This window comes from Brevibacterium sp. 91QC2O2 (assembly GCF_024580695.1).
Lineage (GTDB): Bacteria > Actinomycetota > Actinomycetes > Actinomycetales > Brevibacteriaceae > Brevibacterium > Brevibacterium moorei.
The window spans coordinates 172,684-229,112 of the sequence record NZ_JANIJY010000002.1; the positions used below are offsets into that span (position 1 = coordinate 172,684).

Sequence of the window (56,429 nt, forward strand, 5' to 3'; positions counted from 1 at the left end):
GGCACCCTGGCCTACGGCTCACAGGAGATCTTCGGCCCGGAGGCCGCCGGTGCCTTCCTGGTCAGCGGTTCACTCGAATCCTCCTGGGCCTCGCTGGCACTGGACGCACAGACCGACCCGATGGATGCGCCCTTCCGCCGGGGGCCGGTGATCGGACTGCGGGAACGCCCGAGCAAGTAGTCCATATTTCGGTCCGTACCCCCTCCATGCCCTATACTGGTTCTCCAGTGATGTGCTTCACAGCGTTGTGATAGGAGGTCGCAGGCCCTTGCATCTGAATACCGGCACCCACGCCACCATCGCCGCGGGCAACCCGCGGACTGCCTCTAACGCGGTCGGCCGCCGCTCGTTGAAATCTTCGGCCTGGCTGGCCGATGCCCGCCGCTTCGAGGACCCGAGCAGGTTCATGCGCGAATCCCGCAATGCCCATGCCCAGGCGTTCAGCGGCCGCGACCAGTCCCTCATCGACTCCGAGGTAATGGCCGCCTGGCAGCGCTCCACCGCCGCGGGGCTGACCCCCGATCTATGCCAGCCCGAACATGTGCTGGCCGCGGGCGAACTCCACGACCGCCGGCTTGAACACCCCCTGGCCGCCGTGGCCAAGGACATCGTCGGCGCCCTGGCCGACGAATCCGCTGCCGGCCGCCACCTGGTGATCCTGACCGACGCCGCAGGCCAGGTGCTGTGGCGTGCCGGTAGCCCATGGGCCCTGCGCCGCGGCGACAGAGTCGCCCTGGCCGAGGGCGCCGACTGGTCGGAATCCGGCTTCGGCACGAATGCGATCAGCCAGGTGGTCGTGATGAACGAGGCCGTGAACATGATGTCGGGCGAACACTATGTACGGGCCCTGCACGAATGGTTCTGCACCGCCTCACCGCTGCGCGACGACCAGGGCAGGCTGCTCGGAGTGCTCGACATCTCGATCCCCACGCGCTTCGCCTCCAATGAGCTGCGCACCCTGGTCAAGAGCGGCGTGCGCCTGGCCGAAACCCTGCTCAACCTGCGCGTCGAGCAGGTGGGCACTCCGGCCAGCCGGAACGATTTCGTCAGCACCGCGGTCGCCGTCTCACCACCGACCGCACCCGGCGGCGGTCCGCACGTCGGTGCTGCGCCAGGGGACACCGACACCGCGTCCAACACCGCTGAGTCGCACAGTGGGATCGGACTGATCCGGCTGCTGAGCTACAAGCCCGAGGTCGTCTGCTGCGATGGCACGCGCATCCCACTGACGCGCCGGCGGGCGGAGCTGCTGGCGCTGCTGGCCAGCCGCGAGGCGTGGACCGCGCAGGCCCTGGCCCATGCTCTCTATGGCGAATCGGGGTCGCCCACCACTGTGCGCGGCGAGGTCCGGCGACTCAAACAATCCACAGGCCTGGACATCGATTCGAACCCATATGCGCTCAGCGATGAGCACCGCCAGGTGGTCGATTTCCTGCGCCCCGGTGCGGAACTCGAGCGACTCCTGCCCGATTCCGAGGTCGAGGCGATCGCCGACCTGCGCTGGGGGTGAGCACCGAGAGTTCGCCCCTCGGCAGGTCGGGCGCAACCCCTCATTCACGCAGTCCTGAGTGAATGAGGGGGTGACTCACAGAGAACCTACAGACGCACAGCCCACCCGCCCGACTACGACCCGCCGACGCCTGGGCGCCGCCCTGGCCGCCGCAGCGCTGCTCGCCACCCCGGCGTTCTCCCCCACTCTCCTGGCCGTTCCGGCACAGGCTGCCGGGACCTCGGCCACGGCGCCGGCGGCCCCGAGGGCCCAGGACCTGGTGCTGCAGAACGGCTCCACCGACTCCCAGCGACTGCTGTCCTGGCAAACGGACGATCCGGCCGAACTCGGAGTGCGCTGGGCCAAGAAGGCGGATCTGGTCGACGGGAGGCTGCCGGAGTCCGCGCAGACGGCGCAACAGACGGAACAGGGCGAGGCGGTCGACGGCCGCCACTTCCACCAAGCAGCCTTGGACGGGCTGGACGCGGACGCGCAATACTCCTATCAGGTGGGCAGCGATGAGGCCGGCTGGTCCGATGTCCACTCCTTCGACACCTCGGTCACCGGTGACTTCAATGTCTACGGCGATCCGCAGATCGGTTCGAGTGGCGATGTCGACTCCGACGCCGCCGGCTGGAAGCGGACCCTGCAGGCCTCACTGCAGACGAACCCCAGGGCATCCTTCCTCTACACCCTGGGCGACCAGGTGTAGCACAAGGACAACCAGGAGGAGTTCGCGGCCTACCTGGCGCCCGAGCAGAGCCGCACGCTGCCCCAGGCCACGACCCTGGGCAACCACGAGGCCGGGTCGAAGGCCTACGGCGACCACTTCAACCGCCCGAACGTCAGCGCCGACCACGGCCAGAACGTCAAGGGCACCGGCGGTGACTACTGGTTCATCAGCAATGACGTCCTGTTCGTGAACTTCAACGCCAACGCCAGTTCGGAAGACGATATCGCCGAGCACAAGGACTTCCTCGACAAGGTCGTGAAACAGCAGGGCGACAAGGCCCGCTGGACGGCGGTGGTGTTCCACAAGGCCCCCTATTCGACGGCCAATCACCTCGACGATGACGATGTGATGCGCTTCCGCGCTGCCTTCCCCGCGGCCTTCTCCGCCAACGACGTGGACCTCGTGCTCGGTGGGCACGACCACGTCTACTCGCGCACCCACCTGCTCAACGGCTCAGGCTCACCGGCGGACGAGGCCGCGGATGGCGAGTCGATCGTGGACAAGCGGCCGGACGCCTCGGCTCCGGTGGAATTGGACAAGGACTCGGGCGAATCGCTGTATTACACGCTGACCTCCAGCTCTGGGTCGAAGTTCTACGATATGTACACCGATGAGCAGATGGACGAGGCGGGCTTCCCGCGGGACAATATCGCTGCCGCCGAGCAGACCCGCACACCCGGCTACCTCAACGTCAAGGCGACGTGCGAGGCCCTGACCCTGACCTCGCGCTCGGTCGATGCGGCGGGTGCGGACTCGGTCGTGGAAACCGTGAAGCTGGCCAAGGACGCGGGCGACTGCCAGGGCGGGGAGCCCAGTGAGGAGCCCACTGCCGAGCCCAGCGAGGTACCCAGCACTGCACCCGCGGAAACCCCGAGCGCACAGCCGGGTCAGACCTCGACCCCGGAGCAGCCTACGGGCGAGCCGGGAGCCGGAGCCGGCGGCGGCGATGCCAACGGCGGCGCGGGCACGGATCCCGGTGCAGGCGGTGCCCCCGGGGCCGGGTCGCTGCCGCGCACGGGTGTGCAGATCGGCACTGCCCTGGGAATCGCCGGCCTGCTGGTGGCCGGCGGCGGACTGGCCCTGGTGCTGGCCCGCAAGCGCCGCGGCTGACCGCGCGCTGCAGCGGGGGCCGGACTGAGTAGCCTGGAAGCATGACAGACACGACTGAGTTCTGGCCCCTGCAGGTGGGCAGCCAGACCATCGACATCCCCCTGGTGAAGATCGATGACGAGCTGACCATCGCCCTGCTGATGACCATCGATGCCGGGGTGGCGTTCAACGAGACCGCCGGCCGCGAGCTGGCCGACAAGCTGCGGGACTTCGAACCCGAGATCATCGTCTCGGCCGCCACCCTGGGCATTCCCGTGGCCATCGAGGTCTCGCGCGCGCTGGGCCTCGACCAGTACCTCATCCTGCAGAAGACCCGCAAGCACCATCTGCGCGACAGCCCCAGCGTGGAGCTGACGTCGATCACCTCGGCGAACACCCAGAGCCTGATGCTCGACAAGCGGCGCGTCCCGGCGGTGGCCGGGCGCCGTGTGGTGTTCGTCGACGACGTCATCTCCACCGGCGGTTCCACCAACGCCGCACTGCGCCTGCTCGACCAGGTGGGGGCGAACGTCGTGGGGATCGGCGCCTTCGCACTCGAGGGCGATGCGTGGAAGACGGCCCTGGGCGAACGCGCGGGCCTGGTACGCGCTCTGGGGCAGATCCCCAGCTTCACCTCGGTCGAACAGGCCGTGGCCCAGCGGGATTCCGCGGACCGCTGAGCCCGTCTCAGGCCGCCCGGCGCCGCTCCAGCAGGGGGCGCACCCCGAAGTTGATGAGCGGGTGCAGCACGAGCAGCATGATGGTCGAGACCATCATGGGGCTGGTCAGGATGCTCGACACCGACTCCGGCAGCCCCTCGGCAACCCCCGCGGGGATCGCCTGCAGCCCGACGGGCACGGTGAAGCACAGTGCGGCGACCAGCAGGTTCAGGTTGTCCCACTTCACCACGGCCAGCTGCTGCACCCCGGAGAAGGCGATGATGCCGAAGAGCACCGTCGCCGCCCCGTACATCGCCGGCGTCGGCAGACTGGCGAGGAACAGGGCGACCGGCGGCAGGAAGGACACGACGATCGCGATGACGCCCGCGGTCGCCGTGACGACGCGGCTGGCGATACCGGTCACACGCAGCACGCCGACGTTCTCGGGGTAGGACGTCGTGCCGATGCCGCCGAACAGACCGCCGATCGACGAGCCGATGAACTCCACGAACAGGCCGCGATTGGCCCGGTCGACATCGATCCTCTCCCCGCCGATCCGGCCCAGCAGGCTGTAGACGCCCATCGACTCCGAGGCGGCCTGCAGGAAGCCGACCATCATCAGCGGCACCAGCGCCCACTCCAGCTTGAATCCGAACGGCAGCAGGTGCGGCGGGCCGAGAACCAGCGTGCCGGACAGATCGGGCAGCTGCCAGACGCCGAGCACCGCGGCGACGATCGCGCCGACGGCGATCCCCCACAGGACGGCGGCGGTCTTGATGATGGTCTTGCCACCGAAGATCATGCACAGGGCCACGACCACGATCGTCACGATCCCCGTTGCCAGCGCCGCTCCCAACGGCATGCCGGCCGAATCCGTGAACCAGCCGCCCACGCCGATCTGCGCCAGCTGCGCACCCAGCACCAGGAACATCGTGCCGAATACCAGCGGATTGCCGACGAATTGGGCGATGTGCCCGTAGAGTCCCAGGCGTTTGAGTGGGAAGGCCAGCACAGCCGACAGCAGGCCGGCGACGACCATCGATCCGAAGGCCGCATCCAGCCCGAAGGCCGAACCGCCGGCGATGAGTGCGACCAGCAGGGCCGCGGTGGGGCCCTGGACGATCGGCAGTTTGAGTACCTTGGTCGAGGACAGCAGCGTGACCAGGCCGGTCAGCAGGAAGCAGCCCTGGATCAGGAAGGAGGTCTGGACATTGTCCAAGTGCAGGCCCGCACCCAGGGAGATCGGGAAGACCCACAGTCCGTTGAGTGCGAGCAGGTGCTGTCCGCCCAGGGGAATGGCCCTGCCGATGGAGTAGTGCTGGTCGAAGCCGACGGCCAGGGGTTGGTCGGCCGTCCGCTGACCGGGTTCGTTGTCTGGATTGTTCACCGGGTTTGTCACAGTGCTGGTCACGGGGAAACCCTACACGGCCGATGTTTCCACAGGGATAATACGGGACGCCGGAGCCGATTTCCTGTATATTAAAAGTCACGAACATACGTTCGGTAAGCGTAAAGCCCGTAAGCATGACCACGGCGACGAGGCCGTGGCGACAGGAAGGTGAAGCCCCTCATGGACAACCCCCTCAAGGCGATGCCGGTGGTCCCCGACGTCGAAACCCTCGACCTGCGACCCACCGAGCGCGGCCTCGAACTGCGCGAGAAGCTGGTCGCCTTCATGCACGAATGCGTCTTCCCCGCAGAAGCCGAATACCACAAGTACCGGGCCGCGAAGGGCCCCACCGACTCCTCCGTGCCCCCGGTCGTCGAAGCGCTCAAGGACGAGGCGAAGGAACGCGGGCTGTGGAACCTGTTCCTGCCCAGCGAGTCCGGGATCGGGCAGCTGGACTACGCCTCCCTGGCCGAGATCAGCGGCTGGTCGAACGACCTGGCACCGGAGGCCATGAACTGCCAGGCACCGGATACCGGCAATATGGAACTCCTCCACATGTTCGCCACCGAGGAACAGAGCGCGCAGTGGCTCACGCCCCTGCTCGCAGGCGAGATCCGCTCCGGGTTCTCCATGACGGAGCCCGCCGTGGCATCCTCGGACGCCACGAACATCGAAACCACCATCACCCGCGAGGGCGATGAGTACGTCATCAACGGCCGCAAGTGGTTCACCTCGGGCGCCGCCGATCCGCGCTGCAAGATCCTCATTGTCATGGGCAAGACCGATGTGACCGCCGAACGCCACAAGCAGCAGTCGATGATCCTGGTCCCGATGGACACCCCGGGTGTCCGCCTGGTGCGCGACGTGCCGGTGATGGGCCATTACGACCAGCACGGCCACTGCGAGATCGCCTATGAGAACGTCCGAGTGCCGGCGTCCAACCTGCTGGGCGAGGAGGGCTCCGGCTTCGCGCTGGCCCAGGCCCGGCTGGGGCCCGGGCGCATCCACCACTGCATGCGCGCCCTGGGTGCGGCCGAACGTGCCATGCAATTGCTCATCACCCGCGCGCAGGACCGAGTGGCCTTCGGCCAGCCGCTGATCGAGCAGGGCATGGTGCAGGCAGACATCGCCGAGGCCCGGATCGCCATCGATCAGGCCCGCCTGCTGTGCCAGTACGCCGCCAAGACGATCGACGTGCACGGGAACAAGGCCGCAGCCTCGCTGATCTCGGCCGCGAAGGTCGCCGTGCCGCGCGCGGCGCTCAAGGTCATCGACCGCGCCATCCAGATCCACGGTGGTGCCGGCGTCACCGATGACACGCCGCTGGCCTCGATGTACGGCTGGCAGCGCGCCATGCGGATCTTCGACGGCCCCGACGAGGTCCACCTGCGCACGATCGCCCGCCGCGAGGCCCGGGCGGTCGCAGCCACCCGCGGCTGAGGCCTCGGGCCCCGGGGACGGTATCCCCGGAGCCCGTTCCCGCAGCGCGGGCTAGAGGTTGTTCAGCAGATCATCGGAATCATTGAGCCAGGCGTCCTTCGTGGGCGCCTGGCTCGTTTTCCCCTGCGCCCCTGGCCCGCCCCGGCGCGGCGCCAGGGCCCCCAGCTCGGCGAGCAGCTCGGCCTCGGCGTCCTGCAGCCGGACCACGCGTTCGGCCACATCGTCGTCCGCCGGCACCCCGCGGCGCTTGACCATCTGCGCGATATGGCCCAGTAACGAGGTGTCGTCGTCGGCCAGCCGCGCCCGGCCGGCCTGGATCTGCCCGCGCACCACCTCGAGCTTCCAGCGCAGCAGGGTGAAGCGTTCGCGCGCTGCCAGGTCCATCGCCTCCCACACCTGGGAGGTCACGGTGTCCTTGCCGCCGAACAGCGACACGGGTTGGCAGGCGAAGACGATGTCCCCGGCCCGGTCGACCAACAGGGCGCCGCGCCTGTCGCCGGAGCCGGTGTCGTCGACGGCGTCGATGAAACTCGTGTACTCGAACATGCCACCATTGTGCCGCACCGGCCCGAGCCGGTCCGCTGCGCCGACGTGGCTAGGGGCGGATCCGGGCCAGTTCCCGCCCTGGCTGCACCTCGTCCCCGGCGCCGAGGTCGGCCAGAGAGACCGTCCCGCTCGCCGGGGCTGCCACCTGGCACTCCATCTTCATGGCCTCGACCACCGCGATCTCATCGCCGGCGGCGACCTGCGCGCCATCGGCCACGCTGAAGCGCACGAGGGTGCCGGCGAATCCACAGGTCACGGGCGTTCCATCGGCCGGGGCGGCCGAGTGCGGAGCGGGGCTCGGGGCTTCCGGGGCCGAGGCGGCGGCCGGCCCTGCGAGCAGCTCGGCGGGAACCCGCACACGGTGGGCCCGGCCGTCGATTTCCACGGTGAAGGCGCGGAGGTCGGGATAGCTTTCGGGGGCCTCGGCGGCATATGCACCGCCGGCGGGCCCCGCAGCAGAACCCGCGGTACCCAGCCGGTACTCCTCCTCGATCCAGCCGGTGTGCACGGGGCCCGAGGCGAAGTCGGGTGCGCGCACGATGTCGCGGTGGAAGGGCAGAACGGTGCGCACGCCCTCGATCACGATCTCGTCCAGGGCGGCCCGCGCGCGGCGCAGCGCCACCGCACGACTCGGACCCCAGACGATCAGCTTGGCCAGCAGCGAATCGTAGGAACTCGGCACCACGGTGCCCGTGCACACGCCCGCGTCCACCCGCACGCCCGGCCCCGTCGGCGCCTCGAACCGGGTCACCGTCCCGGGTGCGGGGACGAAGCCGTGATCCACGTCCTCGGCGTTGATGCGGAACTCGAATGCGTGGCCGCGGGCGCGGCCCCGCTCCGCCTGCGCCTCGGCGGCCAGGACCTCCGGTGAGAGTTCCAAGCCGGCCGCGATCCGGAACTGTTCGGCCACAATGTCGACCCTGGTGACGGCCTCGGTCACGGGATGTTCGACCTGCACGCGGGTGTTGACCTCGAGGAAGGACACGGTGCCGTCGGCGGCCACCAGGAATTCCGCCGTGCCCGCACCCGTGTAGCCCGCCCGCTCGCACAGCCGGCGCGCACCGGAGACGATCGCGTGTTCCTGCTTGGCGCTCAGGCCCGGTGCCGGGGCCTCCTCGACCAGTTTCTGATTGCGCCGCTGCAGGGAGCAGTCGCGGGTGCCGATGACGGCGACCCGCCCGTGGGCATCCGCCAGGATCTGGGCCTCGACGTGGCGGGGGCGGACCAGGAACTTCTCCACGAAGCACTCGCCGCGGCCGAAGGCCGCCTGTGCCTCGCGCACCGCCGAACCATAGGCCTGTTCCACCTGGTCCAGGGCGTTCACGACCTTGAGTCCGCGGCCGCCTCCGCCGTGCGCGGCCTTGATGGCGATCGGCAGGCCGTGGGCCAGCGCGAACTCGTGGGCGTCCTCCCAGCCGGCGACCGGGCCGGGGGTACCCGGCGCCAGGGGGACCCCGACCTCAGCGGCCATGGCCCGGGCCGTGACCTTGTCGCCCAGGGCCTCAATGACCGGGGCGGACGGACCGATCCACCGCAACCCGGCCGCTGTGACGGCGCGCGCGAAGTCCGCGTTCTCGGACAGGAAGCCGTAGCCGGGGTGCACGCAGTCCGCGCCGGAGCTCGTGGCGATGGCCAGCAGCGCGGACATGTTCAGGTAGGTGTCGGCCGCGCGCACCCCGGGCAGGCGGTGCGCCTCATCGGCCAGCCGCACGTGCGGGGCGTCCGCGTCGGCGTCTGAATACACCGCGATCGAGCGCAGCCCCAGATCCCTGGCAGCCCGGATGATCCGCATCGCGATCTCCCCGCGGTTGGCGATGAGCACGGCGGTCAGTGCCCTGGTGGGCGCCGAGGCGAGCGCTGCGATGTCGGGTGCTTGCGGGTCTGGCACAGTCATGGCCGTCCTTCCGGGATGGGCTGCAGGGTGTCGGGGTCGACCAGGGCGAAGTGGACCTGGGCGCCGGGCGGCACCTGGGCCGCAGGGTCGAGGTCGGCGGCGACGAGGGTGGCGATGACCGGATAGCCGCCGGTCACGGGGTGATCGGCCAGGAACACCACGGGTGCGCCGGCCGGTGGCACCTGGATGGAGCCGGCGACCATGCCCTCGCTGGCGAGTTCACCGCTGTCCGGGCGACGGCGGATTGGGCCGGCCGCGGTTGTTTCCGGGGCGGTGCCGTCTGCCTCCAGGCGCAGGCCGATCCGGTTCGACTGCTGGGTCACCCGCCAGCGGGTCCGGGCGAACCGGGCGAGTTCACCGGCGGCGAACCAGTCCGCACGCGGGCCTGCGACACAGCGCAGGACGGTGGTCTGATCGCCCGCCTCGTCTGTTCCCGCGGTTCCCCTCACGGACCCCAGAGGATCGACGGAACCCGCAACGGACAGGATCGGCCCGCAGGCCGCGCCGGACAGCGCGTTCAGTTCGGCTCCGGCCCGCACCGGCGCGGGCCCCAGGCCGGAGAGCACATCGCTGGCCGCCGAGCCCAGGGATGCGGGTGCCGCGAATCCCCCGCGCACCGCCAGATAGGACCGCAGTCCGTGGGCGGCCGCGGACAGGGTCAGCTCCTCGCCCGTCCGCAGTAGGAACGGCGAGTCCAGGGCCACCCGACGCGCCGGCGCTGCGGCGGTGCGCACCAACGATAGCTCCACCCGGGCCCCGGTGATGGCCACAACGCAGTCATCCAGGGCGCGCAGGTGCAGACCGCCGATGTTCTCGAGCACCACGGCCCCGGCAGGTCGGAGGGACCGGGCCCCGCCCGCATTGCCAACCAGGTCGTTCGCGCGCCAGGCGGCACCCCGGTCGGCCGCGCCCGAGGTAGTCACGCCCATATCCCCACGCCCGGGCCGCCCGGCGTCCTGGAACAGGGTCAGCAGTCCGGCGTCGAGGACCTCGAACACGGGATGTGCGTGGGGAACTGGATCTGCTTGGTCTGCGCCCGGTTCAACGGGCTCGACTGACGGAGGTCCAGCGTCCTCGGTGCCGGTTCCCCCTGCCACCGTTTCAATCCGCTCGGGCACGGCGCGGTAGCGCACCCGGTCTCCGGGGACGATGAGCGCGGGGCCGCCGTGGTCCCTGCCGGCTCCGGACCGTCCGGTCTCGTCCCACAGTGGGGCGTCCGTGTGCCCGATGAGCTGCCAGCCACCGGGGCTGGAGCGCGGATAAGCCGCGGAGAAGCGCCCGGCCAGGCCCACGGAACCCGGTGGCACCGCGGTGCGCGGGGAGGACCTGCGCGGAACATTCCAGACCGGACCAGCCGACCCGGAGTCCGTGAGGAAGCGCTCGGGCACGCAATAGGCGAACCCGGGTGCGAAGCCGCCGAAGGCCGCAATCCAGGTCTCGGCGGTGTGCGCGGTGATGAGCGCCTCGGATGACAGGCCCAGCAGTTCTGCGGCAGCGGCGAGGTCCGGGCCGGTGTAGACCACGTCGAGCACGACCTCGCGCGTCCTCTGCGGGCCGGCGGGGACCTCGGCTGCGGCGGGGGCTCGGACGGAGTCGGCAGAGGCCTCATCGCGCAGCCGGGCCGCCAGCAGGCCCTGGGCCCGTGCGGCGGCTCGTGCCGAGTCCAGGACGAGCAACACGGTGGCGGCAGCGGCGACCACATCGACCTGCCCGGACACGGGTGCGGCGCGCAACGCAGCGGACAGTTCCAGCACCCGCCGTAGCACGGCACTCGTTTCCCCGGAGCCGTCTGTGGCACCACCGAGATCCACCAGCAGTGCCCGGTCCCCGACCCGGCGCACCCGCCCCGCATTTTCTACCCTCAGTCCCATAACACCCCTGAAACCGGCACCGCCATAGGACTGAAAGTACAGAATGCGACGGCACTCATACGAACCTCTGCACCTGCACGCCGGCCTCCTGCAGGGACGCGACGATGCGGCGGGCCAGTTCGACCGCTCCGGGCGAGTCCCCGTGGACGCACAGGGATTCGGCCTCCATGCGCAGCGGGCTGCCGTCGCGCGCGATGATCGTCCCGGTGCGCGCCAATTCGACGACGCGGGCGGCCACAGCGTCCGGATCGGCGATCACCGCGTCCGGCTCGCTGCGGGAGACCAGTGTGCCGTCCGGGTTGTAGTTGCGGTCCGCGAAGGCCTCACCGACGGTGCGCAGGCCCGCCGCGGCCGCCCGTTCGATCGCGATCGAGCCGGGCAGCAGGAGCAGCGGCAGGTCACCGCCGAAGGCCTTGACCCCGTCGACCACGGCCTGGGCCTGCACCGGATCGTGCACGATGCGGTTGTACAGCGCACCGTGTGGTTTGACGTAGGCAACGCGGGTTCCGGCGGACCGGGCCAGGGCTTCCAGGGCACCGATCTGGTAGAGAACCTCGTCGGCCAGCTCACCAGGGGCGTAGTCGATGAAGCGGCGGCCGAAGCCGGCCTGATCGTGATAGCCCACATGCGCGCCCACGCTGACATTCCGGGCGACGGCCGCGCGCAGGGTCGCCGCGATCCCGTGCGGATCCCCGGCGTGGAAACCGCAGGCGACATTCGCGGAGCTGACCACCCGGATGATCGCGGCGTCGTCACTGACGGGATTGCCCGCGGTGGTCTCGCCCAGATCGGAGTTCACATCGATGCTGACCATGGCGCCAGCCTACCGGGCTCAGCGCTGTGTGTACCCTGAATCACAGTCAACACCCCACTGCACGAGCGCCCGGCACGGAAAGGCAGCACGATGAGCACGCTCCCGGCACCACGCACCCCGGCCGGTCCGAACCAGGCGAAGCCCAACCGCACGGGAACCGCAGGAGTTTTCGGCCGGGTGATCTCCTATGTCCTGCTGAGCCTGGTCATCCTCGGCTGCCTCATCACCGCTCTGGGATGCCTGCTGGCGCGCGCCGACCCCGGGTATCCCGCCCGCAGCGTCGAGGTCGCCTCGACCACTGGGTTGGTCGACGCACCGGAGCTGGAGGCCCGGCTGAGGGAACTGCCGTTGAACGATCCGGGCATCGACGTACTCGTCATCGCGCAGCAGGGCTCGGGGCTATCCGACATCGACGGCACGGCCTTGGACGCGGTTTCCGCGACGCACCCCGGTTGGGTGTCCGGCGGGCGGCTGGGCGATGGAAAGATGGCGGTGTTCCTCAACATCACCGATCCCGCGGGCCACGGGGACTCCGGCCTGTACGTGGGCTCAGACCAGGATGACAGCTCGCTGCAATCCCGCCGCGAGGCCGGTAACGGAGCCTTCCACGACGCCCGCTGGAACGATGGCCTGGTCGACATCGTGCGGGCCCAGGCCGGTGTCCTGCATCCGGGGATCGGCACCTTCGCGATCATCGCCGGCGTCGCAGTCGCAGCAGTCGGCAGCATCGTGTGGATCGCCGTGGTGGCCCACCTGCGCCGCGGGCAGACCCGGCAGAACATTGCGGCTGGACGGGCCGCCGCCGCGCACCTGGCCCAGCGGATTCCCGCACTCGAGACGCTGATGGGGCGGGCCGAACAGGCGAACCCCGAGGCCGCGCCTGGCATCGTGCGCGATATCCGCCTGGCCACCGCCGCCTTGGCCGAACCCGCAGGGCACTGGGAAGAGTCTCTGACGGGCCTGAGTCCGGCACGCGCCCGTTCGGGGTCCGCCAGGGATGCCACGGAAGGTGCGGCGGCGCAGCTGACCGGCCTGCGTCGGCGGACCGATGGACTGGCCGATGTGGCGCTGTTGGCCGGCGGTCTGCCCGGCTGGCAGGATGCTGCGGCCAGGCAGGCTGAGCTGCTGGGCGCCGATGCACGGGCCGCCCGGGACCTCGCCGGGCTGCGCAAGAGCCTGGCCGAGGACCGCGACTGGCAGCGCGCGGCCAAGGCCGGCAAGGGCAAAGAGGGCTCGCGCCCGCCCCTGGCCTGCGACGCCGACCACCTCGAATTGCAACGCACCATCGAGTTGGCGGAGAACACTGCCGAGCGGCTGCCGCAGGACGCACGGGCCGGCAGGCTCTCCCCAGCGCAGGCGCTGGGCTACCTGGACCAGGCCTCGGCGACCCTGGCCGGCTCCGCCGCGCGCATCGTGCACACCGATCTGACTTATGTGAGCAGACGGAACCCGCGCATGATGGGCACCTTCGACGACATCGTCACGGCCAAGGCGGGCAAGGAGCCGGGGCCCACCGTGGGCCGGGTGCGGAACACGGTGGCCTCGGCCGCGGTACTGCTGGGTTCCATGGAATCGCTGCAGGTGATCACCCAATCCACCGGCACCACCCCTGGCTACGTCTACTCCTCGCCGAGTACTTCCTCGTCCCCCGGAGGCTCCGGCGGCGGTTCGTCCGCAGGAGGTAACTCCGGCAGTTTCTAGGGGCGGTAGGGCTACTTCCCCAGGGCCTCCTTGGCCGAGGCGATGAAGCGATCGAGCAGCTCGTTCAGGATCGGCCGCGGCAGACCCTGATTCAGGCGCACGTGCTTGGCACCCACCGCACCGCACAGTTCCCCGTCCGTGAAGGCGATGCCGGCGTGTTCCAGGAAGTACTCCTGCACATTGCCATCGATCCCCAGCGCCGAGCAGTCGATCCAGCCCAGGTAGGTGCCAGAGGGCTTGATGTAGACGACCTCCGGCAGCTCCTCGGACAGACGCTGGGCGACGAGGTCACGGTTGCCCTGCAGATAGTCCTTCGTGGCCGCCAACCAGTCCAGGCCCTTGGTGTAGGCGGCGGTGCCTGCCATAATGCCCGGATTCGAAGCCCCATGGGAGGTGAACACGCACTTCTTCTGCCACAGCGCCAGATCCTCGTCATTGGAGAACAGGATCTGCGCGCACTTCAGGCCCGGAGTGTTGAAGGACTTCGAGTGGCTGGTCGCGGTGATCGTGTGCGCTGCGGTGTCAGCGTTGATCGTCGCATAGGGCACGTGCTCGGCACCGTCATAGACAAGGGGCGCGTGGATCTCATCGGAGAACACCCGGCCGCCGTGCTTGGCGACGATCGCGGCGATCTGCTCCATCTCCTCGCGGCTGTAGACCTTGCCGATCGGATTGTGCGGATTGCACATGATGAGCACACCGCCGGACGTCCCATCGGGACCGCCGGTGGCCATCGCCGCATCCAGGGCCGCGAAGTCGAAGTCCCAGCGGCCGGCCGCGTCATTGCGGTGCAGCGGGACCTCGACGATCTCCCGGTCGTGCATCCCCGGCAGGGTCATGAAGGGCATATAGGCGGGGGTGGGCAGGATGACCTTCCCGCCGGCGGGCGCGAACACGTCGAGGACGGCCCCCAGGCCGGAGAGCACATCGGAAATCGTGTCCACATGGTCGGCCGCGATGTTCCAGCCGTAGCGCTGGGCGTAGAACCCGGCGGTCGCCTCGCGCAGGGCGGTGACGATGTCCGCCGGCGGGTAGCCGTAGAGGTCGCGGGCGTCGAGGTCTTTGAGGACCTGGCGGATGGGCTCGGCCACGCCGTAGTCCATTTCCGCGACGAAGGCGCCGATCTTGCCGGGATACGTGCTCCACTTGGTGGAGGCCTTCTCCTCCAGGCTGGCGCGGGTAATGGAATCGTATGCAGCGGTTGTATCCGCCATGTGCGGGTTCTCCTTGGTATTGGTCGTGTCGTGTATCACTGTCATTGTGTCAGCCGCCCCCATCAGCCGAGCATGCGCATCGCATAGCGGACGAAGAACTCGACACCCAGGGGCAGGACATCCTCGTCGATGTCGAATTTGGCGTGGTGATGGTAGAACTGTTCGACGCCCTCGCGTTCCACACCCAGGTGGGCCAGGAAGCCCGGGAACTCGTGGACGAACAGCGAATAGTTCTCCGAGGCGAGGATATGGGGAGCCTGAACGCCCACCAACCGGTCGCCCATCTCGTCGAGCACGTCCACCGCCTCGTCGACACAGGCCTCCGTATTGACCACGGCCAGACCGCTGCGCAGGAAGTCCAGGTCGACCTCCACATCCCAGGCGGCCGCCGTGTGTTCGACGACTCGCTTGATCCCGGCCAGCAGGTTCTCCCGGACCTGCGGGTCGAAGTGCCGGATCGCACCCTGGATGAAGGCGGTATCGGGGAACACATTGCCGGCTGTGCCGGCCGTGATCTGCCCGATGTGCAGCACTCCGGAATCCAGTGGGGAGACCACGTTCGACGGCAGAGCGGACAGCTCCAGGACCATCTGGCATGCGGGCTTGATCGGGTCCTTGGCCAGGTCGGGGCGCGATCCGTGCCCGCCCACCCCGTGCACCGTGATCGTGAAGCCGTCCGCCCCTGCCATCACCGGCCCTGGTTTGAGCGATACGGCGCCCGAGGCGACATCGGCCCACAGGTGGTAGCCGATCGCCTCGGTCACCCCGCCCTGCTCCTTCAGATAGTCGATGATCGGCTGAGCGCCCCGGCCGATCTCCTCGGCCGTCTGGAAGCACAGGTAGACGGCTCCGTGCAGTTGGGATTCCGCTGCCTTGAGCAGTTTCGCCTCGCCCAACAACATGGTGACGTGACCGTCGTGGCCACAGGCGTGCATATGCCCATTGGTCGCGGCGAACGGCAGGCCGGTCTCCTCGACCACCGGCAGGCCATCCATATCCGCGCGGATCGCCAGGTTCTTCTCGCCGCGCTGCCCGATCTGGCCGACCAGCGAGCCCTCGCCCACCTCGACCACGGGGATGTCGAGCTCGGCCAGGATTTCCTTGATCCGCGCAGGCGTCCATACTTCTTCCAGGCCCCGTTCAGGGTGCTGATGGAACTCCCGGCGCCAGGCCACCAGCTGCGGGGTGATCTCCTGGGTCGCGGCCAATACATCCATGTTCATACTCCTTCTTCGTGTTTCAATCGGTCATAGGGCTCAATCGGTCATAGGGAAGTGACACGCCACCGTGTGGCCCGCTTCCGGTGGGCCCACCGGAATGCTGGGTGGGATCACATCCGCGCAGACCTGTTGGGCCAGTGGGCAGCGGGTCCGGAACGCACAGCCCGAGGGCGGATTCACCGGGTTCGGTGGCTCCCCCTTGAGCAAGATCCGCTCCCGTTTGGCCGCCGGATCCGGGATCGGCGAGGCCGCGCGCAACGCCCGGGCATAGGGGTGGGCCGGGGCCGCGAAGAAAGCGTCGACGGGCGCCGTCTCCACGATCCGCCCCAGGTACATCACAGCGACCCGGTGGGCCATCTGGCGCACGATCGGCAGGCCGTGGGCGATGAACAGATAGGAGACGCCGATCTCCCTCTGCAGGTCCATCATGAGGTTGGCGACCTGCGCCTGCACGGACACATCCAGAGCAGACAGGGCCTCATCGGCCAGGATCAGGCTGGGATTCAGGGCGATCGCACGGGCGATCCCAACGCGCTGCCGCTGCCCGCCGGACAGGGCCCGGGGCCGTGCCGCGGCGCGGCCGACATCCAACCCGACCTTCTCGATGAGCTCGGCAACCCTGGTCTCCAGCTCCCGCCCCCGCATGTGCCCGAACACCTTGAGGGGTTCGGCAACTGCATCGCCGACCTTCTTGCGTGGATTGAGCGAGCCATAGGGGTCCTGGAACACGATCTGCATATCGGGGCGCAGCGAGCGCAGGCGCTTCTCCGGGGTGTGCGAGATGTCCTGGCCCTTGAACTCGACGCTGCCCAGGGTGGGCTCGGTCATCCGCAGAGCCACCCGTCCCAGGGTGGACTTGCCGGAGCCCGATTCCCCCACCAGCGCGACGGTCTCCCCTTTGTACACGTCCAGCGAGGCATCGTTGACCGCGTACAACTGAGCCGGCTTGGAAAACGGCTTGGCCGGGTCCTTGAGTTCGAAGATCTTCGAGACGTTCTTCACCCGCAGCACCGGTTCGCCGCTGACCCCGCCGTCCGTTTCACGTGAAACGGCATCCGCCGGGACCCGGCCGCCGCTTGCTTCCGCTGTCGTCGTCATGGTCGGTCCTTTCAGCGTGCACCGGCCGCGGCCGGCTCCAGGTTCAGCGGGTTGAAGCAGGAAGCGTAACCGGAGCCCATCCGCCGGCGCTCGGGGACCTCGGCCGCGCATTCGTCCGTGGCGAACGGGCAGCGCGGGTGGAAGGAGCAACCCGTCGGCAGGTTCGAGGGATCGGGGACCGAACCCTCGATCGCCGGCAGCCGCTCCGGCTTCTCGCCGGTCAGCGGCGGAATGCACGACAACAGGCCCGAGGTGTAGGGGTGGTGGGCTGCCGTGAAGACCTCGGCCGGCGCCGCGTCCTCGACCACGCGGCCGGCGTACATGACGACCACTCGGTCGGCCAGTTCCGCGGCCACGCCCATATCGTGGGTGACCAGCAGCACTGACATGTCCGTCTCGTCCCGCAGCTCCTCGATCAGGCTGAGGATCTGCGCCTGGATCGTCACGTCCAGGGCGGTAGTCGGTTCGTCCGCGATGAGGAGTTTCGGTTTGGCGGCCAACGCCTGGGCGATCATCACGCGCTGGCACATACCGCCGGACAGTTGATGCGGATAGCTGCGCAGCACGCGCGGGCCGTCGTGGATGCCAACCTTGGCCAGCAGTTCCACCAGCTGCTCCCTATCGGCCCTCTTCGACTTGCGCGGGCCCAGGCGGCGCAGGGCCTCGGTCAGCTGGGTCTCGATGGTGAAGACCGGGTCCAGGGAACTCAGCGGTTCCTGGAAGACCATCGCGATATCCCTCCCCCGCAGGCCTGCGCTGGTCTTGCCGCCGGCTGCGATCTCCGCTCCGTCGAACACGATCGACCCGTCGACCCGGATGTCATCGTCCTGTTGCAGCAGGCCCATGATGGTCCGCGCGGTGACGGACTTGCCGGAACCGGATTCGCCCACCAGGCAGACGATCTCACCCGGGCGGATCTGGAAGGTGGCCTCGCGGATCAACGGCAGTCGTTTGACGCCGTTGTCCAGGGTCACGCGGACATCGTCCAACTTGAGCAGCGGAGCGGATGCGGGTGCGCCGGAAGGTGCATTCATGGTCTTAGCCTTTCTCCATTGCGTCGCTGACGGAGTCGCCGATCAGACTCACCGCGATCACGGTGATCGTCAGGGCCACGCCGGAAAAGGTGCTGATCCACCAGGCAGCGGACAGATAGGGCTGGCCCATCGCAAGCAGTTGCCCCCAGTCCGGGATGTCGGAGCGCGGGCCCAGACCCAGGAAGGACAGCGAGGCCGCCGCCACGATCGATACGCCCACGGTCACCGTCGCCAGGACCACGATCGGGGCGACGGCATTGGGTAGGACGTGGCCGAAGATGATCCTCCGGTTGGAGAACCCCGAGGCCCTGGCCGCTTCGATGTAGAGCTTCGAGCGCACCGCGATCGTCTGTCCGCGCATCACGCGGGCGAACTGCGGGATCGCCGCGATCCCCACCGCCAGGATCAGGTTCCCGGTGGTCGCGCCCAGGGCAGCGGTGATGATGAGGGCCATGAGCACGCCCGGGAAGGACATCAGGATATCCAGCACGCGGCCGATGACCATATCGACGACTCCACCCACATAGCCCGCTGCCAGGCCGATGACCGTACCGATCACCAGCCCGATGGCGGTGGCCGCCAGGCCGATGATGATCGCGGTGCGCGCACCGTAGATCAGCAGCGTGAGCACGCTGCGCCCATACTGATCGGTACCCAGTAGGCCACCGGCCCCCGGTGCCAACAGGACATTGTCCGGGTCCAGATCCAGCGGATTTCCGCGGGTCAGCAACCCGGGGACCAACGCGGCCAGGACGACCAGGACGATCCAGGCATAGGACAGGACGAGGAAGATCTTGTTGACGGAGATCCTGCCGATCCGCTTGTGTCCCTGGCCGGCGGCGGAGACCCCGACGGGTGCGGTGGGCGTTGAGATGGCCACGGTAATCCCTTTCCTTCGTGCCTCAGTTGGATGTCGCGGTCTTGACCCGCGGGTCGATGACCGCATAGGACAGGTCGACCAGGATGTTGATCAGGATGTAGATGACGGCGATGACGAGCACCACTGCCTGGATGACGGGGAAGTCACTGGATGCCACGCCCTGGACCAACATCTGGCCCAGGCCCTGCCGGGAGAACACCGCTTCCACGATGACCGCGCCGGCGACCAGGTTGCCCAGCTGCAGGCCCACGATCGTCACGGTGGGGATGATGGCGTTGCGCAGCACGTGCTTGATGACGATCGCGCCCATCGACAGGCCCTTGGCGTGCAGGGCGGTCACAAAGTTCTCCCCCAGCACGTCCACCACGGAATTGCGGACCAATCTGGCCACGGTGCCCGCTGCGGACAGCCCCAGTGCGATGGCCGGCAGCACCAGGGTGTTGAAACCATCGGAGCCCGTGGCCGGGAACCACCCCAGGCCGAAGGCGAACACGACGATGAGCAACAGTCCAACCCAGAAGGACGGCATAGACGTGTTGAGCAGGGAGATGACGCGGATGACCGAGTCCACCCACGAGCCCTTGAACATCGCGGCCAGGGAACCCAGGATGATGCCGATCAGGGCGGAGACCACTGCCGCCGACAGGGCGAGCGCCAGGGTGGGCAGAATCTGGCCGAGCAGCAGATCGGCCACCGGCAACCTGGTGGCGTAGCTCAGGCCGAGGTCACCCTTGAAGATCCCGCCGACGAATACCAGATATTGCAACCACAGGGGTTTGTCGAGGCCGAACTGCTGCCGCAGCTCCGCTTCGACCTCCGGGGTCGACTGACCGCCGGCCAACAGCACGGTGACGGGATCGCCCGCCAGAACGCGCAGGACCAGGAACAGCACCAGGGTGACGCCGATGAGCGTGGGTATCGCCGCGACCAGGCGGCGCACGGTGAGCATCAACATGATCAGTTATCTCCGTCCGCGGGTTCGACCCCATAGAAGCTGGGATATGCCTCGGCATCGAACGTCAGGCCTTTGATCCCCTTGGTCGCCACCGTGTACGTGGGCACATAGATCGGCAGCGCATATGCCCGGTCGAGCGCGTACTTCAGAATTCCCCGGTAGATCTCCGTGCGCTTGGACTCGTCCGGTTCAGTCTGTGCCGCCTGCAGCTTGTCGTCCAGGTCGTCGACCTTGGAGATGTTCATGGCGTACTTCTCCGCGGTCGGGATGTTCTCCGATCCGTACAGGGTGCTGAGCACATTGGCACTGGCATTGACCAGGCTCAGCCCGTAGATGTCGTACTTGCCCGCCTGCACATAGGCCGGCGCCTCCGCGGTCTGGATCATGCCGCTCTTGACCTCGAAGCCCACCTTTTTCGCATAGCTGTAGACGAACTGGGCCACATCCTGGCGTTTCTCCCGGTTGGGAGCGACGTCATTGGTGTGAATGGTCAGGCGCTTGCCGTCCTTGACCCGTACCCCGTCCGGCCCCGGCTTCCAGCCGGCCTCGTCCAGCAGCTTCTTGGCGCCCTCCGGATCATAGGAGATGGTTCCCTGCAGGGAATCATCGAATCCACCGGTGGTCGGGGAGATCGCCTCGATCGCCGTATCGTAGACGCCGAAGTACAGCGCCTTGTTGATACTGGGAACGTTGACCGACTTGACGAAGGCCTGCCGGACCTTCACGTCCTTGAAGAGGTCGCGCTTGGTATTCAGGTGCAGCTGATAGGGCGCCCCGGACTGGGCCTTCGCGAAGAACTCCAGTGATGGATCCTGTTGCAGCGTGCCGGCATCGGTCTCCGGGATATTGCCGATCGCATCCACACCTCCGGAACGCAACGAGCCCACGCGGACCGTAGGGTCGGTGATGATCTGGAAGATCAGCTTCTTGATCTTCGGCGGCCCCGTGTGCGCGGAGGTGGGCGGGCCCCAGTTGTAATCCGGATTCGCCTTGAGGACCAGCTGGTTCTTCACGGTGTAGCTGTCGAACATGAAGGGGCCGCTGCCCACCGGATGGAAATTGAACTGATCACCGTACTTCTTCACGGCCGTCGGCGAGGTGATCGACAGGAAGGGCGAAGTCAGGTATTCGAAGAACGGGCTATAGGCGTGCTTGAAGTCCACCTCGAACTTCAGTTTGCCGTGCGTCTTGCAGGACTCATAGGGGCCCAGGAGCGAGATCGCATAGCGGGAACCGGCTTTGGGATCGGTGATCCGATCGAAGTTGTCGCAGACCGCCTGGGCGTCCAGATCAGTGCCGTCGTGGAACTTCACCCCGTCGCGCAGAGTGAAGGTGAACCGTTTACCGCCGTCCAGCTGCGCGAACTCGGTGGCCAGCCAGCCGACGATCTTCCCCTTGTCGTCCTTGGCCAGCAGATTGTCATAGATCTGCCTGGCGGCCCGTGCGTCCTGCGCCTGCGGGGTGGTGTTGGGGTCCAGCCCCAGGAAGTCCGTGTCGATCGCGTAGGTGACCGTATCGGGGTCATCGGAGTCCGAACCCGCCGAACCGCAGGCGCTCAGGCCCAGGACCAGGGCCGTGAGACCGGCTGTCAGTGCGGCCAGGCGACGCATGCGGATACCCATGCATTCCTCCGTGCAGTTCTAGGAGACGTGCATCACAAGTGTGATGTGCGACTCAGATTAGCACGAAGCCTCAACTCTCAGTTGATATTTTTCGCGTTCCTTGTGAAGTTGTTACACGGATTTTTTATATAATCCACGAGTATTCAAAATGAGTAAGGGTGAGCTCAATCACTCAATTCAACATCTACTTGAAGTAGAGGTGACGGGTCACCTGGGGGCTCACTACTCGTCCGGAAACCCCCACGGAATCAGGCGACCCGGTGCGCCGCCGATCCGAAGCCGAACTTCGCCCGAGCACCCGCCAGCAGGGTGAGCACCAGCAGACACGCCGCCACGATGTTGATCAGCTGGAATCCGCCCAGCTCCAGCAGGCTGCCGGAGGCCGCCGCCATGATGGCCGCACCGAAGTTCATAATCGAATCGGACAGGCCCTGCAGCGGTACCCTGGCCGCAGCCGGGACCGAACCGTTGAGCACCATCGAACCGCCGATGAAACAGGCCGACCAGCCCACGCCCAGCAGAGTCAGGGCCGTGGAGATGCGCGGCATCTGGGAGCCAGCGATCGCATCGTAGATGCCCAGGGCGAAGGCGATCGCGAAGATCGCGTAGCCCAGGATCGCCACGGTCTGCCCGCCCCACTTATCTGCCATCCAACCGAACAACGGCGACAGTCCGTACATGCCCAGGATGTGCAGGCTGATGACGATCCCTACAAAGTGCAGCGCCATCCCGTCGTGGGCCATGTGAACCGGGGTCATCACCATCACCGATGACATCATCATCTGCGCCGTGGCGACCGTGACCAGCCCGAACAGGGCCACCTTGTTGCGGCACACGATACCGAGCACCTGGCGCACGCCGGGGGCGGGGGCCTCGGCCACGGCGACGTCCTCAGCCCGGCCCGGGGAGCCGGCCGCAGGCCCCTCCCCCACCGCACCGGGCACGGGCTCGGACTTCACGCGCGAGGCGAAGAAGGCCGCGATCGCGAAGGCGCAGACCGACAGGACGAAGGGGCCGGCCAGCGGGTGCAGACCCAGGGCCCGGCCCACGTGGGCACCCGGTTCGGTCAGGTTGGGCCCCGCCACGGACCCGATCGTCGTCGCCCAGACCACGAAGGACATCATCCGGCCCTTGATGTGGTCGGGGGCGTCGTCGGTGGCGGCGTAGCGCGATTGCAGGCCGGTCGCGGTGGCCACGCCGATGAACAGCATGCCCATGAAGTAGCCGGGCGCGAAGTTCAGGGTGGTCGAGGCCAGGATGATGAGCGCGCCGACTGCGGCCAGCGAGAACCCGGTGGTCAGTGCCCTGCGCCGCGTGTACTTGCGCGCCAGATTGGCCAGCGGGATGGCCGCGATCGCAGCGCCCAGGATCGAGGCGGTCTGCGACAGGCCGGCGAACTCGGTCGAGCCGGTAAGTTCTTCGGCCAGCAGGCCGCCCACCGCGATGCCCGAGGCGATGCCCACTCCGGAGAACAGCTGGCCCAGGGCCAGGAAGGTCGTATTGCGGGCCAGGGCACTGCGGGGTTTCACGGGCGTGGCCTGTTGGGTCGTCATCGTCTCAATCTCTTCGTCTGCTCATGGTGGCGTCGCGGTGTCGTCACGGAAATCGTGGTGGAGGTTCATGCCATACTAAGCACTCGATATATCACTGTCACGCATGTCTCATCAGGTGTTCCAGCGGGCACAACATCACCTGTCGTGTGACCTGAGACATAATGAGGCTATAGCGATCCTACAAATCATCACCAGTAGATGCAACACCCTGTTGAACTCCTTGATGTCTTGAGTAGAGTTGCCGCCAGAACCATGCAGACGGGCACTACCCCGACCATCGACACCCGAATCCCAAGGAGGCGCGTGTGACAACTCCCATCGCCGCTGATCCGACACCAGGCGCAACGAACCAGGAGACGCCCCAGGAGACGCCGTTCACGCGCACCATCGACGGTGAGCGCCTCATCGTCGTGTTCAAACAGCTGGTCGAGCCCCTGGGCCGTTCGCTGCCGGCCACCAGCGAGGTGGTGCTGCACGATCTGAGCCTGCTGCCCAATTCGATCGTGGCCGTCTACGGCGACGTCACCCATCGCAGGATCGGCGACCCGGCCACGGACCTGTTGTTGCACCGCAGTGCCACCCATCAATTGGAGACGGTGGTCGGCTATGAGACCCAGCTACCCGACGGGCGCAGGCTGAAGTCCTCGACCATGGTGATCAACGATGTGGCGGGCAACCCCGTGGCGGCCCTGTGCATCAACTCCGATACCAGCGTCTGGAATCAGGTCTCCCGCATCGCCGCGAGCATGCTGGGCCAGGAGACGGCCGGGGACGAGCCCTCTGAAACGGGAACCACCGACGCCGAGGCCCCCGCCGGGCGGGGCGACGCGCCGGTTCCCGAATCCGGGCCGGGTGCGGTCCTGCGCCCGACCGCGGAGGCTGCTGCCGCCTCGGCCCCGGCGACACCCGGGGATCCGGCGGCCGGGGCGGAAACCCGGGAACAGGAGACCGGCGCCCCGGCGCCCGCGGACCCCGAGGTGTTCGTCCGCGATGTCAACGAACTGGCCGACCTGCTGCTCTCGCGGGCGATCGCCCGGGTGGGCGTGCCCGTGCACCTGATGCGCAAGGCCCACAAGGTCGAGGCCGTGCGGATCCTGAAGTCCCGCGGCATGTTCCTGCTGCGCGACGGGGTGGAGATGGTCGCCTCGGCACTGGACGTCAGCCGCTTCACGATCTACAACTACCTCAACGAGATCGAAGCCGAGGCCCCCGCAGACGAACCAGGGGACGACACCGGGGACGACACCGCGGAGGCGGCGGGGTCCTGAGCACAGGAAGTCGCGGGTGACCCCGGCCGGGACCCGCGTTCTGCGTTAGGTTGGAAGGTGGACCCGCGCTAATCCTGCGCGCTCCGGAATCTACCCGGAAGGAGTTCACGATGAAGGTGAACGCAGCGGTTGCCACCGCACCGAAGACCGATCTGGAAATCCGCGAACTGGAGCTCGACACCCCACGTCCCGACGAGGTCACCGTCCGCCTGGTCGCCAGCGGCGTCTGCCACACCGACGCGATCGTCCGCGACCAGTGGTACCCGACCCCGCTGCCGGCGGTGCTCGGCCACGAGGGCTCGGGCGTCGTCGAGGCCGTGGGCACAGATGTCGTCGATCTGGCCGTCGGCGACAAGGTGGTGCTGGCCCCGGCATCCTGCGGCGTCTGCGAGAACTGCATCGCCGGCCACCCGCAGTACTGTGTCGACTTCTACAACCTGAACTTCGGCGGGGCCAGGACCGACGGCTCGAAGATGTTCACCGATTCCGCAGGCGAACCCGTGTCCTCGAACTTCTTCGGGCAGTCCTCGTTCGCAACCCGCACCAATGTCCGCGCCCGCAATGCGGTCAAGGTCGACGACGACGCCCCGCTGGAGAAGCTCGGGCCCCTGGGCTGCGGCATCATGACCGGCTCCGGTGCGGTCCTCAACGTCCTCAAGCCCGGCCCCGGTGAGTCGATCGCCATCTTCGGCACCGGCGCGGTGGGTCTGTCCGGGATGATGGGCGCGGTGGCCGCGGGCGCCACGACCATCATCATGGTCGACATCGTCCCCAGCCGCCTGGAGTTCGCCAAGGAGCTGGGCGCGACCCATGTGGTGAACTCCAAGGAGGTCGACCCCGTCGAGGCGATCCGGGAGATCACCGGTGGCAAGGGCGTCCAGTACGCCCTGGACACGACCGGCGTTCCGCCCGTGTTCTCCCAGATGACGAAGTCCCTGGCCCTGCGCGGGCACGGGGCACTGGTGGGTGCTGCCAAACTGGGCACCGAGGCGCCCTTCGACATCGGCACCCTGCTGACCAGCGGGATCAACGTGTCCATGGTCGTCGAGGGCGATGCAGTGCCGCGCGAGTACATCCCGAAACTGGTCTCGATGTATGAGAAGGGGCTCTTCCCCTTCGACAAGTTGGTCAAGACCTACGCCTTCGAAGACATCAACCAGGCCTTCGCGGATTCCGAATCGGGCACGACGATCAAACCGGTCGTCGTGTACTGAGCGGATACTGATCCTGTACCGCGCGGGGAGGCTCAACGCCCGCGGGTCGCGCCCGGGCCCTACAGCTCCGGGCGCACCCCGCGGGTGAAGGGCACATAGCCCAGCGATTCGACGGCGGCCGCCAGGGAGAACACCGTGTCATCGGCATAGGGCCTGCCCACGATCTGCGCACCCGTCGGCACCCCGTTGGAGGCGAACCCACTGGGCACACTCATCACCGGACAGCGGTTGTTGACATTGAGCTGGGCGGTCAGCAGGGCCTCGATCCCGCTGACCTGCCGGCCGCCCACCTCGATCCCCGTCGCATTGACGTCGACTCCCGCCGGCTGTCCGACCGTCGCCGAGGTCGGGCACACCAGCGCGTCGAAGCCCTTCATGATCCGCGCCAGGGCCTGCTGAATCGCCCATTCGGCCTGCACCGCGTCGTACATCGTGTGCTCCGCGGCGACCCGCCGGCCCAGCGCCACGGTGTCACGGCCGTAATCGGTCAGTTCGTCCTCGCGGCCGGCGGTGGTGCGCGTGACCAGCTGGGAATTCAACTGCCCGAAGTGCACCATGAGTGCGGTCGCGAACTCGCGCCGCAGGTCGGGGAAGGCGACCTGCTCGACCTCGGCCCCGGCGTCGGACAGGGCCTCGAGCAGGGCGCGGGTGTTGGCCCTGACCTCGGCGTCCACCGCGAAACCGCCCAGGTCCTCGCTGTAGGCGATGCGCATCCCGGCCACCGGTTCATCAGCGCGGATCGTGACGTCCGGCAGCGAGGTCTGGTCGCGCCAGTGCTGCCCGGAGATCAGGTTGAAGCCCACGCATGCGTCTTCCACACTGCGCGCCAGTAGGCCGTCGCCACGGTAGTAGTCGAGGCTGTTGGGTGCGGCACCGGGCACCCGGCCATAGGGCGCCTTATAACCCAGCAGTCCACAGTAGCTCGCGGGCCCGCGGGTCGAACCGCCGATGTCCGAGGCCGTTGCCAGGGTCGTCATCCCGGCGGCCAGGGCCGCACCGGACCCGCCGGAGGAACCGCCAGGTGAGAAATCCGGGTTCCAGGGGTTGCGGGTCACTCCCCAGGCCAGGGACTGGGTGTAGCCGGTGATGGAGAACTCCGGGGTGGCGGTGCGCGCGTGCAGGATCGCCCCGGCCGCGCGCAGCCGCTCGACGACGGGATGGTCGAAGTCCGGCACGGTGCCATCCCAGGCCAGCGAGCCCTCGGTCATATGGCGCCCGGCCATCGCGTGCTTCTCCTTGACCGCCACGGTGATCCCCTCGAGTGCCCTGGCGGTGCCGGCGCGGTAGCGTTCCGTGGCGGCAGCGGCCAGTTCGCGGGCCTCGTCGTCGTAGCGGTCGACGATCGCGCCCAGCCCGTCGGTACCGCCGTCGGGGGTGCCGCCTGCCCCGTCGTATGCGTCGATGCGCGCCAGTTGCGCCTCGAGCACCGCGGTGGGGGTGGTGGTTCCGGCACGGAAAGCGGTCAACAATTCCGTGGCAGAGGCATAGGCCAGCTCGGTGGGATCGGTGAAGTCGGTGTGCTCGCTCATGGCACCACTCTAATATGCTCCACGTCACAATAACGGGCGGTGGCTCCACTGTGTCGAGAGTGGCTCCACAATGTCGACTGTGGCTCCACACAGTGTCATATGACAGGCCCACGGTGCCGCGGCCGGGTTCGGGCCTAGCCTGTGAGCAGCGAAAACAAAACACCACGCATCTCAAGGAGGAACCATGGGCGAGAAGATCGAATCGACGATCGAGAGCTTCGAACTGGACCACACCATCGTCAAGGCGCCGTATGTGCGCCGGATCGCCGTAGAGCACGGCCCCGGCGGAGATGCGCTGTCGAACTTCGATCTGCGCCTGACCCAGCCGAACGAGACGGCCATTCCCACCGGCGGCCTGCACACGATCGAGCATCTGCTGGCCGGGCTGCTGCGCGACCGCCTGCCCGGGATCGTGGACTGCTCGCCGTTCGGCTGCCGCACCGGCTTCCACCTGATCGTCTGGGGTGAGCCCACCGCCGCCGAGGTCGCCGCGGCCCTGAAGGACGCGCTGGACCAGATCGCGCACTCCATCACCTGGGACGATGTGCCCGGCACCACGATCGAGACCTGCGGCAACTACCGCGACCACAGCCTGTTCTCCGCACAGGAATGGTCGAAGACTGTGCTGGAGCAGGGCATCAGCATCGACGCCTTCGACCGTTCCGTACTCGCGTGAGCACGGTTTCCGCACGCAGTCCACTCCCCCGCTTCCCAGAACTGCGCGGCCGGGTCGCCCTCGTCACCGGCGGCGCCCAGGGCATCGGCGCCGCCGTGCGCGACACCCTGCTAGCCCAGGGCGCCACGGTCATCAGCGCCGATCTGGCCCATCCGAGCGCGGAACCCACAGAGGTCGCGGTGGGAGCCGCGGCCTCGGCGGCAGGCGGAACGGCGGCTGCGACCGGCGGCCGCCTGTTCGAGGCGCGCCTGGACGTCTCGGACGAGGCCGGGGTCGAGGCCCTGCTCGATGCGGCCTGGCGCGGGTTGGGACCCGTGAGCGTCCTGGTCAACGTCGCGGGCATGTCGACGATGGACTTCGTCGTCGATTCCACCCTGGCGAACTGGGAGAAGACCAACCGGGTGAACTCGACCGGCACCTATCTGGTGGCCAGGGGCGTGGCGCGCCGGCTCAAGGATGCGGGCCTGCCCGGACGGATCGTGCTGCTGGCCAGCCAGGCCGGCAAGAACGGCTACCGTGCGATGGGCGCCTATGTCGCATCGAAGCACGCGGTGCTGGGGCTGACGAAGACCATGGCGATCGAATTGGCCGCCGACGGAATCCTGGTCAATGCGATCTGCCCGGGAATCGTCGAGACCCCGATGAAGCACCGCGAGCGCGTCGAGGGCGGAGCGCTGCGCGGGATGACCGCGGCCGAGGTCGAGGCCGAGGACAACTCCCAGGTCCCGCTGGGACGGACCGCCGATCCGCAGGACGTGGCCAATGTGGCGCTGTTCCTGGTGTCGGACCTGGCGTCCTATATGACGGGCCAGGGCATCAACGTCACCGGCGGCATGACGATGCACTGAGGGTGGGGGCCGAACTGATGTGCACCGGGTGTTTCAGCACTCCACCACATTGACCGCGAGCCCGCCCATTGCGGTCTCCTTGTACTTGTGGCTCATGTCCTCGCCCGTGGACTTCATCGTCTGGATCACCTCGTCCAGGCTCACGCGGTGCTCGCCATCGCCCCACAGCGCCATCTTCGCGGCGTTGATCGCCTTGCCCGCGGCGATCGCATTGCGTTCGATGCACGGCACCTGGACCAGTCCGGCGATCGGATCGCAGGTCAGGCCCAGATTGTGCTCCATCGCGATCTCGGCGGCGTTCTCCACCTGCTTGGGGGTCCCGCCGAGGACCTGCGCCAGGCCGGCCGCTGCCATCGAGGACGCGGATCCGACCTCGCCCTGGCAGCCGACCTCGGCCCCGGAGATCGAGGCGTTGCGCTTGTAGAGCGTGCCGATCGCGGTGGCGGTGAGCAGGAATTCGACGATCGCGCGCTCCCGCCCCCGCTGCCCCTCGGCCACGACTCCGGGCACATAGTTCAGGGCGTAGTGCATGACGGCGGGGATGATCCCGGCCGCGCCATTCGTGGGCGCGGTGACGACCCGCCCGCCCGAGGCGTTCTCCTCGTTGACGGCCAGCGCCACCAGGTTCACCCATTCCTGGTAGAACTCCGGTTTGCGCTCGGGGTCCATCTCCTTGAGCTTGAGGAACCAGTCGTGCGCGCGCCTGCGCACATTGAGCCCGCCGGGCAGGAAGCCGGAGCGGTCGATCGAGTTCGCCGCGCACTGTTCCATCACCTCGTAGATGTGCAACACGCCGGCGCGGATCTGCGATTCGGTCCGGCTGGTCAGCTCATTGTCCAGCACCAGCCGCCAGAACGGCTTGCCGGTGTGCCCGGCCAGTTCCAGCAGATCAGCGCCCGAGGCGAACGCATGCACCGCAGCCGGCGCCCCGGAGGGTGCCCCCTGGGACGCCTGCGCGGCGCCGTCGGCCGCCTCGCCTTCCTCATCCGAGGCCGCGACGATGAAACCGCCGCCCACGGAGTAGTAGGTGTCGTGGGCCAGCTGGGCGCCGTCCCGGTCGAAGGCCGTGAGTTCCAGCGCGTTCGTGTGTCGCGGCAGCACGGTCAGCGGGCGCTTGACCATGTCCGCCTCGGTGAACGGCAGACAGCGGACCTCGCCGGGGAACTCCCCCGCACCGATCAGGCGGTCGGCAAACGGCAGCATCCCGGTCTGGGCCAGGCGCGAGTTCCGGGCGTCGACCTCATTCGGCAGGGTGGTCTCCGGGTCGCAGCCCTGCAGGCCCAGCAGGATTGCATCGAAGGTGCCATGGCCGGAACCCGTGGCGGCCAGCGAACCGAATACGTCCACCCGCAACCCGGCCAGGCGGGACCAGTCCCCGGCCACGGCCTCGGCCACCAGGTGCGTGAAGCGCAGGCCCGCGCGCATCGGGCCGACGGTGTGCGATGACGACGGGCCGATGCCCACCGTGAACAGTTCGAAGACGCTGACCATGACTACCCTTCTCCTATCCCCACGCTGAGCAGGCGGTTCGGTCGGCTCGCAGGCACTTTTCTCAGACCGAATCGCCTGCTCATCGTCAGGGGGTGTTTCCTCAGATGTGGTTGGCCGCGGCGTAGGCGGCGGCGTCCAGCAGCTCGCCCGCTGCGGTGACCTCGACCTCGAACAGCCAGCCGGCGCCGTAGGGGTCCGAGTTCAGCAGGCTCGAGTCCGCGGTGGCGGCCTCGTTGACCGCGGTCACGGTACCGGACACGGGCGCCACGATATCGGATACCGACTTCGTCGATTCGACCTCGCCACAGGCCTGACCTGCGGTGATGCTATCACCGACGGCCGGGGGCTCGACGAAGACGACCTCGCCGAGGGCGTCGGCGGCAACCGCGGTGATGCCCACGCGCACGGTCGTGCCGACCAGTTCGGATGCGGTCGTGTTGACCCATTCGTGGTCCGCCGAGTACTGGAAGTCCTGCGGCAGCGGGGGAAGTTCGGCCATGATGATGCTCCTTTGAATATGTGTGTATGAAAACTCTAGAACGCTCGCGCCATGCGCGGGCCCGACGCCTTAAGCACGACGCCTTGGGCCCGCGGCCCTAGGACTGCCGCCGGTAGAAGGGCAGTTCGACCACCGTGAACGGCAGGCCCTTGCCGCGCACGTCCACGCTCAGCTGTGTGCCGGGGGCAGCAACCGCCGTGTCCACATAGGCCAGTGCGATGGGGTGGCCCAGGGTGGGGCTCGGCTGGCCCGAGGTGACCGTGCCGATCGCGGCCCCGGCAGCATCGAGCACGGTGGCTCCCGCACGGGCGGCGCGGCGCTGCTCGGAGCTCAGTCCCACCAGCACGCGCGTCGGTTCGCCCATCGCCTCGAGTGCCGCGCGGGCGAAGAACTCGCCCTTGTGTTTCAGCGCTCCGCGGACCATTCCGCCCAGGCCCGCGTCGAAGGGGCTGGTGGTGGAGTCCATCTCGTGGCCGAACAGCGGCATCCCGGCCTCCAGGCGCAGGGAGTCGCGGCTGGCCAGGCCGCACGGGACCAACCCTTTGTCCTCGCCCACGTTCTCCAGGTAGTTCCACAGCAGCACCGCGTGCGCATTGTCGACGAACAGCTCGAAGCCGTCCTCACCGGTGTAGCCGGTGCGCGCCAGCAGCACGGACACGCCCAGGATCTCCACCCGGGTCCACGCATAGTAGCGCAGCTCCGTGATCGCCGCGCGGGCTACGGCGATCGCAGCGTCCTCGGCAGCCGCAGTGTCCTCACCCTGCGTGGCCAGCAGGATCGCCTCGGCGGCGGGCCCCTGCACCGCAACGAGCGAGGTCTGGGCCGATTCGTCGACCACCGTCACCTCGAAGTCGCCGGTGCGTTCGCTCATGGCGGCGAAGACCACGGCGGTGTTCGCGGCATTGGGCACGACGAGGAATTCGTCATCGGCCAGCCGGTAGGTGATGAGGTCGTCGATCGTGTGACCGGCGGCGTCCAGGATCACGCCGTACTTGGCCCGGCCCACCTCCATCGGGGTGTAGCGGGCCAGCAGGGCGTAGTCCAGATAGGCAGCGGCATCCGGGCCGGACACCCGGACCTCACCCATATGGCTCAGATCGAACAGTCCGGCCGTCTGGCGCACCGCGCGGTGCTCGGCCAGTTCCGAACCGTATTTCAGCGGCATGTCCCAACCGCCGAAGTCGGTGAACGCAGCGCCCAGCTGCTTGTGGACGTTGTACAGGGCGGTCTGGCTCATGCCTTCCCCTCCGTTGCGGTTTCCGTGGCCGAGGCGGTTTCCGGCAGGTCGACCGCGAAGGCCTCCGGCGGCGGGCAGGAGCACACCAGGTTGCGGTCGCCGTAGGCCCCGTCGATGCGGCGCACCGGCGGGAAGTACTTCGTCAGTTCCAGGCCGGGCACGGGGAACACCGCCTGCTTGCGCGAATATGCGCCCGTCCAGTCGTCCATCACGCAGGTCGCCGTGTGCGGGGCCGCGTGCAGGGGCGATTCCTCATAGGAATAAGCGTCCCCGATCGCGTCGATCTCCGCACGGATGGCGCGCATCGCGGTGATGAAGCGGTCCAGTTCGCCCTTGTCCTCCGATTCGGTCGGTTCGACCATGAGGGTGCCGGGCACGGGGAAGGCCAGGGTCGGGGCGTGGAAGCCGAAGTCGACCAGCCGCTTGGCGACGTCCTCGGCGCTCACGCCCGTCGCCGCGGTCAGCTCCCGCAGGTCCAGGATGCACTCGTGGGCGACCAGGCCGGCATTGCCCGTGTAGAGCACGGGGAAGGAGGCGTCGAGCTCATGGGCCAGGTAGTTCGCGCCCAACAGCGCGGACTTCGTGGCCTCGGCCAGGCCGGCCGAACCCATCAGGCGCAAGTAGGCGTAGCTGATCGGCACGACCCCGGCGGAGCCGTAGAGGCTCGCGGACACGGGCAGGCCGGTGACAGCGCGGTCGCCGGAGACCAGGCGGGCGTCGCGCGGATCGCCCGGCAGGAACGGTTCGAGGTGTTCGCGCACCGCCACCGGGCCCACGCCGGGGCCGCCGCCGCCGTGCGGGATGCAGAAGGTCTTGTGCAGGTTCAGGTGGCTGACGTCGCCGCCGAACTCGCCGGGCCGGGCCAGGCCCAGCAGGGCGTTGAGGTTGGCGCCGTCGATGTAGACCTGCCCGCCGGCCGCGTGGACCTTGGCGCAGACCTCGGTCACGGCGGATTCGTAGACGCCGTGGGTCGAGGGGTAGGTGATCATGATGCCGGCCAGCACGTCCGCGTGCGCGGTGATCTTCGCGTCCAGATCGGCCAGGTCGATCGAGCCGTCGTCGGCGGTCGCCACGACCACGACCTCCAGGCCGGCGAGCACTGCGGAGGCGGCGTTCGTGCCGTGGGCCGAGGCCGGGACCAGCACCACGCGGCGCTGCTCCTGGCCATTGGCCACATGGTAGCCGCGGATCGCCAGCAGGCCCGCCAGTTCACCCTGGGAACCGGCGTTGGGCTGCAGGGACACCCGGTCGTAACCGGTGACCTGGGCCAGCATCCGTTCGGTCCGTGCCAGCAGTTCGCGCCAGCCGCGCGACTGCTCGAGCGGGGCGAAGGGGTGGATCGAGGCGAATTCGGGCCAGGTGATGGCCTCCATCTCCGCGGCCGCGTTGAGCTTCATGGTGCACGAGCCCAGCGGGATCATGGTGCGGTCCAGCGCCAGGTCGCGGTCGGCCAGGGTGCGCAGGTAGCGCATCAGCAGGGTTTCCGAGCCGTGCGTGTTGAACACGGGGTGGCTCAGGAAGTCGCTGTGGCGGATCAACTCGGCCGGCAGCTGGGGTTCGGCGACGTTCGCGCCGGCCGGGCCGTAGCTGCCGTGGCCCGCGCGCTCGAAGGCCTCGGGATCGATCTGACTGGGGGCGCCCAGGGCACCCAGCAGGGCGTTGGCGTCTGCGACCGTGTGCGGTTCGCCGAAGGACACGCCCACGTGGGTGGCGTCGATCAGGCGGATGTTGATGCCCACCGCATCGGCGGCCACCACCGAGGCGTGTGCATCGGGCACGGCCAGGGTGAGGGTGTCGAAGAACTCCGGTGTGGACACGGTGAGGTCCGCGGCTTCGGCCACGCGGCGGGCGAAGGCGTGGGCCAGGCGGTGGATCCGGGAGGCGATCCGGGTCAGCCCGGCCGGACCGTGGTAGACGGCGTAGAAGCTGGCGACATTGGCCAGCAGGGCCTGGGCGGTGCAGATGTTGCTGGTGGCCTTCTGCCGGCGGATGTGCTGTTCGCGGGTCTGCAGGGCCAGGCGGTAGGCCGGCTTGCCGTCGACGTCCTTGGACACGCCCACCAGGCGGCCGGGCAGCTGACGCTTGAGCTTCTCGGTCACGGCCATGAAGCCGGCGTGGGGACCGCCGAAGAACAGCGGCACGCCGAAGCGCTGGGCGGAGCCCACCGCGATATCGGCGCCCTGTGCTGCGGGGGTCTCCAGCAGAGTCAGGGCCAGCAGGTCCGCGGCGAAGGCGACCAGCGCGCCGCGCTCCTTGGCGCCGGCCACGGCGGCCTCGAAGGTGCGCACCGCACCCGAGGTCCCCGGCTGGGCGCACACGATGCCGAACACGTCCTCGCCCACGAGGCCCTGGCTCAGGTCCTCGACGCGGACCCGGAAGTCCATCGCGCGGGCGCGCGAGTTGACCACCGCGATGATCTGCGGGTGGAGTTCGCTGTCGAGCACGACCTCGGAGCCCTTGCGGGTTGCGCGGCGCATCAGCAGCACGGCCTCGGCCACGGCGGTCGCCTCGTCGAGCAGGGAGGCGTTGGCGATGTCCAGGCCGGTCAAGTCCTCGACCATCTGCTGGAAGTTCAGCAGGGCCTCCAGGCGGCCCTGGCTGATCTCCGGCTGGTAGGGGGTGTAGGCGGTGTACCAAGCGGGGTTCTCCACCACATTGCGGCGGATCACCGCCGGCGTGATCGTATCGGAGTAGCCCTGGCCGATCATCTGCACGCGGGTGACGTTCTGGTCGGCCAGTTCGCGCAGTTCGGCCAGCACTTCCTCTTCGCGCAGGGCACCGGGCAGGGAGTTGGCTTCGGCCTGGGCGATGGAGTCGGGGATCGCCGCGGCGGCCAGGGAGTCCAGGGAGTCATAGCCCAGCGCGCCCAGCATCGCGGCTGCATCCGCTGCGCGCGGGCCGATGTGGCGGTCGGAGAAGGGCCGCGGGGCATCGCCCGAGGCCGCGGAGGTGTGTGCGAACGTGCCCGGGGCCCCGGAGTTCGTCGCTGTACTGGAGGACGGAGTGGTGGAGGCCGTCATGAACTTCCTTCGATCGGCTGGATCAGGTCAGTCCTCCCCGCTCTGTCACTCGGCTTGCGCTGCTCGGGCCAGGGGTCCGAGGCGGGCGCGCGTGCGCTCCAGAGTTGCCTGCGCGCACTGGTACTGGGCCTGAGAGTTTCCCGGGGAGGGAATTGCACCTACGGCGCCACTGGTCCGATCATCGGTCCGATTCGTCCAGCGGCTCTCCCAGAGCGCGTCATGACGGCTGCTGCCAAGTCTAGCGAAGATTTGCGACGGACAGGTTACGGATGTCGCTGGGCCGTGCGGGACGACTTAGGACTGGCCCAGGTGAGCTCTCAAGGTCTTTCCCACGTATTCCGTGCGGAATCTACCGCGCCGCTGCAATTGGGGCACGACATGGTCGACGAAGTCCTCGATACCCTGTGGCAGGGAGGGCGGCATCAGATTGAACCCATCGGCGGCACCGGTATCGAGCCACATCTCGATCTCGTCGGCGATCGACTCCGGTGTGCCCACCATCGTGCAATGGCCCCCACCCGCCGCCAACCGGCCCAGCAGCCGGCGCACCGTGGGCCGTTGAGTGGCGATGATGCGCAGAATCGTGGCGTAGCGGCCTTTGGGCCCCGTGAACTCCTCCAACGGGGGCAGCGGCGGCACGGGTGCATCCAGGTCCCATCCCGAGGTGTCCTGTCCGATGAACACGCTGAGCTGCCGCAGCGAGTTCTCCACGGGGAGGAGTCCGTCGAGTGCCGCCTGTTTGGCCAGGGCCTCTTCCATGGTCGACCCCACATAGGTCACCAAACCGGGCAGAATCGCCACTGCGTCCGGATTGCGCCCGGCGGCGGCGATGCGACGGCGCACATCGCCACGATAGGCACGTCCGGCCTCGGCGTCGTAGGCCACCGCATATATTGCCTCCGCGCGGCGCGCGGCCAGGTCGCGGCCCTGTTCCGAGGCCCCGGCCTGGAAGAGCACAGGCCGACCCTGGGGAGGGCTCGGCACGTTGAGCGGGCCCCGCACCGCGAAATTCCGACCGCTGTGGTTGAGCTCGGTGAGCATGGCGGCATCGACATACCGGCCGGGGTGGACTCCAGAAGCCCCAATCCCCTCTCCCCGTTCGACGACGATGGAGTCGGCCGGCCAGGAATCGAACAGCCGCAACACGACGTCGACGAACTCTTCGGCCCTGGCGTAACGGGTGGCATGATCCGGCAGGTGCGGCATGCCGTGGTTCTGCGCTTCTGCATCGAACATCGAGGTCACCACGTTCCAGCCGATGCGCCCTCCTGAAATATGGTCCAGACCGGCCAACATCCGCGCCGCATGGTACGGCGTGTAGAACGTGGCCGACACAGTACTGACCAGTCCGATACGATCCGTCGCCTGGCTCATGGCGGCCAGCAGAGTGAGGGGTTCGAGGGCCCAACCGGGCCCGTCCTGCACTGCGTCCCCGCTGAGGGACTGTCCGTCGGCGAAGAACACGGCGTCCAGTTTGCCGCGTTCGGCGATCCTGGCCAGTTCCTTGTAGTACTCCACATCGGTGAGGTGTTCGCTTGGCGCATCCGGTGCACGCCAAGCGGCCGCGTGGTGGCCGACACCGTGGATGAACAGGTTGAGATGGGCCTGCTTGACCGTCACGTCCCTCACCCCTTGACCAGGCCGCCGTCCACGATGAGATTCTGTCCGGTCACGCCCCGCGCCCAGGGGCTGGCGAAGAACAACACCGCGTCGGCCAGCTGTTCGGGCGTTGTGACCGCGCGCAGCGGGGTACTCGCGGCGATCCCGGCGAAGACCTCTTCCGGGGTGGCCGCCGATGCATCGGTGGTCTGCAGGAGTCCACCGGAGACCATATTGACGGTAATCCCCCGGGGCCCCAGATCGTCGGCGAACGTCCTGGTCAGGGACAGCAGTGCCGCCTTGGCGGCGGTGTAGTCGTGATACGGCACAACAGGGTTCTGGAACAGATTGGTCCCGATGTTGACGACCCGCCCGAAACCGGCCCGCGTCATGCCGGGCAGCGCCGACTGGATGACATTCAGTGGGCCCTGAACGGAACCGGCGAACTGCGCGGCGAGTTCCGGGTACGTGATCCGGTCCGCCTTCGCTCGGGCATCACCGTTGAATGAGAAGTCGATCAGGGCGTTATTGACCACCGTGGTGACGGGGGCACCCCAGGTGGCGGATGCCTCGGCGAAAAGGGAATCGACTTGGGCACGGTCCCGGACGTCCGCCTGGATCGCGAGTGCCCGGTCGGGGAACTCCTGGGCCAGGGCCCCGGCGGCATCGTGCGAAGCACGATAGTCGATGACGACGCGGGCGCCCTGGCCCAGGAATGCCCTGGACACGGCCGCGCCCAGGCCGCGGGCCCCACCGGTGACCAGGACGATCTGCTCGGCGAGCGGAAGAACGGTTGATGTCATGATGCATGCCTCTCGATAGGAGGCGAAGGCGATCGGTGCGCGTCCGGTCGTGCCCGCGGGTGGATACCCTGCTGCCGGCCGACCATACACTGTCACCGGCCCACGGTGGGCGGTGAACACCGGACAATCCCTTCGCCAGTGCTAACTGGATCAGGTTCAACGGGTATTTCTCAGCCACTCGTCGCACCCGATCTTCATCCGGCGCATACGGGCGGTACCCCGTGTCACACATCCATCACATCACGACCCCGCGCACCTGGCAAGGGGCCGCGGCGAAACACAGAATGTGCGCTGGGCGACATGAGCCGCTAAGGTTGTCCCCGGTGTGCCGGGAAGTCTGGTCGGCGGGAACACCTCGGCGCGTACCCACGGTATACGGCGCGGGTGGTCTCTCATGTGAATAATCGGGGTCAGAGCACGTGCTGCGCATGTGCCCGGCGACCCCGTCGATCCGAAGAGGACCCCAATGTCCAGTACACCGACAACACTCAAGCCCGCGAAACCGTCGCTGGGCACCACCATCATGAATGCCCTGCGCGGGGAACACCTGGGCGGCATCATGCTCATCGTCGCGGCGGTGCTGGCCGTGATCTGCGCGAACTCCCCACTGGCGGGCTGGTTCTTCGCCGTGCGCGACACCTACCTCGACCTACCCCTGGGCTTCACCACCCTGCACCTGAGCGTGGCCCACTGGTGCGCGGACGCACTGCTGGCCGTGTTCTTCTTCTGCGTGGGCCTCGACCTGAAGTTCGAGTTCACCGGTGGAGCCCTGCGCGACTGGCGCCAGGCGCTGACGCCGATGGTCGCGGCCTGCGGCGGGGTCATCGTGCCGGCACTCATCTTCGCGGCCATCGTGGCCTCCAGCGGGACCGAGGGCCTACAGGGCTGGGCCACTCCGACGGCCACCGATATCGCCTTCGCCCTGGCGATCCTGGCGGTGGTGGGTCGCTGGCTGCCCAGCCCACTGCGGGTCTTCCTGATGACCCTGGCCGTGGTCGACGACCTCATCGCGATCGTCATCATCGCGATCTTCTACGCCCAGGGGCTCCAGCCCCTGTGGCTGTTGGGCGCGCTGGTCCCGATCCTCGCCTACTTCTTCCTGGTCCGCGGCGCCCCCCGATTCTTCGCCAAGCACGCCTGGGCGATGTGGCTGATTCTGTTGCCGATCGGCGCAATCGCCTGGCTGTGCATGTACCAAAGCGGCGTGCACGCGACGATTGCCGGCGTGGTGCTGGGGCTGGTGACGCCGGCGGCCATGTCCGCCAACGGCGCCAAGCCGGCGTCCCAGGTGGCACTCGAGGAGGAGGATGAGGACGCGCCGGCGGCGACCTCGGGCGTGGAGGCCGAGCAGCGCCCCCTGGCCATGATTCTGTCCGACCGGGTCTCGCCGCTGTCCTCGGCCATCGCCGTTCCGATCTTCGCATTCTTCTCCGCCGGCGTGGCGATCGGCGGCTGGTCCGGTTTCGTCGCAGCCCTGCAGGCGCCCGTGTTCTGGGGGATCATGGTGGGCCTGGTGCTGGGCAAGCCGATCGGCATCATGGCCTCGACCTGGCTGATCACCCGTACCCCGCTGGGCCGCCTGGACCGGCAGGTGACCTGGACCGATCTGTTCGGCGTGTCGATCGTCGCGGGCGTGGGCTTCACGGTTGCACTGCTGGTATCCGATCTGAGCTTCGGCGTGTCCGGAGAGCATGCGAACGACGCGAAGATCGCGATCCTGCTGGCCAGTGTGCTGGCCACCGTGCTCTCCGCGCTATGGCTGGCCCCGCGCAACCGGATGTACAAGAACAACTACCGCGACAATCTGCGGTAGGGGTCCGCGCCCTCCATCCATGGACCGTTTGTTTCAGATTCCACTGTTCGAACAGTGGAATCTGAAACAAACGGTCCACATTCAATCGCGCAGGCCCTCGACGCAGGCCGCCAGCGCTTCCTGCAGCGTTTCGCGCTGAACGGCGGTGAGCCGGGAGACCAGGCGGGCCTCGACCCGGTGGGTGCGCTCGACGGCGGCCCCCAGCAGCTCGCGCCCGGCCGCGGTGAGTGAAATCGGCAGTGCCCTGCCACTGGATGCGCGCACCGCGCGTTCGATCAGGCCCCGCTCCTGTAGGCCGCGCAGCAGGGTGTTCATGGTCTGCCGGGTGACGAAGGCGCCGCGGGCCAGCTCCGCGTTCGAGGCGCCCGGAGTGCGACTGAGCACCTCCAGGCAGACGTATTGCGGGGTCGTCAGGCCCAGTGGCCGCAGGGTCTCGTCCATCCGGGAGCGCAGTATCGACTGCACTTCTTTGAGCCGGTAGCCCACCAGCGTCCCCAAATCCTCGGGTCCGGAATCGGCGGTTCCGGATTCGGCTGCCGCGCGCGCGTCCACCTCTTGAATCATGTAAGTATTCTGACATATAGTGGACTACGTCAGCATCCTGACATCGCGCTCCGGCTTCGGACCGAACCCCGGACGGACCAGGACAATCGGTCCAGGATCGTCGATCCAGGACAGTCGAACAGTAAGGAACACCCCATGTCAGTCACCGGACCCGATTTCATCGCCCTCCAGGTACGCGACCTGCAGCGCTCGGCGAAGTTCTACGAGACCCACCTCGGCCTGCACCGGGCGCCGAGCGCACCTCCCGGCGCAATCGTCTTCACCACCACCCCGATCGCCTTCGCCGTGCGCGAACCGCTACCCGGCGTCAATCTCGACCAGGTCCAGCAGCCCGGTCTGGGAGTCGCGCTGTGGCTGTGCTGCGACGATGTGCAGGGGCTCTACGACTCGCTGACCGCCGCGGGCGCCCCGATCCTCTCGGAGCCCAAGCCCAGCCCCTTCGGCCGGACCTTCACCTTCGCGGACCCGGACGGCTACGCCGTCACGGTGCACGACCAGGCCTGATCGCCATGCGCACACCGGCTTCGGAAACACAGTCCGGACAAGCGCGACCCGAACAAGCACGGCCCACCCAGTCACAATCCGCGAACGCGCTCAAGCTCGACCTGCCGCGCACCCTCAACCTTGCACCTCGACCACGACCCCCGCACCGGGATCGGCGGCCAGGATCCCGGTATGGCGGGCCCACCCGGGATCGGGCCGTTCCCCGCCGGGCCCGCCTACCCTGCCCCTTCGGGCCTCGCGGGCCCGGCCGACTGCTTCCGCGATTCATTCTTCGCCTCGCCGAGGCCCGCCAGCCAGCGGTGGAACCAGATGCCGGCGAAACCGAAGGCCAGACTGAGGACCCCGATACCCACCCACAGCAGCCAGCCGTGCCGGTTCAACCCCGCATTGGGGTCGGACACCGTCGACTGGGCCGTATCCGCCGGATCGAAGTAGACGGTGCGCTGAGTCCCCTCGGCCTGCTGCTCACCACAGCGCCCGGACTCTTCGGCCTCACCGGTGGCCCTGGCCTCGGGCCTGGCCGGGTCCGGAGTGAAGACGTACCGGATCGTGCAGGTGTAGGTCGTGCTGCACGTCTTCTGCTCCGAACCGCATTCCCGGTGCGTCGATTCGCTCGACCCGGCCAACACACTCGCCGTCACCGTGGACGTCATCGTCGACGCCTCGTGCCGGTTGATCTGCCGGTCCCACACGCCCAGCACGATCATGAAGGCCGCGAGCGCGAAGGCACAGGCCGGGGTGATCCACCACCCCGACTCCATCCGGCGTTTTCCCATGCTCTACTTCCACTTCCAGCTGTTGAGCACGGAGACCAGCATGTCGTTGCGATCGCCCTGCTTGACCTTCGGGTCGTTGCCGAAGCTCAGAACGTAGACATTCGTGCCGTGCAGCAGGTAGAACTGGTCGGCGAGGAAGGACCGGCCGTTGCTCTGGCTCTCCATCGAGAAGTGCAGGGCCTGTTCACCGTCGACGGTGAACTTGTCGTATTCCTTCGGGTTCTTGGCGCCGGTGTCCTTGATCTGGGATATCGCGTCCTTCTCCACATCATCGATCGTCGTATCAGCACTCGTCGTGGTGGTCATCGCGATATTCATATTGGGGATACCGTCCTTGGTGCCCTTGAGCGCATACACCTTCATTCCGTCGGGAATCGAGGCGCCGGGGACGGTCTTGGCATCCGTCCAGTCGGCGGGCAGGCGGAACGTGTACTCCTTGTCCGTCACCTCCTGACCGTCGGCAACCGGGCCGCCGCCCTGCTGCCCCGCGGCGGCGGAGTCCTCGCCCGCCGCAGCGCCCCCATCGGCACCCGGGGCCGAGGCCTCGGCCGGTTGGGCAGCCGCCTGCGAGGGTTGGGAGTCCTGTTCGGCCTCCCCCGCGCCCCCTCCCCCACACCCGGCCAGGGCGATGGTGGCGGCAACGGCGACAACGCCTGATGTAATCCTTAACCTATTCATGTTTCTAAACGTATCACGCAGGTCACATTGCGCCTCTGCGACCCATAGACCCAGGTCACCCGGGGTGGTCCGCCCGGTGTCCCGGACGAATCACCCCGCCGAGAAGTCCAGAGCACGCCGGCCCTGCCCGTCGATCGCGAACTCGTACTTCAGGTGCAATGACTTCATCTGCTCGGCCGGTACGGCATAGGCGGTGATGAAGGACAGGTCCTTGCCCGCGGGAACAGAGGAGTGGAATCCCTTGTCGGTCCCATCGATGGTCGGAGACACACTCCTGTCGAAGACCTCCGGACATTCGGCTCCCCCACCGTAGGTGCACGTGATGAGCGGGTACGGTGGAGCGAAGTCCGCATCCGAGGAATTGCGCAGGTGCACGCGCAGGAAGACCGGGTTCTGCCCCTGGATCCTGTCGGGAGCGGCGTGCTCGGACGCCTTGCCGGACGCCTCGGGCTCCAATTCCATGGTCACCCCCGGCACCAGTTCCTGTCCGGAGGCCTTCTGACCCCCTGCGTCCCCTCCGGAGCCGGGCTGTGCCGGCTCAGCCGGGGAATCACCCTGCATCCCCGAGTCACCGTGCATCCCCCCCGGTGTCATCCTGCGAAGTCGCCCCGATGCCGACGATCAACGCGATCACGATGGCCACGCTCACGATGAACCCGACGATCGTCGTGAAGATCCCCAGGACCAGACCCGTGACGGTCTGCCCCTTGTTGTCGGCACGGTTCAGGTTGAGGTTGCGCAGGCCGAGGATCCCCAGGATGATCGCCACCACGCCGGCCGGCCAGACGATGAAGCCGACAATGCCCAGGATCATGGCCCAGAGGCCCACACCGTTCTTGGACCCGGCACCCGCAGCGTTCCCCGGCGGGTTCACAGGCGCATTCCCCGGGGCGGGAGGGTAGCCCGGAACCGGCGGATTCCCTCCACCGGGACCGCCGGTATACCAACCCTGTTGCCGGGGATCGTTCGGATGGGACATCTCATCACCCTCTGCGCGCCTGCGAAATCGGATCGTTACGCCGGGCCAGGGTACCAGCCGATCTTCGTCATTCGCCTAGCACCCACCGCGCCCACGTTGTTAGGGTGGGCTTATCCGCAATCTCCAAACCCCGACGACCGCCCGGGAACTGGGCGGGGAAGCGAGACCACCATGGCATTCGTCAACATCACCGCACTGACCTTCCCTCCCGGCGCCGCGGCCGAGATCGAGAAGCGCTTCGCCGCGCGCAAGAAGGCGGTGGACCAGGCACCGGGATTCGCGGGCTTCGAATTACTGCGCCCGGTCAGCGGCCAGGACAAGTATTTCGTCGTCACCCGCTGGGACACCCGGGAGGCCTACGAGGCCTGGAGTGCCGCCCGCGATCAGCACGCCCACGATGCCGATCAGCGACGCGGCATGAGCGTCGACGCCTGGGGCTTCGAAGTGGTCTGAGTCGATTCTCTCAGCAGGACACGATAACCGGGCGGGCTCCAAGCACCCGATCAGCCGCATACCCCAACGGCAGGTAAACCGTCCCGGCGATGAGCGCATAGAGCACGCCGAGAACGGCGAGCTGGATCGGAAGGGGCCAACCGGCTGTATTCGTGAACTGCGGCAGCGCCGGCGGGCGTGCATAGGATACGGATGCCGGGGTTGGATGTCACTGAACAGCATGACCAGCCAGGCCATCACCAATGATGGCCAGTCGTTTCCGCCCGCTCAGAACCCCTGGCCGCCCAGCCAGGCCAGCAGCTCCCGCTCCCGCTGAGCCGCGGCCTCGGCGCTCCAGGGTCCCTGCCGCAGGGTGTCGACCACCCGGCCGTCGACCAGGTAGACCAGCCGTTCGGCCCGGGCCGCGCAGACCGGATCGTGGGTCACCATGACGATGGTCGTGCCCGCCCGGTTCGCCTCGGTCAGCGCATCGAGCGCGTCCTGGGTGGCGCTGCTGTTCAGCGCTCCGGTGGGCTCATCGGCGAACAATACGGCCGGGTCGGTGGCCAGGGCCCGGCACAGCGAGGCCCGCTGCAGCTGCCCGCCCGAAGCCTGGGTGACCTCGTGGTCGGCGACCTCGGCGATGCCGAAGCGCTCCAGCAGCCGGTCGACCGTCTGCTGCGCCGCGGCGGCCTGCTCGGCGCTGTTGCCGGCCTTGAGCGCAGGGAGCAGCACATTGTCCCGGATATTGAGATTGCGGAGGAAGTGCGACTGCTGGAACACGAAGCCCATCCGGGTCAGCCTGACCCGGCTCATCTCGGCCTCGCCCAGCTCGGTCAGCTCGCGCCCGTCCAGGCGCACGCTGCCGCCGGTCGGATGGTCCATCCCGCTCATGGCGTAGAGCAGGGTCGACTTGCCCGAGCCCGAGGCCCCCATGATCGCCAGGTACTCGCCGGCTGCCACGTCCAGGTCGATCCCGCGCAGCACCTCGACCGGCGGATCCGTGGTGAAGAAGGTCTTGGACAGATCGCGCACCTGCAGACGCGGTTGGCTCCCGCCTGTCATATCGCTTCCTTTCGTCATCGCAGCCACCCGCTGCGGTCGGCCCCGCGCAGACTGTGCGCCACGAGTGCGGCCCCGCCCATTCCTGCGCCGATGAGCAGGACGGGGAACAGCGCGTAGACAATCCACGGCTGCGGGATGAAGGTCAGCTGGGTCAGACCCAGTCCGGCCAGGGAGATGAGCGCTCCCACCAGGCGCTCACCCAGGGTCGCCGCCACCAGCGTGCCTAGGACGGTGCCGGCCGCCACCGTGATGAGCATTTTGAGGTGGAGCTGGCCGATGATCTCATTTGTTGAGAAGCCGAGCACGGACAGCACCCCCATCTTCTGCCGGTCCCGCCCGATGCACAGGCGCAGGAACAGGGTGGAGATAAGTGCCGCGGAGCCGATCCCGAAGACCAGGGTGATGATGACGGCGGTGCGCAGCGTATCCGTGACATAGGACAGCGTCTGCCGCACGTATTCGCGCATCGGGATGACGGTGGCCGCCGGATTCGCCGCATCCAGGTCCGCGGAGACCCCGGCCGGATCAGCACCAGGGGCGACATCGGCGAAGAGGGTCCATCTTTCGGCTTCGGCAGGGGGTTCGCCCTGCAGTTTCGCGGTGAAGCCGCCACTGGTCACGTCCTGGTAGACGCCGCTGACCTGGGCCCGTGTGGTGCCACCGGCCTGTCGCAGCTCGATCGAGTCCCCCGGTCCCACGCCGTATTTCTCGGCGTTGAAGGCCGACAGCGCGATCTGCCCGTCCCGCGGCCCGGAGCCGGACAGGTACACCAGCCCGGCGTCCGAATAGTCGCCGATGCCCACACGCAGCGCCTCCCACCCCTCCTCCCCGGGGGTCTCGGCGAGCACCGTGGCGAAGGCCTTGACATCGGTCACCCGTGAGTCCCGATCCAGCTGCCCCCGCAGCTTGGCCATCGCCTCGGCCCCGGTGCCGGCGGCGGGGTCGACGAACTGGATGTCGGCGCGCAGATCGCTCTGGGGCGCGCCCATATAGGTGACGAAGCGGGGGCTTTCGAAGGTGCTCAGCAGGTTCATCGGCAGGGTGATGAGCAGGGCCGCAAGGAAGAACACTGCGGGCACCAGCCCCCACCGGCGGCGTTCGGCGCGCAGATCGAGCAGGGCCAGCCGCAGGTTCAGCCGGCCCCCGCGGCTGGGGGCCAGATGGGACTTCCGGCTCGCCGCGGATTTCCGGGCGGGGACGGACGGAGCCGAGGTCCGGGCCCGCTTGGTCGACTTCGCCCGCCTGACGGGCCGCGCATGCCTGGCCGGGGTGGTGCGCCCCTGCACGAGCGCCTCGACCACGCCCACCCGGCGCACCGCGCGCATCGCGCGGGCCGAGATCCCCAGGACCAGGGCCAGCAGCGCCGCGAGCGCCAGGATCGGGGCCAGCACCGTGAGCCAGGTGACCGGCGCCTCGGCGAAATTCGCCCGGATGCCCGAGGTCAGGGCGCCCAGCGAGGCGACCGCCAGCCCACCGCCGATGAGGCAGGCGAGCAGCGCCATCGCGCCGTAGCGCGCCAGGTAGAGCAGCGTGATGGTGCGCTGTGGGATGCCGATCGCCTTGAGCGCGCCGATCTCGTGGATCTCGTCCTCGATCGTCCCGCGCATCACGAAGCGCACATTGAGCAGGGCGATGATGATGAGCAGGAGGCCTGCGAAGACGAAAGCCACGGCGACCAGTCCGTCGCTGAGCATATTGACCAGCCGGATCATCACCTCGGTGACGGCCTGGCCGTTCTTCGGCAGGGCGGAGTCGGATTCGTAGGCCCGCTGCAGCCCGTCGATCTGCGCGGTGTCGTGCAGCCGGTAGGCGATGATGACCTCGGGGGCTGAGGTGCTCTGCTGCAAGCGGGCGAAGTCCTGCGGCGCGACGACGAAGCGCGTCGCCGAGGACAGGGAGGACGCCATTTGGGCGTCGCGCACGAAGCCCGCCACCCGCAGGCGGACGCCCGTGTCCGCGGCGCCCACGGTGAGCACGTCCCCGGTCCGCAGATCGAAGAGCCGTTCGTAGCCGACGGGTGCGTACACCTCGCCGGCGGCCGGCTGCGCAGGGGCGTCGGCGCGGTCGAGCAGCAGGTCGAAGCCCGCGGACTGCTTGACGAACAGATTGTCGATGAGGCTCTCGGAGAGGTCACCGCGCGACTCGGTGCCCGGGCGCGTCCAGGTGATCTGCTGTCCGTCGAAGCCGGCCATCTGCTCGATCTGCCAGTCGGCGATCTCCGGGTGGGCTGCGGCGAAGTCGTCCAGGGCGCGGCGGTCGTATTCGCCCTGGTGCATCTGCAGGAAGTGCGGGGGACGGGCCGCCGCGCTCAGTCGGCCCACCGAACCGCCGAGGCGCTCCATCACCAGCGCTCCGCTGGCCATGAGGAAGGCGCTGACCACGAGCACGATCAGCAGCACGATGGTCACGCCCCGGTTGCGGCGCAGGTCGTTGCCCAGATAACGCAGCAGGAGCGATTTCATGGGGTTCCCCCTTTGGCCCAGCCGGCGACCATGGCGCGCAACGCAGTGTCGAACTGCCGATGCGGATCGTAGGTCCAGCCGGCTGCGAAGACCGAGGCAAGATGCGGGTAACGGGCGAGCAGCACCTGGAGATCACCGTGTTCGTCCGTGTCCCCGCCCGCCGGTTCCCCGGCCTCGGCCAGGACATGGCCCACGGTGTAGTTGACCAGGGCGTTGAGCAGATCGGCAGTCTGCGCGCGCACCGGCAGGCCGGCTGCGATGAGCCGGGTGAGCAGCTGCTCCATCAGGTCGAAGGTTGCGTTTCCCGAGGCGGGCCGCGTGCCGATCACGGGCAGCGCCCTCGGGTGGGCGAGCAGGCTGGTGCGCAACGCGTGCATGGTCGCGACGAGCTGATCCCGCCAGTCGGTGCCGGACTCGGGTTCGGGGATCCGGACGCCTGCCCAGATCGTGCCCATCACCCCATCGAGCACCGCGGCCTTATTGGCGAAGAAGCGGTAGACCATCATCGCGTCCACGCCCAGTTCCGCGCCCAGCCGGCGCATGCTCAACCGCTCCAGGCCGTCGCGGTCGATCAGGCGCAGCGCGGCCTCGGCCACCCGCTCGCGGCTCAGCAGGGTGTCCCGCGCACCCTTGCGTTGACTCATGGCCGACCCTCCAACATGTGCGTGAGTCTACAGTGTAGACCTGTAGGTGCGACGCGGGGTTCAACCACTTCGGTCCGGTGTCGCCATGCCGCTTATGCCGTGTTTATGCCACGCTCAGGCCTCGGAGTGCTGCGACCCCTCAGGGTACTGCGACTCGCGCCGTGCCCTGCGCCGGTCGATCAGCTTGAACACGCAGTACAGGATCGACCAGAGTCCGATGCCCCAGATCGCGAAGGTCACCACCGCACCCCACCAGCCGGCGGCCGTGCCCAGGTCGTACCAGCCGGTGGACAGCAGCGCCGGCAGGACCGTGACCAGCATGATCCCCAGGTGGAGAAGGGACTGGCGCAACAGGCTCCACCGTTCGATCTGATAAATGAATGCCGATCCCCCGACGGCCCCGGCGATGACACCCACGCACAGCACGGAGCGGCCATCGGCGACCTCGCCCTGAGACAGCAGGTACAGCCCGATCGCGGTCATGATCCCCAGGGGAATGACGGTCGCAGCCAAGATCCGCCAGATCATTTCACAGCCTTCATTCTTGCAGGATACAGAGTGAACCACAGGAGCCTCGTACACGACCGTGCCGTACCGTTGGAACATGGCAGAGACCCCCGGCACAGACTCCCGTGCGGATTCCCCGGACCCGCACTCGCCACCCATGCCCGCAGCGGTAGACCGCTGGGAGGGGGCGGGCGGCACCTGGCGGATCGAGGGCCTCGGCCCCGGGGTGGCGCGCGTGGCACTGTGCCGGTGCGACGGCGGCGAGGTCGCCGAATGGCTCACGCTGCGCCAGCCCGGCGAGCTCCTCTGGGCCAGGGCGGCAGCACAGGAGGCGGCGCGCACTTCCGTGGCGCAGGATGTGCCGGATGCTGATAGGAACATATCCGGCCGTTCCACGTGAAACGACGAAGTCGTCGGATCCACGCACCCCTGCCCCACCCGCCGGCTCTAGGCTGGAAGGCCAATCCGACGGGAGGACGTTATGAACCATCCACACCGGGCACTCATCAGTGCAGGATTGGCCGCCTGCCTCGTACTGGCCGGTTGCACGGGGCAACACGGCCCCGCAGGCCATCGGGCGCCTCCCTCCGGAACCCGGGCAACGGCGGCCGGATCGGCCACCGCCGAACCGGGGGCGACCTCGGCCACGGGCACCAAACCGGCCACGGGCCGGCCGATCGCGGAACGCCCCGAGACCATCGCCTCGGGCCTGCAAGCGCCCTGGTCGGTGGCCTTCGCGCAGAACACACCACTGGTCAGCGAGCGCGATTCGGGCCGCATCCTCGAATTGGGCGCAGACGGCGGGACGCGGACCGTCGGCACGATCGACGGGGTCGAGGCCTCCGGCGAGGCCGGGCTGCTGGGCATCACAGTGCAGGGCTCGCGGCTCTACGCCTATTACACCGCGGCCGACGGCAACCGGATCGTCGGCTACACGCTCACGGGTGAGCCTGGCGGCTTCAGGCTCGGCCGGCCCAGCACCCTGGTCGACGGGATCCCAGCGGCGGGCAATCACAATGGCGGCCGGCTGGCCTTCGGGCCCGACGGAATGCTCTACGCGACCACCGGGGACGCCGGCGATCGGCCCAACGCTCAGAACAGGGAATCGCTCGCGGGCAAGATCCTGCGGATGACGCCGGACGGTGGCGTGCCCAAGGACAATCCCTTCGCCGACTCGCTCGTCTACACCCTCGGCCATCGCAACCCGCAGGGCATCGCCTGGGACGCCAAGGGTGCGATGTATGCCTCGGAGTTCGGCCAGGACGACTGGGATGAGCTCAATGCGATCGAGGCCGGCGCCAACTACGGCTGGCCCACCGTCGAGGGCGCGGCCAAACGGAAGGGGTTCACCGATCCGATCGCGCAGTGGAAACCGTCCGAGGCCAGTCCCAGCGGGATGGCGATCTCCGGCGGCACCGCCTATATCGCGAACCTGCGCGGCGAGCGCCTGCGCACGGTCGAGTTGGCAGACCCGAAGCAGCAACACGAATACTTCGTGGGCGAGCACGGGCGCCTGCGCGATGTGGTGAGCGCTCCCGCTGGCGGGCTGTGGGCGGTGACGAACAATACGGACGGCCGCGGCAGCCCGGGTCGAGGCGACGACCGGATCCTGGAGGTTCAACCCGGAGGACAGTAGCCGCAGCGTGACCGTGCGCCCACCCGGTCAGGCGAGCGCCGGAGCCGACTTGGGTTTGGCCGCCGGGGCCGAGGCCTGCGCCTGATCGAGCATCCCGTCGGGCCGGGACCCGTACCGGTTGAGGATGTAGTAGATGATGGCGCCAATGGGCAGTCCGACGAACATGGCGATATCGATCCCGCCCAACCGTTCGGCCACGGAGCCCGTGTACCAGTCGCCGATGCTGAAGAACGGCACCATGATCACGATGGTGGCCACATATGTCACCAGGCCCCGCCAGTTCCATTTACCGTAGACGCCGTCCGGCTTGAACATCTCCTTGATCTCATAACGACCACGCCGGATGACGTAGAAGTCCAGCAGGTTGATCGAGGTCCACGGGATGAAGCAGTACAGCATGATGACGATGAGGTTCTGGAAGGTCGCCAGGAAGTTCTCGGAGGCGTACGAGGCCCCCGCGAAGGTGGCGACGGCGATGATGGCACTGGACAGGACCCGCTTGGTCGTCGTGGCCTTCAACGGTCGGATCGAATCGGACACCGTCAGCAGTGTCAGACCGGCACAGTAGGTGTTGACCGTGGTCACTGCCAACAACCCGGGGATCGCGACGATGAGCACGATGGGGCCGAATCCTGCGAAGAGGTGCTGCGCGGCGGAGTGCACCGCGGTAACGGGGCTGGCGTCCAGGCCCACCGCACTCATCAGGAGTGCGCCCAACCACATCATCCAAACCGCACCGAAAAGCGAACCAGCGTAGGTCCACCAGAACGTCGCTCGCAGGCCCACCCGCTTGGGCAGGTAGCGCGAGTAGTCCGCGACATAGGGAGCCCAGCCCATCTGGCTGGCCGCTGCGATGCTGAACTGGGAGAGGAAGGCCAGCCAGACGAACCCGTTGTTCGGATTCATAGCGCCGGCCGACAGGTGAATGGTGAAGAGCGCTCCGATGGTCAGGGTGCCGAACACGATGAGGAAGAGCACCGTGAGCACGCGCTGGACCACATGGATGAGGTTGTAGCCGACCACAGCCACGATCAGGACGAGGACCAGGAGCAGGATGTAGAGCAAGCTGGGCGGCAGGGCCCCTCCGCCGAAATCACCGATCACGACATTGGTCGCCTCGGCGGCGAGCTGGGTGTTGAGGATGTTGTAGCCGATGTACATGATCAACACGCCGGGAACGACCACGAGTGCTCCGCGGTACCCGAACTGGGCGCGTGACTGCACCATCTGGGGCATTCCCAGCTGCGGTCCCTGTGCCGAGTGGGATGCCATGAAGAACGTGCCGACCGAAACCCCGGTCAGGGCCGCGACCATGGACCAGAAGAGGTTGGCGCCGGCCAGCAGACCGAAAACCCCCGTGGCCAGAATGGTCAGGTTCGCGTTGACCGCGAACCACAGTGGACCCAGGTGCCAGGCTTTGCCGTACCGCTCGGACTCTGGAATGTAGTCAATGGAATGGTGTTCGATCGTGGATGGGGAGCCGGTGTCACCGGGCATGTGTCAAGACCTTCTGGAATTGATGACGAGTACGTGGCCACAGAAGTGCCGCCACGGATGTGAAAAGTGAAAGTGCGCGATGGCGCTGGGAGGCGTGTGGAAGCACGTGGACCCGCGCGATGCGACTGTCAGTCGGAGGACAGTGGGTGGACAACCTGACGCAGTCGACCTGAGATACTTATAATCAGCACACTTACTATCGTGGAAAACTTACCTCGAGTATACCGCGCTCGGCGTCGCTCCGCGGCGGTCGCTGGTGTGATCTACCCTCAGCCCGGGCTCGACAATCCTTCTCTGGACTGTTTATCTCAGATTTGGCTGTTCGAACAGTCAAATCTGAAACAGCTGGTCCAAGGATCGCGCGGGCGCGAGAATCCGACCGACGACAGGATATTGGAGATCACCCGATGAACCACTCCCCCGCCCACCCACCAGCAGGTCCGCAAACCGCCGTCGCACCCCGGCCGGAGTGCGACGCGGCCCAGCCCGTGTTCGACGCTCATCTGCACATCATCGATCCGGCCCACCCGCTCATCGTCAACAACGGCTACCTGCCCGAACCCTTCACGGTCGCCGACTACCGGACGCGCATCGCGGACCTGCCGATCGCCGGCGGCGCGGTCGTATCGGGTTCGTTCCAGGGCTTCGACCAGGACTACTTAGTGGCTGCGCTGGCCGACCTGGGCCCCGGGTTCGTGGGCGTCACCCAGCTGCCCGCCGACACTACTGACCGGAGGATCCGCGAACTGCACGCGGCCGGGGTGCGTGCGGTGCGCTTCAACGTGGCCCGAGGTGGCACGGCCGTGCTGGCCGACCTCGAGCCCTTCGCCCGCCGGGTATACGACCTGGTGGGGTGGCATGCGGAGATCTACATCGACGCCGCGGGGCTGGATGCCGGGTTATGCGATCGTATTGCGAGCCTTCCGGCGGTCAGCATCGACCATCTGGGGATGAGCGCAGCAGGACTGGGGAACCTGTTGCGCCTGGTCGAACGCGGGGTGAGGGTCAAGGCCACCGGGTTCGGCCGGATCGACATCGATCCGGCCAAGGCGATCCGCGCGATCATGGACATCGACCCCAGTGCGCTGATGATCGGCACCGATCTTCCGTCGACTCGGGCCCGGCGCCCCTTCCAGGAAGCCGACTTCGACATCGTCCGCGCGGCTCTGCAGCCCGATGAGGTCCCCAAGGTGTTCTGGGACAACGCCGCGCAGTTCTACCCGGGAGCCGACGGGCGGTAGGGCTACCACGGTCAGCCTTCTACTGTGTGCCCGTAGCCCATGAAGACGGCCGCATAAAAGGCAATGATGGCCAGGACGATGGTTCCGATGACGACCACTATGCCGAGGATGACCAGGCTCAGGCGACCATTCCCCGATTCGCCTGAAGCTCCCATGGCGATGAAGAGGATGAGCAGCAGGCCCGTGACCACGATCCATGCGGCTGGAACCGCCGCGAAGTGCTCATCGGGCGATATGCCGACGAGCACGAATCCGCCGATGAAGGCGGCCATCATATCGGCGAGCGCCGCCCACACCAGCCACTCCTTGCTCTTCGGTTTGGTCGGGCCGGTCGTGGGCTGCGCCATTCCCTCCTGCGCGGGACTTTGCGGTGCCACACCGGCCTGTGCAGCCTTCGGCACAGCTTCCGATTCGGGCTTCAACTCATCGTCGCTCATGTGATGCCTCCCTCATACGGCTCTCATTTGCACACACGTTTCTCCCGCCTGCGAGGATTGTCAAACGTCCCTACAATGGGCGTTCCAAGGTACCGAGGGAGGCTGGTGTGTCCGTGGAGTTCTTCGAGTCGTCGAACTTTCGACCCGGTGAGGAGCTGCGGTCGTGGAAGCCGGACGACACAGAACCTTCCATCGTCCGGGAACACAACTTCCATACCGCGTGCGAGGTCGCTTCAGCCGGTGACGCGCTCCGCAGGCTGCGCTCGGGCGCCGAATTGGACGCCGAGGACGTCCGGCACCTGGCCGAACTCAATTCCTGGGCCGTGCAAATCTGGTACGTCCCACCCGTCTTCTTCTATCAGGGTCGGATCATGCTCGCCCCGGACGTCGAGGACTTGGTCGACGCGCTGGGCCGGCAATAACGCGAAGTAAGCAGCACACCGGAGATCTCTGGGTCATCTATTTCAGATTGGGCCGGACGAATGGCCCAATCTGAAACAAATGGCCCACAGATTTCGGGGACACGAGAAACGGCGCATCATGCGTCGAATTCGACCCCTACGGCCGAGGCTCCCCGCAGGACCGCGATGCACTCCGCCTCCGTGCGGAGCGCTTGGCGGGCCTCCGGAGAAAGAGGCGCGAACTCCGAGACCTTCAGCTGCAACCGTCTACCGGCCTTGCGCGGACGCCATATGCCCACGATCCGCCCATCGACCAGAACAGCACCCGGATCCCCCACCGGTTTCCACATCTGCCGATGGAACCCCTTGTCGAGGATCGTGCTCCGATCCCGCGCCTGAGTGTAGGGATCGTGCGGCGGCAGCAGGCGCACCCCACCGGTCCCCGGTTCCGGAAGGGACGCCGCGGCGAGTGCCTCCACATCGGCCTCGAGCATCCAAGTCCGGCGTCCGAAGTCCACCTGGGTCAGTTCATCGGACAGGCCGTCCCACCACGGACCCACGTCGCCCGTGCGCACCCCCAGCCAGGATGCGAAATCCGCCCGCGTCGATGGCCCGTAACAGTGCAGGTAGCGCCGGGCGAGTTCGGTGCGCGCAGCCGCGAAGTCATCGGCGCCGACAGCATCGCGCTGGGCCCGGCACCCGTCGGCGCCCAGCCAGTCCTCGACCAGGATGAACGGCTGCGTCTTGTCTTGGCGGGGAGCGAAACACACGATTCCACGACACGTGAGGATCCGAACGCAGAAATGCACGAGGGCCTCGCCGACGGGCTGTCCGGCGGCGTGCGGGCCCTCCTGCCACCAGACCCTCTGCTGGTCGGCGGTGAGGTGTTCGGCCAGGCGCTCGGCCAGTTCCCGGCCCAGATCCCCGATCGCCAGCCGACGCCCGCGCAGCACGGCGGGGACCTCGGCGGCGGCCAGGTCGGCGAGAGCGTCCAGGCTCATGCCCAGCCGGTCCACGCTGGGAACCGCGCCCGGAAGGAAATGCCGCAGGGCGGCCTCGTCTGCCGGCAGCACGCCGGCGGTGAACACCGCGAGGTCGGCTGTGGGGAAGAAGTACGGAGCGCCGCGCATGCACCAGCTGCCCAGCAGTGACTTCTCCGTGCCGAGGGCTGCGTCGAAGCGCTCCCGGGTGACGCCGCGGACCCGGGCGTGCAGGGACAGCAGGGCCGACCCGGGCGGGCTGTCCTGGACGCCGCACGCCCCCGCAGCACAACCCAAGGCCGTCATGGGGCCCGCCGGCTCGCCCAGGCGCTCGTCCAGATGGTGCGCGCGCAGGCGATGGGCGATTACCTGTTCGACGGATACGCGGACTGCCATGACACCACGGTAGCGCGATGGCAGCAGGCGGCCGATAACGGTGCAGCAGTACTGCGATCATCACGTCGGAGATCTTTGGGCCATGTGTTTCAGATTGGGCCGGACGAATGGCCCAATCTGAAACACATGGCCCAGAGATTCCAGGGGCGCGACCTCAGGGAAATGCGACGGCCATGCGCGGGGCCGGGCTGCGGCGGGCGCGCAGCACCACGCAGGCGGTGATGACCGCGGCCGGCAGCAGCACCAGGTGCGGCAGGGAGATCACCCAGTTGCCAGTGACCAGCCCGTAGGTCAACCAGCAGGTGCTGGCCGCGGCGGTGAACCACTGCATTGCCACCGACACCCCGCTGGAGCGCTCGGGGGCGGCCAGCACGCGGAACAGCTGCGGCAGGGAGGCGATGGCCGCGATCCCCACGGCCAGCACGGTGAAGATCACGGGGCTGATCATGACGATCACCGAGGACACCGCGACGGCCACCACCAGGCCCGTCCACATGGTCCAGGCCGCCCGGCGGGAGACATGGCGCCGATCCCGGGAGACGAAGAATGCGACGGCCAGCAGTCCCAGACCGGCCGGCGCCTGGCCGATGAACAGGGTCGGGTCGTGCAGGCGCACCGCATAGGCCGACCACAGGGCGCGCGCCAGGAAGCCGATCAGCACGGTGCCGATCGCAACGCCCTCGGCGCCCACGCGCGCGGCGCGCCACACCTGGGGCCAGGCCAGAAAGACATTGAAGATGATTCCAAGGGTGCCCAGCACCATTGCCAGAAGCCACATATGGCAAATATAAGCGAGATATGAAATTTCCGGTAGGCCGTGTCCGGCGCTCAGGACCGGAGCTCGCCCCTGAATCTCGCGACCAGGGCTCAGCCGTGCTCCACAGAACCGCAGATTCAGGGTAGCCTGTGCTGCATGGTGAATGTCGATCGCGTAATCACGAAGCTGTGGCGGATCAAAGACCACCCCGTCGTGGTGGAGTCCATCGAGTACCTCAACGACTACTACCTGCGCATCCGATTCCACGCGCCGGACCTCGTGGCGGACCTCGACGTGTTCCCCACCGCCTGGTTCCGCCTCTGGGCCCCACGACAGGAGGACACCAGCCAGGACACGATGCGCGCCTATACCTTCTCCGCGGTGGACCGGGCCGCCGGCACCTTCGACGCCGACTTCGTGCTGCACGCCACCGGTGCGGCCACCGACTGGGCCAAGCACGCCCAACCGGGCCAGGAGTCCCTTGTGGCACTCACCCCGGCACAGCCCAAGGTCCCGGCGGGGACCTCGGCGTATGTGCTGGTGGGAGACCTGACTGCGCTGCCGGCGATCAACACGTGGATCGCGGATACCCCGGCCGACCAGGCGATCACGGTGGCGATCGAGGACGATCACGCCGATCGCACCGGCCTGCCCATCGCCACTCACCCGCGCCTCGACCTGCACTGGATCGAACCGGCCGCGAACGAGCCCAAGGGCACAGAACTGGCAGCGTGGCTGCGCACCCTGCCGACCCCGCAGCCGGACACCTATGTGTGGGGCGCCGGGGAACGCGCCCTGGTCCGCGCGGTCAAGCAGCACGCCAAGGAGACCTGGGGCATGCCGCGCGGCACCTACTTCACGCAGTACTACTGGATCGAGGGCAAGGCCGGGCACTGATCCGCGCCGGCCCAGCCCCCGCTCAGGCGACCGGGAGCGAGGTCCGGACCGCCGTCGAGGCGAGCGCCCGAGCCTGACGGTGGTACCACTTGCGCTCGGTGGCACGAGATGCGCGCGCATCTGCTGCCACTGTGCGCAAGTGGTACCACCCGCGCACTCGCCCCTGCCACCGCCCGGCGCTGTCACCCATCCGTTACCCGCACCCGGTAGCCTGGCCTGCATGAAGACCGTAGCCAGCATGACCGCATTCGCCCCCGACCGCCCGCTCGAGAAGTCCACCGTGGACCGCCGCGACCTGCGCGCCCACGATGTCATGATCGCCATCGAGTACTCCGGCATCTGCCACTCCGACATCCACACCGTGCGCGACGAATGGG

Annotated in this window: 53 protein-coding genes, 1 pseudogene and 2 riboswitches (2 of these 56 only partly in view); of the genes and pseudogenes, 21 read left to right on the plus strand and 33 right to left on the minus strand. The window is 67.9% G+C overall.

Annotated elements, in window-relative coordinates:
- From NQ036_RS02855 to NQ036_RS02880, 6 genes and pseudogenes are all read left to right on the plus strand, one after another.
- On the plus strand, positions 1-180 hold the end of the coding sequence (locus tag NQ036_RS02855; RefSeq protein WP_257048393.1) for a hypothetical protein. Its footprint begins 540 nt before the window's first position; only the last 180 of its 720 coding nucleotides appear in the window; its start codon lies off the left edge, out of view; it ends in the stop codon at positions 178-180.
- 88 nt (positions 181-268) lie between these two features.
- A complete protein-coding gene (locus NQ036_RS02860; RefSeq protein ID WP_257048391.1) occupies positions 269-1,510 on the plus strand; it encodes a helix-turn-helix domain-containing protein in 1,242 nt (413 codons plus the stop codon).
- 70 nt (positions 1,511-1,580) lie between these two features.
- Positions 1,581-2,201 (plus strand): fibronectin type III domain-containing protein, encoded by a 621-nt coding sequence (locus NQ036_RS02865; protein ID WP_257057027.1) that lies wholly within the window; start codon positions 1,581-1,583, stop codon positions 2,199-2,201.
- Between the two features lie 27 nt (positions 2,202-2,228).
- Positions 2,229-2,639 (plus strand): annotated as a pseudogene (locus tag NQ036_RS02870) (metallophosphoesterase); the annotation flags it as partial.
- A gap of 201 nt (positions 2,640-2,840) precedes the next feature.
- Entirely contained in the window at positions 2,841-3,332 is a 492-nt protein-coding gene (locus tag NQ036_RS02875; RefSeq protein WP_257057098.1) for an LPXTG cell wall anchor domain-containing protein, read from the plus strand.
- Between the two features lie 41 nt (positions 3,333-3,373).
- Positions 3,374-3,991: a phosphoribosyltransferase family protein gene (locus NQ036_RS02880; RefSeq protein WP_257057028.1), complete on the plus strand. Its 618-nt coding sequence runs from the start codon at positions 3,374-3,376 to the stop codon at positions 3,989-3,991.
- A gap of 7 nt (positions 3,992-3,998) precedes the next feature.
- Here NQ036_RS02880 and NQ036_RS02885 read toward each other — a convergent pair whose 3' ends face one another.
- On the minus strand, positions 3,999-5,381 hold the full coding sequence (locus tag NQ036_RS02885; RefSeq protein WP_257048386.1) for a solute carrier family 23 protein: 1,383 nt from the start codon (positions 5,379-5,381) through the stop codon (positions 3,999-4,001).
- Positions 5,382-5,540: 159 nt separating this feature from the next.
- Here NQ036_RS02885 and NQ036_RS02890 point away from each other — a divergent pair, with 159 nt between their 5' ends.
- Positions 5,541-6,800, plus strand: a complete 1,260-nt coding sequence (locus tag NQ036_RS02890) for an acyl-CoA dehydrogenase family protein (RefSeq protein WP_257057029.1) — start codon at positions 5,541-5,543, stop codon at positions 6,798-6,800.
- Between the two features lie 51 nt (positions 6,801-6,851).
- Here the strand turns inward: NQ036_RS02890 and NQ036_RS02895 are convergent, their stop codons facing one another.
- From NQ036_RS02895 to NQ036_RS02910, 4 genes are read right to left on the minus strand one after another with little or no spacing between them, the layout of a single operon-like run.
- Complete coding sequence (locus NQ036_RS02895) at positions 6,852-7,346, minus strand: hypothetical protein (RefSeq protein WP_257048382.1); 495 nt, start codon at positions 7,344-7,346, stop codon at positions 6,852-6,854.
- A gap of 49 nt (positions 7,347-7,395) precedes the next feature.
- Positions 7,396-9,240 (minus strand): biotin carboxylase N-terminal domain-containing protein, encoded by a 1,845-nt coding sequence (locus NQ036_RS02900; protein ID WP_257057030.1) that lies wholly within the window; start codon positions 9,238-9,240, stop codon positions 7,396-7,398.
- Positions 9,237-11,111 (minus strand): carboxyltransferase domain-containing protein, encoded by a 1,875-nt coding sequence (locus NQ036_RS02905; RefSeq protein WP_257057031.1) that lies wholly within the window; start codon positions 11,109-11,111, stop codon positions 9,237-9,239. The genes NQ036_RS02900 and NQ036_RS02905 overlap by 4 nt, the downstream gene beginning before the upstream one ends.
- Before the next feature lie 55 nt (positions 11,112-11,166).
- Complete coding sequence (locus NQ036_RS02910; protein ID WP_257057032.1) at positions 11,167-11,925, minus strand: LamB/YcsF family protein; 759 nt, start codon at positions 11,923-11,925, stop codon at positions 11,167-11,169.
- Positions 11,926-12,015: 90 nt separating this feature from the next.
- On the opposite strand from NQ036_RS02910, the gene NQ036_RS02915 reads away from it, so the two are divergent.
- Complete coding sequence (locus tag NQ036_RS02915) at positions 12,016-13,626, plus strand: DUF5129 domain-containing protein (RefSeq protein ID WP_257057033.1); 1,611 nt, start codon at positions 12,016-12,018, stop codon at positions 13,624-13,626.
- Between the two features lie 11 nt (positions 13,627-13,637).
- Here the strand turns inward: NQ036_RS02915 and NQ036_RS02920 are convergent, their stop codons facing one another.
- The 8 genes from NQ036_RS02920 to NQ036_RS02955 all read right to left on the minus strand — a co-directional run bounded on the left by NQ036_RS02920 (position 13,638) and on the right by NQ036_RS02955 (position 23,202).
- On the minus strand, positions 13,638-14,840 hold the full coding sequence (locus NQ036_RS02920; RefSeq protein ID WP_257057034.1) for a MalY/PatB family protein: 1,203 nt from the start codon (positions 14,838-14,840) through the stop codon (positions 13,638-13,640).
- Between the two features lie 62 nt (positions 14,841-14,902).
- The gene (locus NQ036_RS02925) at positions 14,903-16,057 is read right to left on the minus strand and encodes a M20 family metallopeptidase (protein ID WP_257057035.1); all 1,155 of its coding nucleotides are present in this window, start codon (positions 16,055-16,057) and stop codon (positions 14,903-14,905) included.
- A gap of 39 nt (positions 16,058-16,096) precedes the next feature.
- Positions 16,097-17,158, minus strand: coding sequence for an ABC transporter ATP-binding protein (locus tag NQ036_RS02930; RefSeq protein ID WP_257057036.1), 1,062 nt, complete (start codon positions 17,156-17,158; stop codon positions 16,097-16,099).
- Between the two features lie 11 nt (positions 17,159-17,169).
- Complete coding sequence (locus tag NQ036_RS02935) at positions 17,170-18,192, minus strand: ABC transporter ATP-binding protein (protein ID WP_257057037.1); 1,023 nt, start codon at positions 18,190-18,192, stop codon at positions 17,170-17,172.
- 4 nt (positions 18,193-18,196) lie between these two features.
- Positions 18,197-19,072 (minus strand): ABC transporter permease, encoded by an 876-nt coding sequence (locus NQ036_RS02940; protein WP_257057038.1) that lies wholly within the window; start codon positions 19,070-19,072, stop codon positions 18,197-18,199.
- Positions 19,073-19,094: 22 nt separating this feature from the next.
- Positions 19,095-20,027 (minus strand): ABC transporter permease, encoded by a 933-nt coding sequence (locus tag NQ036_RS02945; protein WP_257048371.1) that lies wholly within the window; start codon positions 20,025-20,027, stop codon positions 19,095-19,097.
- A gap of 2 nt (positions 20,028-20,029) precedes the next feature.
- Entirely contained in the window at positions 20,030-21,649 is a 1,620-nt protein-coding gene (locus NQ036_RS02950) for an ABC transporter substrate-binding protein (RefSeq protein WP_257048370.1), read from the minus strand.
- Between the two features lie 248 nt (positions 21,650-21,897).
- The gene (locus NQ036_RS02955) at positions 21,898-23,202 is read right to left on the minus strand and encodes an MFS transporter (protein ID WP_257057039.1); all 1,305 of its coding nucleotides are present in this window, start codon (positions 23,200-23,202) and stop codon (positions 21,898-21,900) included.
- A 305-nt stretch (positions 23,203-23,507) separates the two neighbouring features.
- On the opposite strand from NQ036_RS02955, the gene NQ036_RS02960 reads away from it, so the two are divergent.
- Both NQ036_RS02960 and NQ036_RS02965 read left to right on the plus strand, forming a co-directional pair.
- Positions 23,508-24,470, plus strand: coding sequence for a helix-turn-helix transcriptional regulator (locus NQ036_RS02960; RefSeq protein WP_257057040.1), 963 nt, complete (start codon positions 23,508-23,510; stop codon positions 24,468-24,470).
- A 110-nt stretch (positions 24,471-24,580) separates the two neighbouring features.
- Positions 24,581-25,684, plus strand: a complete 1,104-nt coding sequence (locus NQ036_RS02965; protein WP_257057041.1) for an NAD(P)-dependent alcohol dehydrogenase — start codon at positions 24,581-24,583, stop codon at positions 25,682-25,684.
- A 59-nt stretch (positions 25,685-25,743) separates the two neighbouring features.
- On the opposite strand, the gene NQ036_RS02970 is transcribed toward NQ036_RS02965, so the two are convergent.
- Positions 25,744-27,213 (minus strand): amidase, encoded by a 1,470-nt coding sequence (locus tag NQ036_RS02970; protein WP_257048366.1) that lies wholly within the window; start codon positions 27,211-27,213, stop codon positions 25,744-25,746.
- Positions 27,214-27,397: 184 nt separating this feature from the next.
- Here NQ036_RS02970 and NQ036_RS02975 point away from each other — a divergent pair, with 184 nt between their 5' ends.
- Together NQ036_RS02975 and NQ036_RS02980 are read left to right on the plus strand one after the other, a co-directional pair.
- Positions 27,398-27,889, plus strand: a complete 492-nt coding sequence (locus tag NQ036_RS02975; RefSeq protein WP_257057042.1) for an S-ribosylhomocysteine lyase — start codon at positions 27,398-27,400, stop codon at positions 27,887-27,889.
- A complete protein-coding gene (locus NQ036_RS02980) occupies positions 27,886-28,737 on the plus strand; it encodes an SDR family NAD(P)-dependent oxidoreductase (RefSeq protein ID WP_257057043.1) in 852 nt (283 codons plus the stop codon). Before NQ036_RS02975 ends, NQ036_RS02980 begins: the two co-directional genes overlap by 4 nt.
- A 33-nt stretch (positions 28,738-28,770) precedes the next feature.
- On the opposite strand, the gene NQ036_RS02985 is transcribed toward NQ036_RS02980, so the two are convergent.
- From NQ036_RS02985 to NQ036_RS03010, 6 genes are all read right to left on the minus strand, one after another.
- Positions 28,771-30,228, minus strand: coding sequence for an L-serine ammonia-lyase (locus NQ036_RS02985; RefSeq protein WP_257057045.1), 1,458 nt, complete (start codon positions 30,226-30,228; stop codon positions 28,771-28,773).
- 100 nt (positions 30,229-30,328) lie between these two features.
- Positions 30,329-30,727, minus strand: a complete 399-nt coding sequence (gene gcvH, locus NQ036_RS02990; RefSeq protein WP_257048360.1) for a glycine cleavage system protein GcvH — start codon at positions 30,725-30,727, stop codon at positions 30,329-30,331.
- Between the two features lie 97 nt (positions 30,728-30,824).
- Positions 30,825-31,964, minus strand: coding sequence for a glycine cleavage system aminomethyltransferase GcvT (gene gcvT, locus NQ036_RS02995; RefSeq protein WP_257057047.1), 1,140 nt, complete (start codon positions 31,962-31,964; stop codon positions 30,825-30,827).
- Positions 31,961-34,984: an aminomethyl-transferring glycine dehydrogenase gene (gene gcvP, locus NQ036_RS03000; protein WP_257057048.1), complete on the minus strand. Its 3,024-nt coding sequence runs from the start codon at positions 34,982-34,984 to the stop codon at positions 31,961-31,963. The genes gcvT and gcvP overlap by 4 nt, the downstream gene beginning before the upstream one ends.
- Before the next feature lie 108 nt (positions 34,985-35,092).
- Positions 35,093-35,204: riboswitch (glycine riboswitch) on the minus strand.
- A gap of 74 nt (positions 35,205-35,278) precedes the next feature.
- A complete protein-coding gene (locus tag NQ036_RS03005) occupies positions 35,279-36,604 on the minus strand; it encodes an LLM class flavin-dependent oxidoreductase (RefSeq protein WP_257048357.1) in 1,326 nt (441 codons plus the stop codon).
- 5 nt (positions 36,605-36,609) lie between these two features.
- The gene (locus tag NQ036_RS03010; RefSeq protein ID WP_257048356.1) at positions 36,610-37,386 is read right to left on the minus strand and encodes a 3-oxoacyl-ACP reductase; all 777 of its coding nucleotides are present in this window, start codon (positions 37,384-37,386) and stop codon (positions 36,610-36,612) included.
- Between the two features lie 109 nt (positions 37,387-37,495).
- Positions 37,496-37,618, minus strand: a riboswitch (TPP riboswitch).
- A 234-nt stretch (positions 37,619-37,852) separates the two neighbouring features.
- On the opposite strand from NQ036_RS03010, the gene nhaA reads away from it, so the two are divergent.
- Positions 37,853-39,199 carry a Na+/H+ antiporter NhaA gene (gene nhaA / locus NQ036_RS03015; RefSeq protein ID WP_257048355.1) on the plus strand — a complete coding sequence of 449 codons (1,347 nt, stop codon included), beginning with the start codon at positions 37,853-37,855 and terminating at the stop codon, positions 39,197-39,199.
- 81 nt (positions 39,200-39,280) lie between these two features.
- On the opposite strand, the gene NQ036_RS03020 is transcribed toward nhaA, so the two are convergent.
- A complete protein-coding gene (locus tag NQ036_RS03020; protein ID WP_257057049.1) occupies positions 39,281-39,763 on the minus strand; it encodes a MarR family winged helix-turn-helix transcriptional regulator in 483 nt (160 codons plus the stop codon).
- A gap of 135 nt (positions 39,764-39,898) precedes the next feature.
- Here NQ036_RS03020 and NQ036_RS03025 point away from each other — a divergent pair, with 135 nt between their 5' ends.
- The gene (locus tag NQ036_RS03025) at positions 39,899-40,267 is read left to right on the plus strand and encodes a VOC family protein (protein ID WP_257057050.1); all 369 of its coding nucleotides are present in this window, start codon (positions 39,899-39,901) and stop codon (positions 40,265-40,267) included.
- Between the two features lie 215 nt (positions 40,268-40,482).
- Here the strand turns inward: NQ036_RS03025 and NQ036_RS03030 are convergent, their stop codons facing one another.
- The 4 genes from NQ036_RS03030 to NQ036_RS03045 all read right to left on the minus strand — a co-directional run bounded on the left by NQ036_RS03030 (position 40,483) and on the right by NQ036_RS03045 (position 42,595).
- Positions 40,483-41,043 carry a DUF3592 domain-containing protein gene (locus NQ036_RS03030; RefSeq protein WP_257057051.1) on the minus strand — a complete coding sequence of 187 codons (561 nt, stop codon included), beginning with the start codon at positions 41,041-41,043 and terminating at the stop codon, positions 40,483-40,485.
- 3 nt (positions 41,044-41,046) lie between these two features.
- Positions 41,047-41,721, minus strand: a complete 675-nt coding sequence (locus NQ036_RS03035; protein ID WP_257057052.1) for a hypothetical protein — start codon at positions 41,719-41,721, stop codon at positions 41,047-41,049.
- A 90-nt stretch (positions 41,722-41,811) separates the two neighbouring features.
- Positions 41,812-42,300, minus strand: coding sequence for a hypothetical protein (locus tag NQ036_RS03040; RefSeq protein WP_257057055.1), 489 nt, complete (start codon positions 42,298-42,300; stop codon positions 41,812-41,814).
- The gene (locus NQ036_RS03045) at positions 42,290-42,595 is read right to left on the minus strand and encodes a DUF4190 domain-containing protein (RefSeq protein WP_257057056.1); all 306 of its coding nucleotides are present in this window, start codon (positions 42,593-42,595) and stop codon (positions 42,290-42,292) included. Before NQ036_RS03045 ends, NQ036_RS03040 begins: the two co-directional genes overlap by 11 nt.
- A 276-nt stretch (positions 42,596-42,871) precedes the next feature.
- Between NQ036_RS03045 and NQ036_RS03050 the strand changes: the two genes are divergently transcribed.
- Positions 42,872-43,153, plus strand: a complete 282-nt coding sequence (locus NQ036_RS03050; RefSeq protein WP_257057057.1) for an antibiotic biosynthesis monooxygenase — start codon at positions 42,872-42,874, stop codon at positions 43,151-43,153.
- Positions 43,154-43,420: 267 nt separating this feature from the next.
- Here NQ036_RS03050 and NQ036_RS03055 read toward each other — a convergent pair whose 3' ends face one another.
- From NQ036_RS03055 to NQ036_RS03070, 4 genes are all read right to left on the minus strand, one after another.
- On the minus strand, positions 43,421-44,197 hold the full coding sequence (locus NQ036_RS03055; protein WP_257057058.1) for an ABC transporter ATP-binding protein: 777 nt from the start codon (positions 44,195-44,197) through the stop codon (positions 43,421-43,423).
- Between the two features lie 14 nt (positions 44,198-44,211).
- Complete coding sequence (locus tag NQ036_RS03060) at positions 44,212-46,659, minus strand: ABC transporter permease (protein WP_257057059.1); 2,448 nt, start codon at positions 46,657-46,659, stop codon at positions 44,212-44,214.
- Positions 46,656-47,303 (minus strand): TetR/AcrR family transcriptional regulator, encoded by a 648-nt coding sequence (locus NQ036_RS03065; protein ID WP_257057060.1) that lies wholly within the window; start codon positions 47,301-47,303, stop codon positions 46,656-46,658. Before NQ036_RS03065 ends, NQ036_RS03060 begins: the two co-directional genes overlap by 4 nt.
- Positions 47,304-47,417: 114 nt before the next feature.
- Complete coding sequence (locus tag NQ036_RS03070) at positions 47,418-47,831, minus strand: DUF3021 domain-containing protein (RefSeq protein WP_257048343.1); 414 nt, start codon at positions 47,829-47,831, stop codon at positions 47,418-47,420.
- A gap of 76 nt (positions 47,832-47,907) precedes the next feature.
- Between NQ036_RS03070 and NQ036_RS03075 the strand changes: the two genes are divergently transcribed.
- Positions 47,908-48,210 (plus strand): hypothetical protein, encoded by a 303-nt coding sequence (locus tag NQ036_RS03075; protein ID WP_257057061.1) that lies wholly within the window; start codon positions 47,908-47,910, stop codon positions 48,208-48,210.
- Positions 48,211-48,291: 81 nt separating this feature from the next.
- Complete coding sequence (locus tag NQ036_RS03080) at positions 48,292-49,446, plus strand: sorbosone dehydrogenase family protein (RefSeq protein WP_257057062.1); 1,155 nt, start codon at positions 48,292-48,294, stop codon at positions 49,444-49,446.
- A 27-nt stretch (positions 49,447-49,473) separates the two neighbouring features.
- Here the strand turns inward: NQ036_RS03080 and NQ036_RS03085 are convergent, their stop codons facing one another.
- Complete coding sequence (locus NQ036_RS03085; RefSeq protein WP_257057063.1) at positions 49,474-50,943, minus strand: cytosine permease; 1,470 nt, start codon at positions 50,941-50,943, stop codon at positions 49,474-49,476.
- 407 nt (positions 50,944-51,350) lie between these two features.
- Here NQ036_RS03085 and NQ036_RS03090 point away from each other — a divergent pair, with 407 nt between their 5' ends.
- Positions 51,351-52,184: an amidohydrolase gene (locus NQ036_RS03090; protein ID WP_257057064.1), complete on the plus strand. Its 834-nt coding sequence runs from the start codon at positions 51,351-51,353 to the stop codon at positions 52,182-52,184.
- Positions 52,185-52,195: 11 nt separating this feature from the next.
- Here NQ036_RS03090 and NQ036_RS03095 read toward each other — a convergent pair whose 3' ends face one another.
- Positions 52,196-52,621 (minus strand): hypothetical protein, encoded by a 426-nt coding sequence (locus NQ036_RS03095; protein ID WP_257057065.1) that lies wholly within the window; start codon positions 52,619-52,621, stop codon positions 52,196-52,198.
- A 107-nt stretch (positions 52,622-52,728) separates the two neighbouring features.
- Here NQ036_RS03095 and NQ036_RS03100 point away from each other — a divergent pair, with 107 nt between their 5' ends.
- Entirely contained in the window at positions 52,729-53,043 is a 315-nt protein-coding gene (locus NQ036_RS03100) for a hypothetical protein (protein ID WP_257057066.1), read from the plus strand.
- Positions 53,044-53,159: 116 nt separating this feature from the next.
- Here the strand turns inward: NQ036_RS03100 and NQ036_RS03105 are convergent, their stop codons facing one another.
- Both NQ036_RS03105 and NQ036_RS03110 read right to left on the minus strand, forming a co-directional pair.
- The gene (locus NQ036_RS03105; protein WP_257048335.1) at positions 53,160-54,398 is read right to left on the minus strand and encodes a winged helix DNA-binding domain-containing protein; all 1,239 of its coding nucleotides are present in this window, start codon (positions 54,396-54,398) and stop codon (positions 53,160-53,162) included.
- Between the two features lie 154 nt (positions 54,399-54,552).
- On the minus strand, positions 54,553-55,176 hold the full coding sequence (locus NQ036_RS03110; RefSeq protein WP_257048333.1) for a hypothetical protein: 624 nt from the start codon (positions 55,174-55,176) through the stop codon (positions 54,553-54,555).
- Between the two features lie 135 nt (positions 55,177-55,311).
- Here NQ036_RS03110 and NQ036_RS03115 point away from each other — a divergent pair, with 135 nt between their 5' ends.
- Both NQ036_RS03115 and NQ036_RS03120 read left to right on the plus strand, forming a co-directional pair.
- Entirely contained in the window at positions 55,312-56,052 is a 741-nt protein-coding gene (locus NQ036_RS03115) for a siderophore-interacting protein (protein WP_257048332.1), read from the plus strand.
- Between the two features lie 220 nt (positions 56,053-56,272).
- Positions 56,273-56,429 carry the 5' portion of an NAD(P)-dependent alcohol dehydrogenase gene (locus tag NQ036_RS03120; RefSeq protein WP_257048331.1) on the plus strand. 890 nt of this gene lie beyond the right edge of the window, so 157 of the gene's 1,047 nt are visible here — the first part of the coding sequence; its start codon is at positions 56,273-56,275; its stop codon lies beyond the right edge, outside the window.

Excerpts from the sequence above, each read along its gene's own strand:
- NQ036_RS03055 (WP_257057058.1), bottom strand. The coding sequence starts at position 44,197 with ATGACAGGCGGGAGCCAACCGCGTCTGCAGGTGCGCGATCTGTCCAAG.
- NQ036_RS02925 (WP_257057035.1), bottom strand. The coding sequence starts at position 16,057 with ATGGATGTATTGGCCGCGACCCAGGAGATCACCCCGCAGCTGGTGGCC.
- NQ036_RS03025 (WP_257057050.1), top strand. The coding sequence starts at position 39,899 with ATGTCAGTCACCGGACCCGATTTCATCGCCCTCCAGGTACGCGACCTG.
- NQ036_RS03020 (WP_257057049.1), bottom strand. The coding sequence starts at position 39,763 with ATGATTCAAGAGGTGGACGCGCGCGCGGCAGCCGAATCCGGAACCGCC.
- NQ036_RS02880 (WP_257057028.1), top strand. The coding sequence starts at position 3,374 with ATGACAGACACGACTGAGTTCTGGCCCCTGCAGGTGGGCAGCCAGACC.
- NQ036_RS02955 (WP_257057039.1), bottom strand. The coding sequence starts at position 23,202 with ATGACGACCCAACAGGCCACGCCCGTGAAACCCCGCAGTGCCCTGGCC.
- NQ036_RS02915 (WP_257057033.1), top strand. The coding sequence starts at position 12,016 with ATGAGCACGCTCCCGGCACCACGCACCCCGGCCGGTCCGAACCAGGCG.
- NQ036_RS03040 (WP_257057055.1), bottom strand. The coding sequence starts at position 42,300 with ATGCACGGTGACTCGGGGATGCAGGGTGATTCCCCGGCTGAGCCGGCA.
- NQ036_RS03080 (WP_257057062.1), top strand. The coding sequence starts at position 48,292 with ATGAACCATCCACACCGGGCACTCATCAGTGCAGGATTGGCCGCCTGC.
- NQ036_RS02900 (WP_257057030.1), bottom strand. The coding sequence starts at position 9,240 with ATGACTGTGCCAGACCCGCAAGCACCCGACATCGCAGCGCTCGCCTCG.
- NQ036_RS03010 (WP_257048356.1), bottom strand. The coding sequence starts at position 37,386 with ATGACATCAACCGTTCTTCCGCTCGCCGAGCAGATCGTCCTGGTCACC.
- NQ036_RS03070 (WP_257048343.1), bottom strand. The coding sequence starts at position 47,831 with ATGATCTGGCGGATCTTGGCTGCGACCGTCATTCCCCTGGGGATCATG.
- NQ036_RS02910 (WP_257057032.1), bottom strand. The coding sequence starts at position 11,925 with ATGGTCAGCATCGATGTGAACTCCGATCTGGGCGAGACCACCGCGGGC.
- NQ036_RS02905 (WP_257057031.1), bottom strand. The coding sequence starts at position 11,111 with ATGGGACTGAGGGTAGAAAATGCGGGGCGGGTGCGCCGGGTCGGGGAC.
- NQ036_RS03050 (WP_257057057.1), top strand. The coding sequence starts at position 42,872 with ATGGCATTCGTCAACATCACCGCACTGACCTTCCCTCCCGGCGCCGCG.
- NQ036_RS03030 (WP_257057051.1), bottom strand. The coding sequence starts at position 41,043 with ATGGGAAAACGCCGGATGGAGTCGGGGTGGTGGATCACCCCGGCCTGT.
- NQ036_RS02875 (WP_257057098.1), top strand. The coding sequence starts at position 2,841 with ATGGACGAGGCGGGCTTCCCGCGGGACAATATCGCTGCCGCCGAGCAG.
- NQ036_RS03075 (WP_257057061.1), top strand. The coding sequence starts at position 47,908 with ATGGCAGAGACCCCCGGCACAGACTCCCGTGCGGATTCCCCGGACCCG.
- NQ036_RS02920 (WP_257057034.1), bottom strand. The coding sequence starts at position 14,840 with ATGGCGGATACAACCGCTGCATACGATTCCATTACCCGCGCCAGCCTG.
- NQ036_RS03095 (WP_257057065.1), bottom strand. The coding sequence starts at position 52,621 with ATGAGCGACGATGAGTTGAAGCCCGAATCGGAAGCTGTGCCGAAGGCT.
- NQ036_RS02965 (WP_257057041.1), top strand. The coding sequence starts at position 24,581 with ATGAAGGTGAACGCAGCGGTTGCCACCGCACCGAAGACCGATCTGGAA.
- NQ036_RS02975 (WP_257057042.1), top strand. The coding sequence starts at position 27,398 with ATGGGCGAGAAGATCGAATCGACGATCGAGAGCTTCGAACTGGACCAC.
- NQ036_RS02890 (WP_257057029.1), top strand. The coding sequence starts at position 5,541 with ATGGACAACCCCCTCAAGGCGATGCCGGTGGTCCCCGACGTCGAAACC.
- NQ036_RS02895 (WP_257048382.1), bottom strand. The coding sequence starts at position 7,346 with ATGTTCGAGTACACGAGTTTCATCGACGCCGTCGACGACACCGGCTCC.
- NQ036_RS03115 (WP_257048332.1), top strand. The coding sequence starts at position 55,312 with ATGGTGAATGTCGATCGCGTAATCACGAAGCTGTGGCGGATCAAAGAC.
- NQ036_RS02935 (WP_257057037.1), bottom strand. The coding sequence starts at position 18,192 with ATGAATGCACCTTCCGGCGCACCCGCATCCGCTCCGCTGCTCAAGTTG.
- NQ036_RS03035 (WP_257057052.1), bottom strand. The coding sequence starts at position 41,721 with ATGAATAGGTTAAGGATTACATCAGGCGTTGTCGCCGTTGCCGCCACC.
- gcvT (WP_257057047.1), bottom strand. The coding sequence starts at position 31,964 with ATGAGCCAGACCGCCCTGTACAACGTCCACAAGCAGCTGGGCGCTGCG.
- nhaA (WP_257048355.1), top strand. The coding sequence starts at position 37,853 with ATGTCCAGTACACCGACAACACTCAAGCCCGCGAAACCGTCGCTGGGC.
- NQ036_RS03065 (WP_257057060.1), bottom strand. The coding sequence starts at position 47,303 with ATGAGTCAACGCAAGGGTGCGCGGGACACCCTGCTGAGCCGCGAGCGG.
- NQ036_RS02970 (WP_257048366.1), bottom strand. The coding sequence starts at position 27,213 with ATGAGCGAGCACACCGACTTCACCGATCCCACCGAGCTGGCCTATGCC.
- NQ036_RS02985 (WP_257057045.1), bottom strand. The coding sequence starts at position 30,228 with ATGGTCAGCGTCTTCGAACTGTTCACGGTGGGCATCGGCCCGTCGTCA.
- NQ036_RS03110 (WP_257048333.1), bottom strand. The coding sequence starts at position 55,176 with ATGTGGCTTCTGGCAATGGTGCTGGGCACCCTTGGAATCATCTTCAAT.
- NQ036_RS02930 (WP_257057036.1), bottom strand. The coding sequence starts at position 17,158 with ATGACGACGACAGCGGAAGCAAGCGGCGGCCGGGTCCCGGCGGATGCC.
- NQ036_RS02950 (WP_257048370.1), bottom strand. The coding sequence starts at position 21,649 with ATGGGTATCCGCATGCGTCGCCTGGCCGCACTGACAGCCGGTCTCACG.
- NQ036_RS03060 (WP_257057059.1), bottom strand. The coding sequence starts at position 46,659 with ATGAAATCGCTCCTGCTGCGTTATCTGGGCAACGACCTGCGCCGCAAC.
- gcvP (WP_257057048.1), bottom strand. The coding sequence starts at position 34,984 with ATGACGGCCTCCACCACTCCGTCCTCCAGTACAGCGACGAACTCCGGG.
- gcvH (WP_257048360.1), bottom strand. The coding sequence starts at position 30,727 with ATGGCCGAACTTCCCCCGCTGCCGCAGGACTTCCAGTACTCGGCGGAC.
- NQ036_RS02945 (WP_257048371.1), bottom strand. The coding sequence starts at position 20,027 with ATGTTGATGCTCACCGTGCGCCGCCTGGTCGCGGCGATACCCACGCTC.
- NQ036_RS03090 (WP_257057064.1), top strand. The coding sequence starts at position 51,351 with ATGAACCACTCCCCCGCCCACCCACCAGCAGGTCCGCAAACCGCCGTC.
- NQ036_RS03105 (WP_257048335.1), bottom strand. The coding sequence starts at position 54,398 with ATGGCAGTCCGCGTATCCGTCGAACAGGTAATCGCCCATCGCCTGCGC.
- NQ036_RS03085 (WP_257057063.1), bottom strand. The coding sequence starts at position 50,943 with ATGCCCGGTGACACCGGCTCCCCATCCACGATCGAACACCATTCCATT.